Source organism: Variovorax sp. GW821-FHT10B04 (assembly GCF_059415645.1).
On record NZ_JBWKNQ010000012.1, the window covers coordinates 113,473 to 169,201 of the forward strand.

Sequence of the window (55,729 nt, forward strand, 5' to 3'; positions counted from 1 at the left end):
CGCCAGGGTCGCACCGTGCGCGCCTTCAAGTGCGGGCCCGACTTTCTCGATCCGCACTGGCTGGCGCTGGCCACCGGCGCGCCGGTGCATTCGCTCGACCTCTGGATGACCGGCGAGGCCGACTGCCGTGCGCGCCTGCAGGCCGCGGCGGCCTCGGCCGATCTGCTGATCGTCGAAGGCGTGATGGGCCTGTTCGACGGAACGCCCAGCGCCGCCGACCTGGCCGAGCGCTTCGGGCTGCCGGTGATCGCCGTGATCGACGCGCAGGCCATGGCCGGCACCTTCGGCGCGCTGGCGTTCGGCCTGCAGCACTTCCGCCCCTGCCTGCCCTGGGCCGGCGTGCTGGCCAACCGCGTGGCCGGCGAGCGCCATGCCGGCATGCTGCAGGCCGCATTGCGCGAGCCTGCGCAGTGGCTCGGCGGCCTGCCGCGCAGTGCGGACTTCGCGCTGCCCGAACGTCACCTGGGCCTGGTCGGCGCAGGCGAGATCGATGACCCGATGGCGCGGCTCGATGCCGCCGCAGATGCGCTGGCCGCGACGCCGCTGGGCCAATTGCCGCTCGACCGGCTGCCGCGATGGTCGCCGCCGGTCGCGGTGTCGACCGAAGCAGCGCTCGATGCCATGGCCGATGCACGGCCGCCCGCGCCGCTGCTGGCCGGCCGCACGATCGCCATTGCGCGCGACGCCGCGTTCTCCTTCATCTACCCCGCCAACCTCGACCTGCTGACCGCCATGGGCGCGTCGATGGTCTTCTTCTCGCCGATGGCGGGCGACACCTTGCCCGCGTGCGACGCGGTCTGGTTGCCCGGCGGCTATCCGGAACTGCACGCCGATGCGCTCTCGGTGCAGTCCGCGTTGCGCGATGCGCTGGTGGCGCATGCCGCGGCCGGCAAGCCGGTCTGGGCCGAATGCGGCGGCATGATGTCGCTCTTCGACACCCTGGTGACGGCCGATGGCGTCGCGCATCCGATGTGGGGCCTGCTGCCGGGCCGCGTGACGATGCAGAAGCGCCTTTCCGGCCTCGGGCCGCAACAACTGCAACTCAACGGGCACGCCTTGCGCGGACACACCTTTCACTACTCGTCGTGCGAGACGCCCATGCCACCGGCCGCGCGCACGGCCCGGCCCGGCGTTGCGCAACCCGTCGGCGCGGGCGAGGCCGTCTACGTTCGCGGCAGCGTGCGCGCGAGCTACTTCCATGCCTGGCTGCCGTCCAGCGCCGAAGCCGCGGCGGCGCTGTTCCAGCCCGCGCCCCTGGTGTTCGCCGATGCCTGAGCGCGAACTGATCCTCGGCGGCCAGAAGAGCGGCAAGTCGCGCCGCGCCGAGCTGTGCGCCGCCGCCTGGCTGGCCGCGTCGGCGTCGCATCGCGCGGTGCTGGTCGCGACCGCCGAAGCGCACGACGACGAGATGCGCGCGCGCATTGCACGCCATCAGGCCGATCGCAGCGAACGCGTGCCCGGCCTCGCCACCATCGAGGAGCCGCGCGCGCTGGCCGGGACGCTGGCCGCGCTGAGCGCGCCCGACACGCTGGTCGTGGTCGACTGCCTCACGCTGTGGCTCACCAATCTGCTGATGCCGATGGCCGGTGCGCCGATCGACCCGCGCGACGCCACCGACGGGCTGCTGCAGTCGCTGCGCCATGCGCGCGGCCCGCTGGTCCTGGTGGGCAACGAGATCGGGCTCGGCGTGATCCCGATGGGCCGCGAGGTCCGTGCCTTCGTCGACGCGCTCGGCCGGCTCAACCAGGACGTGGCCGCCGAATGCGACCGCGTCACGCTGATGGCGGCGGGACTGCCGCTGACGCTGAAGGAACCCGCATGAATCACACGAACCACATGAGCGCCCGCCGGCCCCGGCGCGCACGGATGGGCACCGCGCTGGCGACGTGCCTCGCCGCGGTCGCGCTGTGGGCCGCCGGCACCACGGCGGCGCAAGCGGTCGACGTCACCGACGAACGCGGTGTGACGGTGCATCTGGCGCAGCCGCCGCAGCGCATCGTCACGCTGCTGCCGTCGCTGACCGAATCGGTCTGCGCGCTCGACGCGTGTGCGCGGCTGGTCGGTGTCGACCGCTACTCCAACTGGCCCGCGTCGGTGCGCGCGCTGCCGCAGGTCGGCGGCGGGATAGACCCGAACGTGGAAGCCATCGTCGCGCTCAAGCCCGACGTGGTGCTGCTGGCCAAGTCCTCGCGCGTCACGCAGCGGCTGGAAGCGCTCGGCATGAAGGTGCTGACGCTCGAGCCGAAGAACCATGTCGACATGAAGCGCGTGCTCGACAAGCTCGGCCAGGTGCTTGGCACCGACGACGCGCAGCGCGTCTGGCGCGCGATCGATGCCAGCGTGTCGGCCGCGGCCCAGTCGCTGCCGCCGGGGCTGCGCAACACGCGCGTGTACTTCGAGGTCAACAACGGCCCCTATGCCGCGGGCGAAAGCTCCTTCATGGGCGAGACGCTGACGCGGCTCGGCGTGAAGAACATCGTGCCGGCGGCGCTCGGGCCTTTTCCCAAGCTCAACCCGGAGTACGTGGTGCGCGCCAATCCCGACCTGATCATGGTCGGCGAGCGCAGCGCCACCGGCCTGGAAGAGCGTCCGGGCTGGGCCGGCATCCGCGCGGTGCGCGAGCACCGCATCTGCCGCTTCAACGCGGCCGATGCCGACGTGCTGGTGCGGCCCGGCCCGCGCATGGGCGAGGCGGCGCGGCTGATGGCGCAGTGCCTGGCCGACAAGGCGCCGCGATGACATCGCCGGCGACTTCATGAGCACGCAGAAGATCCGCGCCAACTGGCTCGCCCTGGCCCTGCTGGTGCTGAGCGCACTGGTGCTGCTGCTGGGCATCGGCGTCGGCAGCACCGGCTTCGAGAGCGTGCTCGCGGCGCGGCACGACCCGATCGCGCTGCAGATCGTCTGGGACATCCGGCTGCCGCGCACGCTCGGTGCCTGGCTGGCGGGCGCGCTGCTGGGCCTGGCGGGCGCGGTGGCGCAGGGGCTGTTCCGCAATCCGCTGGCCGACCCGTACCTGCTGGGCAGTGCGTCCGGCGCGGCGCTGGGCGTGGCCGTGGCGCTGCTCATGTTCGGCGCGTCGCCGGCCAGCACGCAGTGGGTCGTGCGGCTCGGGCTCACCGGCGCGGCCTTCGTCGGCGCGGTGCTCGCGGTGCTGCTCACGCTGATGCTGGCGCGAGGCGTCCAGCAGACGCTGCGGCTGCTGCTCGCAGGCGTGATCGTCGGCGTGGTGCTGGGTGCGCTGAAGGACCTGATCACCATCGGCTCGGCCGACATCCTGGTGGCGCTGACCGGCTTCATGCTCGGCAGCACCGGCCTGGTCGGCTGGAGCGCCTGCGCGCTGATGGCCGCTTTCGGTGCCGGCTGCCTGCTGCTGGCCTGGGCGCTGGCGCCGGTGCTCGACGGCCTGGCGCTCGGCGAGGCGACCGCCGCGAGCCTGGGCCTGCCGCTGGGCGCGATGCGTGCCGCGCTGGTCGCGGTGCTCGCGATGGCGACCGGCGCCGCCGTGGCGCAGACCGGCCTGATCGCCTTCGTCGGCCTGGCTGCGCCGCACCTGGTGCGCTCGGCCGTCAAGACCACGCATGCGCGCCTGATCCTGCTGTCGGCCGTGATGGGCGGCCTGCTGCTGATGACCGCCGACCTGCTCGCGCGCTGGCTGATCGCGCCGCAGGAGCTGCCGGTCGGCGTGCTCACGGCGGTGCTCGGCGGCAGCTACCTGCTGTGGCTGATGCACCGGAGAGGCCGATGAGTGCGACGACTGTGATGGGTGCGATGGGCGCTGCGAATGCGCGAGACGTGCCGGCTCCCGCTGCGCTCGAGGCGCGCGGCGTCGGCGCGCGCCTCGGCCAGAGCGACGTGCTGCACGGCATCGACCTGGCGATCGCGGCCGGCCGCTGGACCAGCATCGTCGGGCCGAACGGCGCGGGCAAGTCGACATTGCTGCGCGTGCTGGCCGGCCTGCTGGCGCACAGCGGCGAGGTGCTGCTGGCCGGTGCGCCGCTGCGCGACCTGCCGGGCCGCCAGCGGGCCCGCCGGCTGTCTTGGCTGGGGCAGGGCGGTGCCGGCGAGCCGAGTGCCGACGACCTCATGGTCTACGACGTCGCGATGCTCGGCCGACTGCCGCACCAGCGCTGGCTGGCCGCGCCGGGCGACGCCGACCGCGCCGCGGTCGAACGCGCGCTGCGCCGCACGCAGGCCTGGGACTGGCGCGACCGGCCGCTGGGGCAGCTTTCGGGCGGCGAGCGCCAGCGCGTGCTGCTGGCCCGCGCGCTCGCGGTCGAGGCCGACGTGCTGCTGATGGACGAGCCGCTCGCCAACCTCGACCCGCCGCACCAGTCCGACTGGATGCTCACCGCCCGCGCGCTGGTCGATGCCGGCCACACGGTCGTCAGCGTGCTGCACGAACTGTCGATGGCGCTGTGCGCCGACGAACTCGTCGTGATGGCGGCCGGCCGCATCGCACACCACGGCGCCTGCAGCGACACGGCCACGCACCGTGCGCTGGAGCGTGTGTTCGACGAGCGCGTGGCCGTGCACCCGATCGCGGGGCAATGGATCGCCCTGCCGAAGTGACCCCCATGCGCCAGGTGATCGAACTGATCGAAGTGAATGACTTGATGGACATCCCATGCAGATAGAAACGCCTCCCGCCGCCAAGCCCTACGAGAAGCCCGAGGGCGAGCGCCGCGGCATCGTGATCGTCAACACCGGCGACGGCAAGGGCAAGAGCACCGCGGCCTTCGGCCTCGCGCTGCGTGCCCATGGCCGCGGCAAGCCCGTGAAGATCTACCAGTTCATGAAGGTGCCGAGCGCGCGCTTCGGCGAGCACCGCATGTTCGAGCAGATCGGTATCCCGATCGAGGGGCTCGGTGACGGCTTCAGCTGGAAGAGCCAGGACCTCGAACGCTCGGGTCAGCTGGCGCGCGACGGCTGGGAGAAGGCGAAGGCGGCGATCCTGTCCGGCGACTTCTTCCTGGTGGTGCTCGACGAGATCACCTACCCGCTGATCTACGGCTGGCTGCCGCTCGAAGGCGTGCTCGAGACGCTGCGTGCGCGGCCGAAGCACGTGCACGTCGCGCTCACCGGCCGCCGCTGCCCGCCCGAACTGATCGAGCTGGCCGACACGGTGACCGAGATGACGCTGGTCAAGCATGCGTTCAAGGCCGGCATTCCCGCGCAGCGCGGCATCGAGGACTGACGGTGCTCGCGCTCGACGCCGTCCTGTTCGAACTCGCGCGGCTGTTTCTCTGGCCCGTCACGCTGGGCGTGCTGCTGTGCTTCGTCTACGCGGTCTGGAGTCTGGGCGCGTTCGGGGTCGAGGCGCTGCAGCGCCGTGGCGACGCAGCTCGCGTGCTGGTGCTGCACCCGCTGGCCGCGGCCGGCGCGAGCCAGGAACAGATGGAGCTGGCCGTGCTCAAGCAGCTCGAAGGCGTGCGCCTGTGCAGCCGCGTCGCGCCGATGCTCGGCCTGATCGCGACCATGATCCCGATGGGCCCGGCGCTGGTCGCGGTCGCCTCCGGTGAATCGCAGGGCGTGGCGCAGAGCCTGGCGCCGGCCTTCGCCAGCGTGATCGTCGCGCTGGCCTCGGCGTCGATCACCTTCGTGGTCCACACGGTGCGGCGCCGCTGGCTGATGCGCGAGCTGGTCGCCGTGCTCGACATGCGCGAGGCGGCATGACGCGGCGGCGCTTCAACATCCTCGACGGCCTGGACGGGGAGGACGACGACCCGGTGCTGTCCGCCATCAATCTGGTCGACGTGTTCCTGGTGGTGATCGGCATGCTGATGATCGCGGTCATCCAGAACCCGGTGAACCCGTTCGCGCACGACACGCTGACCATCATCCGCAACGCGGGCCGGCCCGACATGGAGATCCTGCAGAAGGACGGGCAGACGGTCACGCGCTTCCGCTCCAGCGGCGCCTCGGGTGCGGGCGATGGCGAGAAGGCCGGCACGGCCTATCGGCTGAAGGACGGGACGATGGTCTACGTGCCGGCCGGCGCGGAGCCGGTGCGGCCGTGAGTCGCGCGCGGGCTGGCGCCTGGCGCGGGCTGGCCTCGCGCGCGGCGTGGTGGGTCGGGCTGATGTGGCTCCTGGTGTTGGGCGGGGCGAGCCTTGCTGCTGCGCCTGCTGCGCCTGCTGCGCCTGCTGCGCGTGACGCCGCGACGAATGTGGCGAATGCGACGGCCGATGCGTCAAGCCATGCAGCCGAAGCAGTCGCCGATGCCGTGCCGCCGATCGTCCTGCTCAGCACGCCGCTCGTGCCGCCCGCCCGTCTCGCCGGCCTGCAGGCTGCCGCGCGCAAGGCCGGCGTGCCCCTGCGCACGGTGCGGGCCGCGCAGGACGATGCCGAGGCCTTGGCGCATGCGCTCGACGGCGCCGCGCTGCTGCTCATCGATGCGCCGCATGCCAGCGTGGCGCAGGCCGCCGCCGCCCGCTTCGGCGATCGCATCGCGCAGAGCCGCATGCCGTACGTGCTGATCGGCGAGACGGCATCGGTCGCCAAGGGCCCGCCGTTCGCGGTGCCGCCGCTGGCCGCCGAGCGCGGTGTCGATGCGGCCTGGGCGCAGCGGCTGCGCGCCTACTGGCGCTTCGGCGGCGCAGCCAACACGGCCGCCGCGATGGCCGCGCTGCGGCAGGTCGGCGATGCGTCGGGGTTGCCCGAGCCGGTCGAGTTGCCGCCGGCGGGCTTCTACCACCCGGCTTGGCCGCGCATCGAGCGCGACGTCGCCGCACTCGCGAACCTGCCGCCGCCGCCGGTGGCGCTGTCGGGCGTCTCCGCCGGTGCGCCGGGCGTGGCCGCGCCGACCGTCGCCATCGCGGTCAACAGCGCCACCTTCACGAGCGACGACACCGGCTGGCTCGACACGCTGATCGACGCGCTCGCGCAGCGTGGCCTGCGGGCCTATGCGTTCTACGGGCCGCGCCAGCAGCCCGACCTGTTCTATCGGATGACGCATGCGGATGCGGCTGCTGCAGTCGGCACGTCCGGCCCACCAGACACCGGCCGCGTGGCGGATCTGCTGATCAACGCCGCGCTGGTCTTCAACCCGAACGAGCGCAAGGCCGAGCTCGAACGCATCGGCGTGCCGGTGCTGCAGACGCTGCCCGCGCTTGCGATGGATGCGGCGCAATGGGCGCAGAGTAAGGACGGCCTGGCGTCGTCCGACGTCGCCTTCTACTACGCGCCGAGCGAGCTCGCGGGCATGGTCGACCCGATGCTGATCACCGCGCGCGACGCGGCGACCGGCGTGCAGCAGCCGCTGCCGCTGCAGATCGCTTCGGTCGCCGACAAGGCCGCCGCGGTGCTGCGCCTGCAGCGCACGCCCGCGTCCGCGCGCCGCATTGCGGTGCTGGTCTACAACTACCCGCCGGGCGAAGCGAACTTCGGCGCGTCCTTCCTGAACGTGCCGCGCAGCGTCGACCGGATGCTCGGCGCGATGTCCGCCGCGGGCTACCGCACCGACGCGCCGGGCGCCGACGCGCTGATCGCGCAGGTGCAGGCGACGCTGTCCGCGTCCTACGACACCGGGCAGTTCCAGCCGCTGCTCGACCGTGACCTGGCCGACACGCTGCCGCTGGCGCGCTACCTGGCGTGGTTCCGTGCGCTGCCCGCCGAGACGCAGCAGCACATCGAGGCCTACTGGGGGCCGCCCGAGCGCTCGACGATGCTGCTCACGGTGGCGGGCGCGCCGGCCTTCGTGATCCCGCGCGTGCGCTTCGGCAACGTGGTCGTGATGCGCCAGCCGGCACGCCTCGAACCGGGCGCCGACACGGCGCGCAGGTCGGCGCAGCTCTACCACCGCGAGGCGATTCCGCTGAGCCACAGCTACCTCGCGACCTACCTCTGGATGCGCACGCAGTTCGGCGCCAACGCGGTCGTGCATGTCGGCACGCACGGCACGGTCGAGTGGTCGCCAGGCAAGCAGCGCGGCCTGTCGGCGCAGGACGATCCGCTGCTCGCGCTGGGCGACCTGCCCAATGTGTACCCGTACATCATGGACAACCTCGGCGAAGCCACCACGGCCAAGCGGCGCGGCCGCGCGACGATGGTCAGCCACTCGACGCCGATGTTCTCGCCCGCCGGTTTCCGCCCCGAAGCGGCGGCGCTGCACGAGCGCATGCACGACTGGGAAACGCTGTCGCCCGGTGCGGTCAAGTCGGCGCTCGAGGCGCGGCTCACCGCCGACTTCGTCGCGCAGCACTACGACCGCGACCTGCACTGGACGCCGCAACGCATCCGCGCCGACTTCGAAGGTTTCATGGCGGTGCTGCATCCGTACCTGGACGAGCTGGCGCAGACCGCGCAGCCGCTCGGCCTCGCGACCTTCGGCGAGACACCTTCGGCCGAGCGGCGGCGTTCGACGCTGCTGCAGATCCTGCGCAAGCCGCTGGCGGAGGCGCTCGGCGAAGACCCGGACGAAGCGCTGCTGGTCGATGCCAGCCGGCTGGCGGGCACGCGGATGGCGCGCTGGATCGGTCTGGCGCTGACCGATGCGGATGCAGCGAGCAAGGAGGGCAGGGACCCATCGGCGCTGCAGGCGCTGGCGCAACGCGCACGGCAACTCGACGCGGTGCTCGCGCACAACGAGGAACTCGATGGCTTTCTGGCCGCGCTCGACAGCCGCTACCTGGCATCGCGCTACGGCGGCGACCCCGTGCGCAACCCCGACAGCCTGCCGACCGGCCGCAACCTCTATGGCTTCGATCCGAGTCGCGTGCCGACGCGTGCCGCCTGGGACATCGGCGTGCAGGCCATGGACGCCTGGGTCGCCCAGCATGCGTTGGCCAACGGCGGCCGTGCGCCCGAGAAGATCGCCTTCACGCTGTGGGCCGGCGAGACGCTGCGCCACCAGGGCGTGATGGAGGCGCAGGCGCTGCATGCGATGGGCGTGCGCCCGCGCTGGGACGACGGCGGGCGCGTGGTCGGCATCGAGGTGGTGCCGGCGGCCGAGCTGCGCCGGCCGCGGATCGACGTGCTGGTGAGCGTCACCGGCTCGTACCGCGACCAGTTCCCGAACGTGCTGCGCTGGCTCGACGAGGCCGCGCGCCAGGTGGCCGCGCTGCCGGACGCCGACAACGCCGTGGCGCGCCACAGCCAGGCGATGGCGCGCCGCCTCCAGGCCGATGGCGCATCGCCCGCGGAGGCGCAGCGCTGGTCGACGGCGCGCGTGTTCTCCAACGCGCAGGGCAGCTACGGCGCCGGGCTGGAGGAGACCGCGCTGGCCACCGATCTCTGGCAAGGCCAGCGCCGGGCCGGCGGCGATGCGCAGATGGCGCAGCTCTTCATCGACCGCATGGGGCATGCGTACGGCGACGGGCTTGACGGCGCCGCGCGGCAGGGCGCGTTCGCGGCCAACCTGTCGCAGGTCGATGCGGCCCTGCTGTCGCGCACCTCGAACACCTACGGCATGCTGACAAGCGACGATCCGTTCCAGTACCTTGGCGGGCTGTCGCAGGCGGTGCGTCACCTGACCGGCCGCGACCCGGCGTTGTACGTGCAGAACCTGCGCGGCGGCGCTGGCGAGGTGCGCACCGACACGGCCGACGGTGCGCTCGCCCGCGAGATGCAGACGCGCTACCTGCACCCGCAATGGATCGCCGCCCAGCGCGCGGAGGGCTACAGCGGCACGCTGCAGGTGCTGAAGACCGCGCAGTTTCTCTGGGGCTGGCAGGTGACGGCGCCGCAGGTGGTGCGGCCCGACCAGTGGCAGTCGCTGCACGACGTGTACGTGCGCGACCGCTACCGGCTCGGCACGCGCGCATGGCTCGAGGGCAGCAACCGCGCGGCCTTCGCGCAGACGCTCGAACGCATGCTCGATGCGGTGCGGCTCGGCTACTGGCAGCCGGACGCGGCGACACGGCGCGAGCTGGTGCAGGCCTATGACGCCGCTGCACGCGCCAGCGGACTGAAGGAGCGCAATGCCGAGGTGACGCGCTTCGCGGCAGCGGATCTGTCGGCGCGCAGCGTGGCGCCGTTGCATGCGCCGCTGCCGGTCGAGGCATCCGCGGCGGGCGCAGCGGCACCAGCGCCCGCTGAAAGCACCAAGGACGCAGAGGCCGCGCGCCCCGCAACGCAGCAGCCCGTCCAGGGACTGAAGCTGGAGCGCGTGGCGGACGCGGTCGCGCCTGCGATGGACGGCGTCGTCACGCGTCTCTGGATGGCGTTCGGTGCGGCGTTGCTGATGGCGCTGGGAGGTCTGGTGCAGTGGCGGCGTGGCCGTCCCGCATCGTCGGTCGTCGCGGAGCCTGGGGCATGATCGGCTGGCCATTCGTCTGGCCGGCGATGTCCTGGCCCGCCGCATGCGCCACCGTGGCGGCGTTGGTGCTGGCCTTGCTGGTCGACCACCTGTTCGGCGAGCCGCCCGCGCGCTGGCATCCGGTGGTGTGGATCGGCAACTACCTGGGCTGGGCCGGTCGCCGGATCGCGCCCGTCGCCGGTGCGCGCACGTCGCGCCGTGCGGACATCGCCGTGTTCGCCGCGGGCGCGCTGGCATGGTGCCTGGGCGCAGTGCTCGTCGCGGGCGCCGGGGTGCTGCTGCAGGCCGTGCTGTGGCGGCTTCCGTTCTGGGCGACGGTGCCGCTCACCGGGCTGCTGCTGAAGCCGCTGCTTGCCTGGCGGATGCTGCGCAGCGAGGTGCTGGCGGTCGAGGCCGCGCTGGCCGTGTCGCTGGACGCCGGCCGTGCACAGCTCGCGCGGCTGGTGAGCCGCGACGTGAGCGCGCTCGGCGCGGCCGAGGTGCGCGAGAGCGCGATCGAGTCGCTCGCGGAGAACTTCAACGACTCGGTGGTGGCGCCGCTGTTCTGGTTCGTGCTGCTGGGCCTGCCCGGCGCGGCGCTGTACCGCTTCGCCAACACGGCCGACGCCATGTGGGGCTACCGCGGTCCGCGCGGCGGGCGCGAGTGGGAATGGGCGGGCAAGTGGGCGGCGCGCGCCGACGACCTGCTGTCGTGGGTGCCGGCGCGGCTCAGCGCGGGGCTTCTGTGTGCGGGCGGCGCGTGGCCTCGGCCGGCGCTCGGCGCACCCGAGCCGACGCGTCGCGCGGTGCTCCGCCGCGAGGCGCGGCGCACGCCGTCGCCCAACAGCGGCTGGCCGATGGCGGCCATGGCGTTGCTGCTGGGCGTGCGGCTCGGCAAGCCCGGTGTCTACACGCTGAACGAGGCGGGACGTTCGCCCGCCGCGCCCGACACGGTGCGGGCCGCTCGCCTTTGCTGGCGTGCGCTGCTCGGCCTGGTGGTGTGCGCATGCGCCGCCGCTGCGGCCATGGCATGGCTGTCGACGACACTGCCGCGATGACATTCCTGCACGGCACACAGCACGGCGGCCCCGACGCCCGAGGCGCGGCGCCGCACGACTTCTCGACCAACGGCAATGCCTGCGGACCCTGCCCCGACGCGTTGCGTGCGCTGCAGCGGGCCGACGCCGAGCACTATCCCGATCCGGCCTACACCGCGCTGCGTGCACGGCTGGCCGCCTTCCATGGGGTGGATGCGGCGCGCATCGTGATCGCCGCGAGTGCGAGCGAGTTCATCTTCCGCGTCACGGCGGCCGTCGCCAGCCGCGGCGGACCTTCTGCGCGCGTGGTGCTGCCGGCGCTGTCCTATGGCGACTACGCACGCGCGGCGCAGGCCTGGCGGCTGCCGATACGGCGCATGGATTCGGTCATCGAGGCCGCCGCGACGGCTTCTTCCGAGGGGGCCACGACCCTGGTCTGGCACTGCGAGCCTTCGAGCCCGCTCGGGCAGTCGGATGCGAGCCTGGGCGACGGCCTTGGTGCGTTGCCTGACACCGCGGTCTGCGTGGTCGACATGGCGTATGCACCGCTTCGGCTGGCGCACGGACCGTCGCTGGCCGTCGCCGACGGCGCCCTCGACCGCGCCTGGCAGCTCTGGACCCCGAACAAGGCGCTGGGGCTGACCGGTATCCGCGCCGCCTATGCGATCGCGCCGGTGCGCAGCGACGACTGGCGTGAAGCCGTCGCCGCCCTTTCGCCCTCGTGGCCGGTCGGTGCGCATGGCGTCGCGCTGCTCGACGCGTGGACGCGCCAGCCGGTCCGCGCATGGCTGGCCGACAGCCTGCACACGCTGCGTGGCTGGAAGGCGCGGCAGGTCGAACTCTGCGAGTCGATGGGCTGGCGCTGCCTGCCGGGCGAGGGCAACTTCTTCTGTGCGGCACCCCCGGTCGACGATGTGGCGGCGCTGTGCGCGCGCCTGCGCGAGCAGGGCGTCAAGTTGCGCGACACCGCGTCCTTCGGGTTGCCGGGCCACGTGCGCGTCGCGGTGCTGGGGCCGGCGTCGCAGGCTGCGCTGCAGGCGGCGTGGCTTGCCGTCGCGGCGGCTGCCGACCGACACTGACCGGGTATGGCTCAAGCGCCCTTGTCGGGTGCCTTTTCGGGTGTCTTGTGCTCGCGCTCGCCAGGCTCCTGCAGCTTCTTGTTGCGCACGTCCTTCATCATGGCTTCGCCTTCGGTGTCGCGGCCATCGCTGGGCACCGACTCCTCGCGGGTGATCTCGGGCTCCGGATCCGCGGCGGAGGGTCGGGTCGACGGCTGTGTGTTCATGCGAAGGCTCCTGTGTGCTTGGAGCGTCCACTGTCGTGCGTTCGATGCGACGGTCGCTTCGGGCATCGGCGCCAACCGCCGTCGGTGCACACCGACAGCAGGATCGCCCACGGCCGCGGCGGGCCGTTCAGGAACCGACGTGCAGCGCCGCCAGCGCTTTCAGGTCGGCGCCCAGCAGTCGAAGCGGTCCGGCGAGCAACCGGGCCGCATCCTGCGTGTCCGGCCGTTCGGCACCCATCCGGCGCAGCAGGCCGCCGAGTTCGTGCAACGCGTCCGATGTCGAGGCGTCGGCGGTGCTGGTGGCGCGCAGCAGGGCGGTCTGTACGCCCTGCGAAACGCTGGCCCACAGCGGTTCGTCACGCAGCGCCGGCAGCGTGTCGCGCAGGCGGCCGAACAGCGCGGCGTCTTGCGCCAGGCGGCTCAGCACACGGACGATGCGCTGATGCCGGTCGGCCGGCGAGCGTTTCGATTCGAGGGCGGTGGCACCCGGACGAAGGCGCTTCCAGTGGTGCTCGCGGTCGGCGCTCATGGCCAGCATCGTCAGACGGGTCAGCCGTGCGCGGAGCTGGGCGGCCGCCAGGAGCCGGGCCTTGTCCGTGCGCGCATCGGCGCCGAGCGACAGCCGCGTCTGTGCCGCGATCTCGCGCAGCAGCGCATCGACGCCGTGCCGCAGCCGGACCGCGCTGTGCACCCGCGTGACCAGCAGCGACACGCCAAGCCCGACCAGCACGCCGACACCGATCTCGGCGGCGCGCAGCACGGCGACCTGGACCGGCGAATGCCCGGCCACGTTGCCGGCGGACAGGATGATCAGCGCCGAGATCGGCGAAGCGCGCAGCGCAGGCATGCCGGCGGTCACGAAGGCCAGTGACGCCACCACGCCCAGCGTGGCCACCATCGCGGGCAGTCCGGCGTGCTGGAGCGCGATGCCGAAAAGCCCGGCCGCGATGCCCGCGGCCGTGCCGCGCAAGCGGTCCCAGCCCGCGTCGAGCGTTGCACCGGCCTGCGGGCGCATCACGATCAAGGTGCTCATCACGGCCCACAGTCCCTCGGGCAGGCCGAGGGCCAGCGAGGCGCCATCCGCCAGCATCACCGCCAGCGCGAGCTGGACGCCATAGCGGGCGGCTTCCGGCGTCGGCAGCATGGCCCGCAGCCGGGAGGAGGGGGAGGTGTGCGGCGCCTCGGTCATGCCAGGCTTCGGGCGTCGGCCACGTGCGGCATCGCGTCGGCAAGACGGTCGATCAGAGCGCAGGCGTCGCGCAACAGCGCCTGTTCGGATGCTGAAAGTTCCGCGTCGATGGTGGCGGCCAGCGCGGCCTCGCGTCGCCGCACTTCGCGGCCCAGCAGTGCGCTGCCGCTGCGCGTGAGGCTCAGCAAGGCCTGACGCCCATCGACCGGATGCGGCGTGCGCGCCAGCCAGCCTTCGGCCTCGAGTTCGGCCAGCAGGCGGGTCAATGTCTGCGGCTTCACGCCCTCGCGGCGCGCGAGCTCGGCGGCGGGCAAGGCGCCCGAGCGATGCAGTTGCCCCAGTGCACTGAGCTTGGCGATGCTGACGCCGCCCTCCCGTGCCGGCGCACGCAGGCGACGCTGCAGGTTGGAGATGGCCGAGCGCAGGTGCACGGCGCTGGCGACGGAAGTGGCACGCGGCGACGCGGCTGCAGCGACGCTGCCGGAGGGTGGATTCGACATGGAAATATCATAAGACAAGTCTTATGAGTTGCCATGCGGCCATGGGCATCGCGTGCGTTCGACAGGCTCGATTTCGGGGCGATTCCCGAGCGTCGCCGCAGGGGCATGCTTGGGTGTCGGCCGCCGTCTGACTACACTCCCTGGTTTGCCTTCAAATTCCTCCCGCCCGAAGTAATGGATTTTCTAATTCTGGCGATCCTGCTCGCCATCGGCGTCTGGGTCCTCAAGTCCAGGGAACAGCGCCGCCGCATCGTGTTGCTGGGCAGCTCCCTTGGCAGCTATCGCATCGAAAAACTGATGGAAGACCTCACACAGGGTTACCTGCGCTGCCTGGGCGAAGACGACCCGGAGCGCCGTGAACAGATCTGGAGTCTGTTGCACGGCACCGAAGAAGCGCTGTCGAACCAGTTCAACCGTTTCGCCGCCGAGTTCGCGCGCATCGACGCCGCCGAGACCCGCGTCAGCACGCTGCCGCTGGCCATCCCCTTCGCGCACAAGCTTTTTCCGCGCGCCACTTTCGACCTGCGAAAGGCTTTTGCCATCCACGCACGCGGCATTGCCGATGCGGCCAGCAATCGCCAGCAGCAGACACCCAAGAGCAAGGCCTTCACCATGTCGGCCGAGCTCTTCCTGATGCAGCACAGCTGCCATTGGTTCTGCAGGTCGAAGGCGGTCGCGTCGGCACGCATGCTGACGCGCCATCAGACCCGGTACGAGCAACTGGTCGCCTCCGTGGCGCCCGACACCCGCCGGGCCTATAGCGCGCTCATTGCCGGTTGACGCCGGCCGGTGCCGGCCAGGCCCTTCCGATCCGATGCGATCGTGAGCGCCAACCGGTGCCTTCGCGGGCTTCAGGCAGTTCCGCCGGAAAGCCCCTGCTTACACACCAGGGCGCCAGCTCGACTAGAGTTGCCGCCCCACAACGATGACAACCCATGGATATCAGCGAGATCACCCTGTCCCTGCGCACGATGCGTGCCAATATCGTCCAGTCGATCCGCGCGTTGCGCGTTGACGAACTGCAAGGCGCAGCGCAGGAGGAGGACCAGCTTTTTCTTCGTGCCGCACTCGGCGAGTCGCAGTCCAAGCAGGACGTGCTCGACCGCATTGCACAGCAGTTCGACCTGCCCGCGGACTCCGCCAAGAACCTGCCGGCGCTGCTGGCCGGCATCACGACCGTCTTCTACAAGGCCGGCAAGCGCAAGGGCTTCGTGATCGTGCTCGAACAGGTTCCCGCCAACCAGAAGTTCGACAAGGAAGACCGCGAGCAACTGCTCGACATCTTCCGTGACGCGTCCGACTACTGGGCCGAGCGCAAGGTGCCTTTCCGCTGCTTCTACTCGTTCAGCTGAGGCTGAAACGGCAACGGGGACCGGCGCGCTGGCGCAGGTCCCCGTTGGCTTGTCCGACTTGGCACGCAGGGCGCGCCGGTCAACGCAGATCAGGCAGATCAGGCAGATCAGTCGATCAGGTTGTTCTTCAGGCCGTAGTAGGTGAGGTCGCTGTTGGAGGAGAGGTTCATCTTCTCCATCAAACGCGTGCGGTAGGTGCTCACGGTCTTGACCGACAACGACAGGTTCTCGGCGATCGCACCGGCGGTCTCGCCCTTGGCCAGCTTCAGGAACACCTGGAATTCACGCTCCGACAGCAATTCGTGCGGCGGTGCGTTGTCCTTCCGATCGAGCTGGTTCGCCAGCAATTCGGCGACGGCCGGCGTGATGTAGCGCCGGCCGAGCGACAGCGTGCGCACGGCATTGACGATTTCGTTGGGGTCGCAGTCCTTGTTGAGGTAGCCGCTCGCGCCCTGGCGAATCAGGTTCATCGCGTAGTGCTCCTCGGGGTAGCCGCTGAGGATCAGGATGCCAACGTCGGGTGCCTTGGCGCGGATCATCGCCAGTGCGTCGATGCCGCTCTGGCCGGGCATCGACAGGTCCATCACGAGCACGTCGAGTTCGGTCGTGCGAACCAGTTCGATCGCTTCGCGGCCGTTGGATGCTTCGCCGACGACACGCAGGTCGACGTGTTGCTGGAAGAATTGGCGCAGTCCGTTGCGCACGATGGCGTGGTCGTCCACGAGTCCGATCTTGATCATTTGATTTGTGTTTCCTGGTTCGGGGTGGATGCGGGGCCGGCTGCACGCAGGCGTGTGCTGCCGCAACGGGAGACAGCTTAGATGCTCGATGTGGGCAGGCTTGTAGGATGCAGCGCCCAGCCGGGCTCAGTGCACGCCGCAGCCTTCCGGCGTGTACCTGTGCAGGCATGCAGCAGGCAGCTCTTTTCGGGAACGCAGCCGACCTGCCCGGCGCTGCGCAGTGCGCTGCCTACGCGACGCGGCACAGCGTGGAGATCAGGTCGGACTGGGTGATGACACCCACCAGGCGGCGGTCCGCATCGATCACCGGAATGTGATGGTGGCCTGCCTCCGAAAACAGCGGGATGAGTTCGCTGGCGCGTCGGTCTACGCTCGTCACCCGGACTTCGCGCGTCATGATCTGGCCGACCACTTCCGGCTTCTCCGAGTGCACGGTCCCGGTCGGCTGCATGAATCCACGCAGCCGCCCACCGATTCCTTCATGGCGGTCCAGTCCGGCATGGCGCATGAAGTCGGCGACAGTGACGATCCCCACGATGTGCCGGCCGCGATCGGTGACCGGCAGCGCCTTCACGCGCCGCTGGCGCATCAGTTGCCACGCTTCTTCGAGTCCGGTGCCGAACAGCACGGACACCGGTTCGGTCGACATGACATCGCCACAGCGCAGGTCGCCGAAACGGCGTTGGTAGGCGGCCGACTCGGCATGGTGCAGCAGCTCCTGCAGGTCACCGCGATCGATGTCCAGTACCTGGTTGTAGTGGGCCAGGGCCGCGTCGAGGTCTGCAGCGCTGAAGCGCGAACCTGCCGCGGACGCGGGCCGGTCGGGTGCCTGCAGGTGCGGATAGCGACGGCCGGTCAGGCTGTTGTAGGCCATGCCCGCCATCACCAGCAACACGCAGTTGGTCAACACCGGGAACAGCACGAAGTGCAGGTCGACGCCACCCAGCGCCGACATGAGTGCGGCGGCGCCGCCGGGCGGGTGCAGGCAGCGCAGCCAGAACATGAGTCCGACGGCCGATGCAACCGCCACCGCACCGGCCAGCGCGGGATCGGGTATCCACATGGCGCACGACGCCCCGATGAGCGCCGACAGCGTGTTGCCGCCGATGACGGACCACGGCTGGGCCAACGGACTGGCCGGCACGGCGAACACCAGGACCGCACTGGCGCCGATGGGCGCCACCAGCCAGGGATGATGGGCGAGGTCGGGCCCGGCCCAGCCTCGGCACAGCAAGGCGGTGAACAGCACGCCCAGGCCCGCGCCCAGGAGGGCGCGCCAGCGCTCGCCGGCATCGACCTGAAGGCGTGCCGGCCAGAGGCTCTTCAGCCAGGCGGCCGATGTGCCGATCGGGGGCGCGCCTTTCATGTTCGATGGGCGCGCCACGGCAGGCTGCGCAGACGTTGCCGGTGCTCCTCGTCGTGGAAGTGGACGATGGCGGGCTTGACCAGGTCGCTGCGTGCAACGATGCCGATGAGCTGCAGCGACTGCGCATCGGCGACCACCGGCAGGCGCTCGAGTCCACTGCGGGCCAGCCGGGTTGCGATGGCGCGGCAGCTTTCCCCGGGTATCGCGATGGGGGCCGGGCGCCCGTCCAGCAGTTCGCCCAGCGTCGTCTCCGGTGCCGTCGCGGCCCGGGTCATCAGCATGTCGCGGTCGACCATCCCGATCAGCCGGCCGGCACGCACCGCCGGATAGGCGCGGTGCCTCTGGCCCGGTCCGAAGTGTGCGGCGAGCGCGTCTGCCACGGTTCGGTCCGCGTCGATGCACAGCGGATCGCGGGTCATCACGTCCTCGACGAACTCGCGCTCCAGAGGATCGACCCCGTACTCGCGATAGATGTGGCGTCCTCGTCGCGCGATCTTTTCGGTCATGATGGAACGCCGCATGACGAGCACCGTGAAGCCATAGGCCACAGCCGAGGTCGCGAGCAAGGGCAGCAACGCATTCACGTCGCCCGTCAGGCCAACGGCGAAGACGACTGCCGTCAGTGGCGCCTGCAGGGTTGCGCCCAGTGTGGCCGCCATGCAAACCAGTGGCCAGAGGGCTGCGTTGTCGGCGGGCAGCACATGGCCCAACGCCACACCCACGCCGGCACCCATCATCAGCAATGGCGCCAGCACGCCGCCGGAGGTGCCGGAGCCCAGCGCGATCAACCACATCACCGCTTTCACCGCCAGCAGTGCGAGGACGGCGCCGAGTGCCAGACGGTTGTGGAGCAGGTCGCCGATGACGTCGTATCCCACACCGAACGCGCGCGGCTGCAGCCAGCCGCCGATGCCGACGGCGAGGCCGCCAAGGGCTGGCCACCACATCCAATGCAGCGGCAGCTTGCCGAACAGGTCTTCCACTTTGTAGAGCCCTGCAGACAAGGTGGCAGACAGCGCTCCGCAGAGCACACCTGCCAATGCGCACCACAGCATGCTCATGGGGCCGACCGCGGCGGTCTGAAGGGGGAACAGGGGCGCGGGCTCCATCAGCAGCGGACGGAGGAACCCGGCCACGGCACACGCCACGGCGACCGGCAGCAGGCTGCGGGGACGGAGTTCGAACAGCAGAAGCTCGACGGCGAGCAGCACGGCCGCCACCGGCGTGCCGAAGATGGCGGTCATGCCGGCCGTCGCGCCTGCAACCAGCAGCGCCTTGCGCTCGGCCGCACTCAGGTGGAAATGCTGGGCGAGCAAAGATCCGATGGCGCCGCCCGTCATGATGATCGGGCCTTCTGCGCCGAAGGGCCCGCCGCTGCCGATCACGATGCCCGAGGACAGCGGCTTCAGCACGGCCACCTTGGGCGACATGCTGCTTCTGCCGAACAGGATGGCTTCGATGGCTTCCGGTATGCCGTGTCCACGGATCTTGTCGGAGCCGAAGCGCGCCATCAGGCCGACGAGGAGCCCGCCAGCGACGGGCAGGCAGATGACCCATGCGCCCAGCGTGTGTCCGGCAGGCGAGCGGTCTGCGATCGACAGGGTCTGGAAGAAAAAGAGGTTCGTGAAGAAGCGGATCAGATCGACCAGCACGAGTGCGGCGCCGGTGCTGACCGCACCGATAAAGCAGCTCAGCGCGACGAGGCGCGGCAGACGGGCATTCGGGGCGAAGTCGCCGCGCGACGGTCGACGCAGGGCGCCAGGCGTATGGGTGTTCATGAAGCAGGCGTTGGTGTGGGTGGCAGGTCGATCTGCGGCACCTGAAAGACGCCTTGCAGGGACTTGAGCTCGGCCCGGTGCAGCGCGGCGAGTCGATGCAGCACCGATTCGCCTTTGTCCAGCAGATGGACCTGGACCTGTCTGCGGTCAGTGTCGTGCGTCCGGCGTTCCACCAGCCCAAGCGCTTCGCAGCGGCTGACGAGCGTCACCGCGGCATGGGGAAGGACTTGAAGTCGGTTGGCCAGTTCGCCGACCGATGCCCAGGCACGGCCGGGCGTTCCCTTGATCTGCAGCATCACCAGGTACTGCTGTGGCGTGATGCCTTCCCCTTGCGCCGCGAGTTCGGAAAAGCGCTCGAAGCGGCGCATCTGATAGCGGAATTCGGCCAGCGTCTCGAAATCGGTCTTGGTGAGGGCGGCCATGGGCAATGCATCGCAAAACGCGATTTATATCACGACGCGATATGTTTGGGTTGCCGGCGCAGATTCGTCAAATCCGACGATGGGGATGCGTGCCTCGAATTCCTAGCATCTCCCCGCGGCCATCGCGCCGTGCATAACAAGGAGACATCCCATGAACATCCCGACCCAATCGGTCAGGAGCGCCGTGCTGCGCCCCGCATTTCCCGCGTTGCTCGCGTTGCTCGCGGCTTCGCTGCTGATGGCGATCGCCGGCTGCGGCGGCAGCGGTGGCAGCAGCAACGGCACCACCAGCGGCAGCAACACCGACAGCGGCTCGACCACCTCCGGCGGCACCACGACGACGGGTGGCACGACAACCTCCGGCGGCACCACCGACACGGGCGGCGCCACGACGACCCCGCCCGCAGCCACCACCATCCAGGCCGTCGATGCGGCCAACGCCTGTGCTGCGATCGCCGGCACCACCATCGCCGCGAGCGCGATAGGCCTGTCGACGCAGGGCGCGACCATCACCTCTGCCGCGCTGCAGGCCGCTTCGGGCAGCACGCCGGAATACTGCAAGGTGCTCGGCTCGATCCTCGCTGCCAACGCGGCCGACCCGTCGATCAAGTTCGAGGTGAACCTGCCGACGAGCTGGAACATCAAGGCGCTGCAGTTCGGCGGCGGCGGCTTCAACGGCACCGTGGTCACCGGCCTGGGCAACGTCACCTCGGCGCTGTCGGGTTCGCAGACGCCGCTGGCGCAGGGCTACATGACTTTCGGCGGCGACTCGGGCCACCAGGGCAGCAACGGCACCTTCGGCACGAACGCGCAGGCCCTGGCCAACTACGGCGGGGAGAGCGTCAAGCGCACGCACGACGTGGCCGTCTACCTGGCCACGGCCTACTACAAGACCGCACCGCGGCGCATGTACTACCACGGCGGCTCCAAGGGAGGGCACGAAGGCCTGGTCGCCGCGCAGCGCTACGGCTCGGACTACGACGGCGTCGTGGCCTTCTATCCGGCCAACCAGAACCAGGCCATGGTGCTGTCGTGGTACCGGCAGTGGTCGGCCGCCTACGAGACCACCGGCGGCGCACTCAATTCCGCCAAGCAGGCGCTGCTGAAGACCAAGGTGCTCGAGGCTTGCGATGCGCTCGACGGCGTCACCGACGGTCTGGTGTCGGACACCAATGCCTGCCGCAGCACCTTCGCGGTCAACAGCCTGCGTTGCCCCGGTGGCGCCGACACCGGCGACACCTGCCTGTCCGACGTGCAGACCAGCACGCTGCTGACGAGCGCGACGGACATGGTCTTCGCCTTCCCGCTCGCGAACGGCGTCACCAGCATCGGCCCCTATCCCGTGTTCGAGGCCGGTGACATCGGCACGCTGTTCGACGCCACCGGCGCGAACGGCACGGCCACGGGCTACTACGGCTTCAACGACCCGGTCATCCGCTACTTCATCCAGCAGGATGCGTCGAGCTCGAGCCTGAAGTTCGACTACCGCGCATGGCAGCCACGCGTGCAGCAGATCTCCGCGCTGTACGACGCGACCGACCCGAACCTGGATGCGTTCAAAGGCAAGGGCTCGAAGCTGCTGCTGGTGCAGGGAACGACCGACATGCTGGTCACGCACTACACGACCAGCGCGTATTACGACAACGTCGCCAAGCGCTACGGCGGCGACGCCACCAAGGCCTTCCTGCGCTACTACGTGATCCCCGGCTTCGGCCACGGCAGCGGCACCTTCGGCATGACCTGGGATTCGCTGAGCGCGCTGGACGCGTGGGTCGAGTCCGGCACGGCGCCCGCGAACCCGGTGACGGTGGACTCCACCACGGCCACGAAGGGCCGCACCCGGCCGATGTGCGAATACCCGCTCTATCCGAAATACAAGGGGTCGGGCGACATCAACAGCGCGGACAACTTCAGCTGCGCGGCAAGCTAGCGGACCACCAGCCCGGCGAGCTTCGGATCGGCCGCCGGCGCCAGCTTCATCGACTCGAGCGTGCGCACCAGCAGCTGCGCGATCATGAGGTTGCGGTTGATCTTGCTGTCGGCCGGCACGATGGTCCAGGGCGCCTCGCGCGTCGAGGTTTCGGCCAGTGCCTTCTGGTAGGCGCGCTGGTAGTCGTCCCACTTGTCGCGCACGGTGAGGTCGCCCATGCTGAACTTCCACTGCTTGTCGGGCGTGTCGATGCGGGCCTGCAGCCGCTTGCGCTGCTCCTCCTTGCCGATGTGCAGCATGCACTTGACGATCACCGTGCCGGTCTCGGTCAGCAGGCGTTCGAAGTCGTTGATCTGCGCATAGCGGCGGCGCGTTTCCGCCTTGTCGATCCAGCCCTCGACCACCGGCACCAGCACGTCTTCGTAGTGGCTGCGGTTCCAGACGGCGAGCTCGCCCGTGCGCGGCACCACCGCGTGGCAGCGCCAGAGGAAATCGTGCGCACGTTCTTCCTCGCTCGGCGCCTTGAAGGCCGCCACGCGAACGCCCAGCGGGGACGTGCGCGAGAAGACCCAGCGCACGGTGCCGTCCTTGCCGCTGGTGTCCATGCCCTGGAGCACCAGCAGCACCTTGCGGCGGCCTTCGGCGTGCAGCAGGTTCTGCAGTGTGTCCAGCTTCAGCGCGAGCGTGTCGAGCTCCTCGCGCTGCGAGGCCTCGGAGCCGATGGCGAACGTCGTGTCGCCGGTATCGAGTTTCGACAGCTTGAACTTGGCGCCGACCTGGTAGTTCTTGAAGCGGGACATGGAAACCTTTTCAGATGATGGACAGGGAGAGACACGGGCCGGCGCAGGCAGTTGCCGGCGCTGCGTTCGTTCGATGTTTCCGTTCAATCGTCGTCGGCTTCGATCGACGCGCTCCAGCGGTTGTCCCAGCCGGTGTCGCGTCGCGCCTCGTCGAGTTCGCGGCGGTTGCGCTTGGTCGGGCGGCCGTCTTCCAGGCTCAGCGCGGGTTCGCTGCCCATGCGCCGTTGTTCTCGCATCGCGGCCTGGGCCGCCAGGCTCTCGGCGGTCTCTTCATAGAGCTGCTGCGCGACGGGTGCCGGCCCGCGTTGGCCGCTGATGCCACGCACCAGCACGGTACGCACCGCACCGCCGTGCCGCATGGCGACGGTGTCGCCGGGCTTGACTTCGCGCGAGGCCTTGGCGACGTCGCCGTTGACCTCCACCCGGTTCTTGCCGATTTCCTCGGCCGCCAGGGAGCGTGTCTTGAAAAAGCGTGCAGCCCAGAGCCACTTGTCGATCCGCAGTCGATCCATCGTCATCCTTGTTCGAGTGGCAGCCGCACGGTGGCGTCCAGCCCCGTGACGCGGCCTGCCGATATGCGATTGTCCAGGGCGATCTCTCCGCCGAGTGCGCGCACGATCTCCCGAGAGATCGTCAGACCAAGTCCCGAGCCCTTCGCCACGTCGCCGGCGGCGAAGGGGGCGAACAGCCGTTGCCTGAGTTCCGGCGAAATGCCCGGCCCGTCGTCGGCGATGCGCAGCAAGGCCGTACCGGCTTCCGGGCCCGGTTCAGCGCGCACTTCCACCAGCAGCGTGCCGCCGTGCGGACTGTGCTTGATGGCGTTGTGCAGCAGGTTGCGGGCGAGCTCCTGCAGCATCCATCGGTGCGCATGCACCGGTGCCGCGGAAGCCGCCAGCTCGAAATCGAGCGCCTTGTCCGCGATCAGCGGCGACAGGTCGAGCGCCACTTCACGCACCATCTCGCCGAAGTCCAGCACGGCGGACTCCGGCTGCTGGCGCAATTGCTCGACCTTGGCCAGCGAGAGCATCTGGTTGGCGAGCTGGGTCGCGCGCTTCACGGTGGCGTCGATCTCGCGCAGCGCCTGGTCGGCGGGCACGTCGCCGCGCTGCGCCGACTGCACCTGCGCAGTGAGTACGGCGAGCGGCGTGCGAAGCTGGTGGGCGCTGTCGCGCACGAAGCGCTTCTGGTGGTCGAGCAGGCCCTGCAGGCGCTGCATGACGCGCGTGGTCGCTTCGATCATCGGTCGAAGCTCGCGCGGTGCGCCGGGCGCGTCGATCGGCGAGAAGTCGTCGGGCGCGCGCGTTTCGATCGCTTCGCCCAGGTCGCGCACGGGCCGCGTCGCACGCTGCACCACCAGCACGGTGACGGCCGCGATGACGCCCATCAGCACCAGCTGGCGCCACAGCATGTCGACCAGCAGCTTGCGCGCCAGCGTCTCGCGCAAGGCCAGCGTCTCGGCCACCTGCACCACGGCCATGCCGAGTCCGCGCGAGCTGGCGACCGGCTGGAGCAGCACGGCGACGCGCACCGGCTGGTCGCGGAAGGTGTCGTCGTAGAAATCCACCAGCGCGGCATAGGGCGGCCTGTCGGGCAGCTTGCCGTGCCAGAACGGCAGTTCGTCGAAGCCGGAGATCATGTCGCCGCCGAGTGTCGACACGCGGTAGTACATCCGGCTCTGGCTGTCGGCCTCGAAGGCTTCGAGCGCGGAGTAGGGCACGATGGCGCGCAGTTGCGCAGCCGCTTCGTAGCCCTCGACGTCGAGCTGTTCGCCGATGGTCTTGGCCGATGCGAGCAGCGTGCGATCGTAGGCGGTGGTCGCGGCCGCCAGGCTCTGCCGGTAGATGCTCACGCTGTTGACGACGATGAAGAGCGTGACCGGCAGCAGGATGCCGAGCAGGAGCCGGGAGCGCAGCGACAACCTCGCGGCGAGGTGGGCCACCAGCTTCATGCGCGGCGCATGGCGGGTCTCATGCCTTTTCCTCTCGCAGGAGGTAGCCGAGTCCGCGCAGCGTCATCAGTGCCGCGCCGGTGCCGGCGAGCTTCTTGCGCAGGCGGTAGACCACGACCTCGACGGCTTCGTACTGCACGTCGTCCTCGCCGGGGAACACCAGCTCGAACAGCCTTTCCTTGCTGACGGCATGGCCCGGATTCATCATCAGCGCCTTCAGCAACGCCAGCTCGCGCGGCGTCAATTCCATCACCTCGGTCCGAAGGTAGATGGCGCCGCTCTCCTGGGCGAAGCGCAGGCCGCCGACGGGTTGCGGGCCTGGCGCCGGGTCGGTGTCGGACTGCTGGTTTCGCCGGTGCAGCGCGCGGATCCGGGCCTCGAGTTCGTCCAGGTCGAAGGGCTTGGGCAGATAGTCGTCCGCCCCGGCGTTGAGTCCCATGATGCGGTCGCCGACGGTGCCGCGGGCGGTCAGCAGCAGCACCGGCGTGCGCAGCCCCGAGGCACGCGCCTGCGCCAGCACCTGGAGGCCGTCGAGGTTCGGAAGGCTCAGGTCGAGCGCGACGACGTCGGGCTCCAGATGGCGCCATTGCGCGAGTGCCAGCGCGCCGTCGCCGCACACGCGCACATCGATGCGGCGCCGCCCGAGCGTGCGCTGGAGCGTGGTTTGCATCGTGGGGTCGTCTTCGACCAGCAGCAGCTTCATGCGGCAGGATTTTCGGTGTTTACCCCAGGGCGCTGGACAGCCAACTGACAGGAGGGCGGCGCATCATAGCGGCCGATTGCTTCCATTCAGCTTTCATCGACCATCCCATTCAAGGAGACACCATGCGTCGCGACACCTTCCTGAAGTCCCTGGCCGCACTCACGGCCGTCGGCGCGCTGCCGATGCTGGCGCATGCTGCCGCCAATGTGAAGATGATGATTCCGGCCAACCCCGGCGGCGGCTGGGACACCACCGGCCGTGCGCTGGGCAAGGCCCTGACCGACGCCAAGGTGGCCGACACCGTCACCTACGACAACAAGGGCGGCGCCGCCGGCGCGCTGGGCCTGGCGCAGTTCGTCAATGGTTCCAAGGGCGACCCGAACGCGCTCATGGTGATGGGCTCGGTGATGCTCGGCGGCATCATCACCGGCAAGCCGCCGGTCAAGCTCGAGGCGGCCACGCCGCTGGCGCGCCTGACCACCGAATACAACGTGTTCGTGCTGCCCGCCAACTCGCCGCTGAAGTCCATGAAGGACGTGGTCGATCAGCTCAAGAAGGACCCGGGCAGCGTGAAGTGGGGCGGCGGATCGCGCGGCTCCACCGAGCACATCGCCGCGGCCATGATCGCCCAGAAGGTCGGTGCCGACCCGTCGAAGATCAACTACGTGGCCTTCCGCGGAGGCGGCGAGGCCACCGCGGCCATCCTGGGCGGCAACGTGACGGTCGGTGGCAGCGGTTACAGCGAATTCGCCGAGTACATCGCGGCCGGCAAGATGAAGGCCATCGCCGTCACGTCGCCACGGCGTCTGCCGGGTGTCGACGTGCCCACGCTGAAGGAGCAGGGCATCGATGTGGAGATCGGCAACTGGCGCGGCGTGTATGGCGCGCCCGGCATCTCGGCCGAGCAGCGCAAGGCCCTGACCGACATGGTGCTGGCCGCGCTGAAGAGCCCGGCCTGGGCCGAATCCCTCAAGAAGAACGACTGGACGCCGGCCGTGATCTCGGGTGATGCCTTTGCCAAGTTCGTGGACGACGACTTCGCGAGCCTGCGCGCCATCATGGCCAAGTCCGGGATGGTCTGAACCCGGCTCTCCCCCGGGCTTCGCGCACTTCGTGTCGCTCTCGCCAACCCCCTTCCGGGGTCAGCACCGACGGCCCGGCAAAGCCGGTTCCGCGGTGTTTCTGGAAGGGGGATCGTGCTTTTTGGAACCAGACCTATGACAACAAGTTCTTCACCCCTGGATGAATCGCGTGCCGTGGCGGCGCGTGGCGTGTCCTGGCCGCAGACGGCGGTCGGGGTCGGCGTATTGCTGACCGGGATCGCGCTGGGCGGCGGGGCGATCGGGATTTCATCCGACGCCGGATACGGCGGCGTGGGCCCCAACTTCCTGCCGTGGCTGGTGTCGATCGTGCTGACGATCTGCGGCGTGTTCATCCTGTGGGAGGCGCGCAGCGGCGGGTTTCGCGATCTCGATGCGCCGAGTGGTGCCGAGCACGCGTATTGGCCTGGCTTCGTCTGGGTGACTGCCGGTCTCCTGCTGAATGCAGCGCTGATCACGACGCTCGGGTTCATCCTGAGCTGCACGCTTTGCTATGTGCTGGCGGTTCAGGGGCTGCGCCGCGCAACCGGCCAGCCATCGGGTGCGCCACGCACCTGGGCCATCGACATCGTGACCGGTGCGCTCATTGCGGCCCCGGTGTTCTGGACGTTCACGCAATTCCTGGCGATCAACCTGCCTGGCCTCACTTCGAGCGGATGGCTCTGATCGTATGAGCGCCTACGTTCCTCACTTCGTGTATTCACTGCCGTCAAAGGGGGCGCAAGCCTCCCTGGGCGCGGCCCGTCGGGAGTCTTGAATGGACATCTTCAACGCCCTCATGGCCGGCTTTGCCGCCGCCATCACGCCCGTCAACCTGCTCTGGTGTCTGGTCGGCTGTGCACTCGGCACCGCTGTCGGCGTGCTGCCCGGCATCGGCCCGGCCGTGGCCGTTGCCATGCTGCTGCCGATCACCGCCAAGGTGGACGTCACGGCCTCGATGATCTTCTTCTCGGGCATCTATTACGGCGCGATGTATGGCGGCTCGACCACGTCGATCCTGCTGAACACGCCCGGCGAGACCGCCAGCATGGTGACAGCCATGGAAGGCAACAAGATGGCCAAGAGCGGGCGCGCGGGTGCTGCGCTCGCGACCGCGGCCATCGGCTCGTTCGTGGCCGGCACCATCGCCACGGTGATCGTCACGCTGTTCGCGCCCTACGTTGCCGAGTTCGCCGTCAAGCTCGGCCCGCCCGAGTACTTCCTGCTGATGCTGCTGGCCTTCACCACGGTGAGTGCGGTCCTCGGCAAGAGCACGCTGCGCGGCATGACCGCGCTGTTCATCGGCCTGGCGGCCGGCTGTGTCGGCCTCGACCAGATCTCGGGCCAGGGGCGCTACACCGGTGGCATTCCCGAGATGCTCGACGGCATCGAGATCGTGCTGGTGGCCGTCGGCCTGTTCGCCGTGGCCGAGGTGCTCTACGCCGTGCTGTATGAAGGCAAGGTCGTCGAGGGCCAGAACAAGCTGAGCCGCGTGCACATGAGCAAGCGCGACTGGAAGCGTTCGATTCCCGCCTGGCTGCGCGGCACCGCCATCGGCACGCCCTTCGGTTGCATCCCGGCCGGTGGAACCGAGATCCCGACCTTTTTGAGCTACGCGACGGAAAAGAAGCTGGCCAAGGACAAGGACGCCAAGGCCGAATTCGGCACCACGGGCGCGATCGAGGGTGTGGCCGGACCCGAAGCTGCGAACAACGCGACGGTGACGGCTGCGCTGATTCCGCTGCTCACGCTGGGCATCCCGACCTCCAACACCACGGCGATCCTGCTGGGCGCGTTTCAGAACTACGGCATCCAGCCCGGTCCGCAGCTGTTCACCACCTCGGCTGCGCTGGTCTGGGCGTTGATCGCCTCGCTCTACATCGGCAACGTGATGCTGCTCGTGCTGAACCTGCCGATGGTCGGCCTCTGGGTCAAGCTGCTCAAGATCCCCAAGCCGCAGCTCTATGCGGGCATCCTGATCTTCGCGACGGTCGGCGCCTACGGCATGCGCCAGAGCGCCTTCGACCTGTTCCTGCTGTATGCGATCGGCGTGCTGGGCGTGGTCATGCGGCGCTTCGATTTCCCGACCGCACCCGTGGTCGTCGGCATGATCCTCGGCCCGCTCGCCGAAGCGCAGTTGCGCAATGCCATGTCGATCGGCGAGGGTAGCGCGACGGTGTTCGTGCAGCGCCCCATGTCGATCGTGCTGATCGTCATCGTGCTGGCCGTGCTGCTGCTGCCGCGCATCGCCAAGCGCATGAGCGACCGCAAGCGTCTGCGGCTCGCACAGCTCGACGCCTGATTTGCGTGCCCCCGCAAGGCCGGCCTCGTCATGGGGCCGGCCTTTTTTTGCGCCGTGCCGTCGTCTGAATACAAAAAGCCCCCTGACCGCATGGCGGACAGGGGGCTTTTGAATGTACCGCCAGCGCAGCGGCTGGCGAGTGGCTGGGGAGGACTGACGCTCAGCTCGCCACGGGCGCGGTGTCCTCGGCCGCCGCAAGCGCCGGCTTGTTCTTGTTCTTGCGAGCAGCCCGGAAGAACGAGACGGTCTGCCAGATGATCACGATCGAGATCACGCTGAGCAGCGTGGCGCTGATCGGACGCGTGACGAAGCCGCTGAAGTCGCCACGGCTCAACAGCATCGCGCGGCGGAAGTTCTCCTCGAGCATCGGCCCGAGGATGAAGCCCAGCATCAGGGGTGCCGGCTCCATGTCCAGTCGCATGAACAGGTAGCCGACCAGGCCGAACACGGCGGTCGTGTAGATGTCGTCCAGGCTGTTGTTGATACTGAAGGTACCGACGCAGCAGAAGAACATGATCGCCGGGAACAGCACGGTGTAAGGGATCTTGAACACCGACAGCCAGTAGCGCACCAGCGGCACGTTGAGCACCACCAGGAACACGTTGCCGACCCACATGCTGGCCACCAGACCCCAGAACAGGTCGGGGTGGCTGGCGATCATGTCGGGGCCGGGCTGGATGCCCTTGACGATGAAGGCGGCCATCATCAGCGCCATCACCGGGTTTTCGGGAATGCCGATGGCCATCAGCGGAATGAAGCTGGTGCGTGCAGCGGCTTCGTCGGCTGCGGCCTGGCCGGCCACGCCTTCGATGCAGCCGGTGCCGATCTCGTCCTTGTACTTGCTGAATCGCTTGTCGGCCGCGTAGGCGGCGAACTGGGCGATGGTCGGGCCGCCGCCGGGCAGGATGCCCAGCACCGAGCCGATCACGCTTCCGCGCAGCGCGCTGGGCAGGATCCGCTTGAATTCGGGCCAGGTCGGCATGAGTTTGATCTTGCCGTTGAAGGGCGTGAGCACGTTCTTCTTGTCGAGGTTCTTCACCACCTCGGCAATGCCGAAGCAGCCCAGCGCGATGCTGATCAGGCCGATGCCGTCCATCAGGAAGGGCAGGCCCATCGTGTAGCGCGCCACGCCGCTGTTCACGTCGGTGCCGACCATGCCGAGCAGCACGCCGACCATGGCCATCGCCAGGCCGTTGAGCAGGCTGCCGCTGCTGACGAAGCTCACGCAGAAGAAGCCCAGCAGCATCAGCGCGCAGTAGTCGGCCGGGCCGAACAGGAAGCCCACTTCACCGAGCGCCGGTGCCATCGTCGACAGGACGACGATGGCGATCGTGCCGCCGATGAAGCTCGATATGCCGGCAGTGAACAGCGCGAGGCCGGTCTTGCCCTTGAGCGTCATCTGGTAGCCATCGATACAGGCCACGATGCTGCTCGCATGCGGGATCTTCATCGTGATGGCACTGACGCTGTCGCCGTACTGGGCGCCGTAGTAGATGCCGGCCAGCATGATGAGCGCACCGCCGGTGGGGATCGAATAGGTCAGCGGCAGCAGCAGGCTGATGGTCGACAGCGGGCCGAGGCCGGGCAGCAGGCCCACGAGCGTGCCGACGGTGCAGCCGAGCGCGCAGTAAAGAAGGTTCTGGATCGTCAGCGCATGGCTGAATCCGAACGCGAGGTTGTGCAGGACGTCCATCAGTAGAGCGGCAGCTGGAGGCCGAGAAAGTTCTTGAACGCGAAGGCCACGGCGATCAGGCCGATGGAGATCTTGATGTTGCGTGACACCGAGTAAGAGGTGCCCGCGAAGGTCGACACGAACACCAGGAACACGATGCCGAGGATCATGTTGATGTGCTCGGAGATCACCGCGAAGCCGACCAGGCTCAGCAGGATCAGCGTGATGTTCTTGATGTTGTAGTCGAGCGCGACGGGCGGCACGAAGAACGAACGCACCGTCGTGAGCAGGCCGATCAGGAACAGGAAGCCGCTGATCATCACCGGGAACAGGCCGGGGCCGCTGCGGGCGAGTTCACCCACCTTGTAGCCGAGTGCGACGGTGCCGAAACCCAGCGCGATGAGCATGAGGAACACGCCCTTGACGAAGTTGCGGTTCTTCAACATGACGTATGCCTTTCAACAGGCCGGACGAGGGAAGGGGGGGGAAGCATGCTCGAGGGTCTCCTTTGGATTCATGCCGGGCCTCGTTGCGCCGGCGTGGGCGCAGGATTTCGGAGGTCCGGTTGGCGGCGAATCGTAGGGAGCGACGCTTCCAATCTGCTTTCATTTGGAAGGTGCTAACTCAAAATACGTGTTATCACTAACAGTAGTCACCATGAGTGAAAGCACCTCGTGCCGAGGCGGGATGTGCCGAAAAAACGAAGCTGGTGCGGCGCCCGGCGCCCTCGTTCCGTGGCGCGCTCAGCCTTGGTGCATGTCGGCCAGCGGCAGCTGGAGGACCGCGCGCAGGCCGGTGCCGGGCGCACCGGCGTCGTCGTCTGCATCGGCCAGCACGATGTCGCCGCCGTTGCGTTGCGCATAGGCGCGTGCGATGGCCAGTCCGAGTCCCGCCCCGCGCGATGTCCTGCCGGTGCGGCCATCGGCCTGGCTGAAGCGTTCGAACACCTCGGCGCGCCGGGCGCCCGCGATGCCCGGGCCGTCGTCACGCACTTCCGCGAGTGCCAGCCCATTGACGATGCGGGCCGCCACCGTGATGTTCCCGCCGACGGGCGTGTAGACGATGGCGTTGTGCACGAGATTGGACAGTGCCTCGTGCAACTCCGGTGCATTCGCGCGAACCGGGACGGCCATGCCGTCGCTGCCCCCGCTGCCGCCGCCCGTGCGCGCGTCGACCCAACCCAGGTCCTGGTCCTTCTCGTGCGCCAGCGTCAGGTATTGCAGGACCACGTCCTTGGCGATCGCGTTGAGATCGGCGTACGCCGATGCGCTGTCGGGCGACGCCGAGCTGTCGCTCGCGTGCGCGAGCGACAGCAACTGCTCGCAGAGCCGCCTGCTGCGCGCGATCTGCGAGACCATGGCGCGCAACGTGTCGTGCCACTGCCGGGGATCCTTCTCGCGCAGTGCAACGCCGGCCTGGGTCGACATGATGGCGAGCGGCGTGCGCAACTGGTGCGATGCGTCGGCAAGAAACTGCGATTGCTGGTCGAGCAGCTTCCGGTAGCTGGCCACGTGCTGGTTGACCGCGTCCACCAGCGGCGCGACCTCGTAGGGCACGCCGCTGCCGTCGAGCAATTCCGGCACCTGGCCCTTTCGCCGCATCACGGAGCGGCGCAGCCGTTCGAGCGGGCGCAGCGACCAGGTCACGCCGAGCCAGACCAGCGCCACCACGACCAGCACCATCCGCGCATCGCGGAACAGTTGCTGGCGGCGCGACACCGCTTCGGCCAGGTCGCGCGGCGCGGTGCTTTCGGCTGCCTGCACCAGCAGGTCGAAAGGCCGCCCCGCGCCGTCCACCAGGCGGCTGCGCAGCGCGACGACGCGGACCGCCTCGCCGTGGTAGTCGCCGTCGTACCAGACCGTCGAGGCATCGCCGGCGGCATGGGCGGAATGGGCGGCGTTCGGCAGCGAAGACCGATCGGGCGGCGCGGGCAGCCCGGCGTCGCCCAGCAGGACGCGCTCCGCCGGGGAGCCGGCCGCGTCGACCGGCTTCAGGCCGACGTACAGGTGCTTGCCCTGCGGGCTCGACGCGTCGAACATGCGCTGCACCAGCGACGCCGTCGCGTCGAGCTGCAGCGTTTTGTCGGCGGCGACCGTGACGCTGCTGCGCAGCGCCTGGACCGACTCGAGCATCACGCGGTCATAGGAGTCCTGCACCAGCCTCTGCAAGGCCCGGTAGTCGTCCCAGCTGTCGAGGGCCAGCAGGCCGAGGATGCAGGGCAGCAGCAGCGTCAGCAGCCGCGCCCGGATACCGAAGCGCCGGGCTTCCGGTCGTGCCTCAGTCCTCGGGCTGCTCATGCCCCACGCTTTCCAGCATGTAGCCGAGGCCGCGCACGGTGACGATGCGCACGTCGCCACCGGCCAGCTTGCGGCGCAGCCGGTGCAGCACCAGCTCGATGGCGTCGGGGCCGGCGTTGCTGTCGGCGGGGAAGACCTTGCTGGAGAGCTGCGACTTCTCCACCGGCGAACCGCTGCGTGCCAGCAGCACCGACAGCGCCGCACTCTCGCGCGGCGTGAGCTGCAGCAGCACGCCGTCCAGTGTGAAGGCGCGGCTGCCGTGCGCGCGCGACAGCGTGCCGCATTGCAGCGCCGCATGCGCGCTGCCGCGCGCGCGGCGCACCAGCGCGTCGAGGCGTGCCTCGAGTTCTTCGATCGCGAAGGGTTTGGTCAGGAAGTCGTCGGCACCCACGTTCAGGCCCTTGACGCGGTCCTGCAGCGAACCCTGCGCAGTCAATACCAGCACGGGCGTGCGGTTGCCGCCTTCGCGCAGGTCGGCCAGCAGGGCCAGGCCATGCCGGTCGGGCAGGCGCAGGTCGAGCACCATCGCGTCGTAGTCGCCGGCGGCCAGCAGCGACTCGGCCGTTGCGGCATCCGGCGCGTGGTCGGGCACGAAGCCACTTTGCTTGAAGGCCCGCATGAGCCAGGACGCCATTTCGGCTTCATCTTCGACGAGGAGCAAACGCATGGTCGCGGATTCTCGCCTTATATGACGTACCTGACGTGCATCACGTACGTGTTCTCGCGGCGCTCACGGCGCGGGCTGTTTCAGGTCGTCGTCGACATGCGGGTCGGCCGGCTTCCCGCGCAGCCGGCGCACCGTCCGCTTGAGCCAGTGCTCGACGTCGTCGATATAGGTGAAGACGGCCGGCACGACCAGCAGGCTGAGCACCGTGGACGTGATCAGTCCGCCGATCACCGCGACCGCCATCGGCGAGCGGAAGCTCGAATCCGCGGCGCCGAAGCCGACCGCGATCGGCAGCATGCCGGCGCCCATGGCGATGGTCGTCATGATGATGGGCCGCGCCCGCTTGTGGCAGGCATCGCGCAGCGCGTCCCAGCGGCTCATGCCGTGCTCGCGGCGCGCGACGATCGCGTACTCGACCAGCAGGATCGAGTTCTTCGTGGCCACGCCCATCAGCATGATCAGCCCGATCAGCGACGGCATCGACAGCGCCTTCTGGCCGATCAGCAAGCCGACGAAGGCGCCGCCCAGCGCCAGCGGCAGCGCGCACAGGATGGTCACCGGATGCAGGAAGTCCTTGAACAGCAGCACCAGCACGATGTAGATGCACAGCACGCCGGTGAGCATTGCCAGGCCGAAGCTGTTGAACAGCTCGGTCATCACCTCGGCGTCGCCCACTTCGGCCACGCGCACGCCGGGCGGCAGGTTGCGGATCGACGGCAGCGCCATCGCGGCGGTCTTGGCATCGCCCAGGCCGACGCCCGACAGCTCGATCTCGAAGTTCACGTTGCGCGAGCGGTCGTAGCGGTCGATCACGGCCGGGCCGCCTTCCACCGTGAGCGTGGCGACCTGGCCGAGCATCACCGCGCCGCGCGCGCCGGGCACCGACAGGCGTTCGAGCAGCGCCAGGTCCTGCCGTGCCGAGTCTTCCAGCTTGACCACGATCGGCACCTGGCGTTGCGCCAGGTTGAGCTTGGGCAGCGACTGGTCGTAGTCGCCCAGGGTGGCGACGCGCAGCGTCTCGGCGATGGCCGAGCTCGTCACGCCCAGGTCGGCGGCGCGTGCGAAGTCCGGGCGCACCGCGATCTCGGGCCGGATCAGGCTGGCGGTCGACGTGATGTTGCCCAGCCCGGGAATGGTCCGCAGGTCGCGTTCGACCGCGCGGGCGGCCGTGCTCAGCGCGGCCGGGTCTTCGCCGCTCAGCGCCAGGATGTACTTCTCGCCGGAACCGCCGAGGCCGACCGTGCTGCGCACGCCGGGCAGCGATTCGAGCGCGGCGCGGATCTGGTTCTCGATGACCTGCTTGCGCGGCCGGTCGCCGCGCGGATCGAGCTTGATCGTCAGCGTCGCCTTGCGCGTCTCGGGCGTGCCGAAGCTCGCGAACGGGTCGCCGCCCGCGCTGCCGCCGGCGACCGTGGTGTAGACGCTGCGCACGTGGTCGATCTTCATGAGCCGCCTGCGCGTCTCTTCCGCGGTGGCCGTGGTCTGGGCCAGCGTCGCTCCCGGCGCGAGCGACAGGTAGACCTGCGTCTGCGAGTTGTCGTCCGGCGGGATGAAGCCGGTCTTGAGCAGCGGGATCATCGCGAGCGAGCCGATGAAGAACACCGTGGCCAGCGCCATCGTCGCGAGCCGGTTGCGCATGCACCACTCGACGCAGCGCATGTAGATGCGCAGCCAGCCGGCTTCCTTCTCGGCGTCGACGATCGGCTTCAGGATGTAGGCCGCCATCATCGGCGTGAGCATCCGCGCGACCACCAACGACGCGAACACCGCGAGCGAAGCGGTCCAGCCGAACTGCTTGAAGAACTTGCCGGCCACGCCGCTCATGAAGGCGGTCGGCAGGAACACGGCGATCAGCGTGAAGGTGGTCGCGATCACGGCCAGCCCGATCTCGTCGGCGGCTTCCATGGCGGCGTCGAACGGCGACTTGCCCATGCGCAGGTGCCGCACGATGTTCTCGACCTCCACGATCGCGTCGTCCACCAGGATGCCGACCACCAGCGACAGCGCGAGCAGCGAGATCACGTTGATCGAAAAGCCCAGCAGGTGCATGCCGATGAAGGCCGGAATCACCGACATCGGCAGCGCCACGGCCGACACGAAGGTCGCGCGCCAGTCCCGCAGGAACAGCCACACCACGATCACCGCGAGGATCGCGCCTTCGTACAACAGGTGCAGCGACCCGTCGTATTCCTCCTGCACAGGCTGCACGAAATTGAAGGCCTCGTTCAATTCGATGTCGGGATGCTGCGCGCGCAGGTCGACCAGAGCCTTCTGGATCGCCGCGCCGACCGCGACTTCGCTCTCGCCGCGGCTGCGCGCCACCTCGAAGCCAACCACCGGCTTGCCGTCGAGCAGCGCCGCGGCACGCGGCTCGGCGATGGTGTCGCTGATGCGCGCGACCTGGTCGAGGCGGATGCGCCGGCCGTCGGACAGCGGGATCTGCATGTCGCGCAGTTCGTCGGCCGATTGCACGGTGGCGAGCGTGCGCACGGGCTGCTCGCTGCCGCCCAGGTCGGTGCGGCCGCCGGCGCTTTCGGTCTGCACCTGGCGCAACTGGCGCGAGATGTCGGACGCCGTCGCGCCCAGCGCCTGCAACTTGGCCGGGTCGAGATCGACGTGCACCTGCCGCGTGACACCGCCCACGCGGTTGACCGCGCCGACGCCGGGCAGCGCGAGCAGCTTCTTGGTCACGTCGTTGTCGACGAACCACGAGAGCGCCTCGGGGTCGAGCTTGCTCGACGCGATGGTGAAGGCCAGCACTGGCTGCGCCGCGAAGTCGAGCTTGGTGACGATCGGGTCGCGCACGTCGGCCGGCAGGTCGGCGCGCACGCGCTGCACCGCGGAGCGCACGTCGTCGACCGCTTCCTGTACCGGCTTCTCGAGCCGGAATTCGACGATCAGCGTGGCCGCGCCGTCCTGCACCTTGGTCGTGATGTGCTTCAGGCCCTGGATGGTGGCGATCGAGTTCTCGAGCTTGCGCGCCACGTCGGTCTCGAGCTGCGACGGCGCTGCGCCGGGCAGCGATGCCGACACCGTGACCGTGGGCAGATCGATGTCGGGAAAGTTCTGCACCTTCATCGCGTTGAAGGACAGCAGCCCGCCGAAGGTGAGCAGCACGAACAGCATCACCGCCGGAATCGGGTTCCGGATGGACCAGGCGGAGACGTTCATGGCTTGCCTTCGCCGGGGCTCACCCGCACCAGGTCGCCGTCGTTCAGGAAGCCCGCCCCCTGCACCACGACCTTGGCGTCGGCCGGCAGCTTCGTGAGCACCTCGACGCGATCGGCGACGCGGCGGCCGGTCTCGATCTTGAGCTGGCTCACGCGGTTGTCGGGCTGCAGCAGCAACAGGTAGTTGAAGCCGTCGCGCGGCACGACCGAGGCCTGCGACACCGTCGGCGCGTTGGACCGGCCCAACTGGAAGTCCCCGCGCGCGAACATGCCGGCCTTGATGGCACCGTTCTGCTGCACGTTGGGAATGTCGACATACACCAGCGCCGCCCGCGTCTGCGGATCGACCGTGGGCGCAACGCTGCGGACCTTGCCCTGCACCTGCGCGCCGCTGGCACCCACCACCACGACCGGCGTGCCGACCGCAATGCGGCCCAGCTCGGACGAGGTGACCTCCGCACGCCATTCGAGCCGGCCCTGGCGGATCAGCCTGAACAGCTCCGTGCCGGATGCCACCACGCTGCCGACCGTGGCGGTGCGCGCGGAGATCACGCCATCGTCGGGTGCCAGCACCTGCGTGTTGCGTCCGCGCACCTGCTGCGCGGCGAGGGCGGCTTCGGCCGCTTCGACCTTGGCCTTGGCGGTCTGTTCGGTGGTCTGGTACTGGTTGATCTGCTGCTGGCTCAGCGCGCCGGTCTGCTCCAGGGTGCGCGCACGCGCCGCATTGCCGGCGGCGTCCGCGGCGTTGGCCTTGGCCTCGGCCAGCGACGCGCGTGCCTGCGCCACGTCGGCATTGACGGTTTCCGGCGAGAAGGTCGCGAGCACCTGGCCCTTGCGGACCTGGTCGCCGACGTTCACGCGCACCTCGGCGAGCCGCAGTCCGGCTGACTCGGAGCCGACGCTGGCCTCCTGCCAGGCGGCGATGTTGCCGTTGGCGGCGAGCGTCAGGTTGAGTTCGGTGGACTCGGGCGGCGCGACCGTGACGGTCAGCGAAGGGCGCGCTGCCGCCGCGGCGGCGCCGGCGGGCTTGCCGGCATCGCCATCGGCGGACCTGCCGCGCACCAGCCAGACGGCGACACCGGCCACGACCAGCGCGGCGACGAGCGTGAGGACGAGGGTGGAACGTTTCATGGATTTCATGGTTTCGCGGAAGTGGTCTGTGCCGTCGTGGCTGCGGTGACTGACGCGGATGTCGCATCGGAGGTAGCGCCCGGCGCGGGGCGTGTCCATCCACCGCCGGTCGAGCGGTAGAGCGAAACCCACGCGTCGGCGCGTTCGCGCTGCAGCGCGACGCTCGAGGTCTGCGCCGCGAACAACGTGCGGCGCGCGTCTTCCAGTTCGAACAGGCTCGCGAGCCCGCTCTGGTAGCGCGCCTGCGTGGCGTCGAACGATGCCTGGTAGTTCTTCACGGCCGTGTCGGCGTCGCCCGTGCGCGCGTCGGTGGCCTGCAGGTTGACCAGCGCCTGTTCGACCTCGCTCACGGCCTGGCGCACGTCGTTGCGGTACAGCGCGACCGCTTCGGCGTAGCGTGCCTTGGCGGCATCGGTGTTGGCCGCACGTGCGCCGCCGTCGAGCAGCGGCACCGTCAGCGTCAGCGGGCCGACCGACCAGCTGTCCATGGTCTGCTGGAAGCCCGAGGTGCGGTACTGCAACCGGCCGATCGAGCCCGAGAGCGTCAGCCGTGGATAGCGCTCGGCCTCGGCCGAGCCAACGTCGGCGCTGGCCGCGGCCACCGCGAGTTCGCTGGCATACACGTCTGGGCGCTGCATCAGCAAGGCGGCCGGCACGCTCGCGACGGCATGCATCGCCGGCAGCGCGCGCTGGCCCGGCGCCGCCGCGAGCTTCTGCGCCAGTTCGCGCTCGTCCATGCCGGTCAGCGCGACCAGCGTCTTGCGCTGCACGTCGCACTGGGCGCGTTGCTGCGTGAGCTTGCCCGACGAATCGGCCGCACCGGCACGCGCCAGCGCCGCGTCGGCCGGTGCGGTGAAGCCGGCTCGGGCGGACAGGTCGGTCAGCCGTGCGGTTTCGCCGCGCGATCGCGCATCCGATTCCGCGACGGCGAGCTGCTGGGCGCAGGCGCGTTCGGCGAAATAGGCGTTGGCCGTTTCGGCGGCGACGGAGACGCGTGCGTCGTGCCATTTCGCGTCGGCGTTCGCCAGCCGGGTCTCGGCCGCATCGCGGTCGGCGCCGAGTCGGCCGAACAGGTCGGCTTCCCACTTCGACTGCACGTTGGCTTGCAGCGTGGTGATCGGCACGGTGGAAAGACCGCCGGTGCTGCCGACGCTCGAGCCCGAATTGCTGCGGGTTCCGGACAGCGAACCGTCCAGGCTGGGCAGCAGCGCGGCGCCGGCGGCAACGCGCGTGGCACGTGCCTCGGCGATGCGGGCTGCCGCGCTGGCCAGCGTAGGGCTGACGTCCTGCGCCGCACCGATCAGCTCGACCAGCAGCGGGTCGTCTAGCTGGCGCCACCAGTCGGTCAGCGTGGGCAGGTTGCCGACGCCCGCCGGGCCGACCCAGCCGGCCGGCAGCGGCGTGTTCCATTGCGCGGGCGCCAGGGTGCTCACCTGCGCGGGAGGGCGTGCCAGGCTGCAGGCGCTCAATACCAGGGCGGCGGCGAGGCTGGCCACCGACAACATCGGCGCGCGTGGCAGGAAGCGGGGACGGTATCGCGAAGGTCTCATGGGCCTTGTCTCTTGCTGCGGCGGGTTGGCGCCCGCTGGGTGGTGGAGATGGAAAGGGGCGGCGACGAGGGTGGCGCTTCGCTTCGCCGATCGACCTCGGCGGCAACCATCGCCAGAGCGTACCGGACCATCCGGTCCGCCCATGTGTCGATGGGTGTGGGCGCGCCGAGCAGGGCAGGATTCAACATGTCGATCACGTCCTGCATGACGAAGAGTTGCAGGGTCAACCCGGTCACCGAGATGGCGAGTCGATGAATGTCGTCATCGGGCCGTTCCAGTCCGATGTGGCGACACAGCACGCGCATCAGCGCCTCGTGCGGGCCTTTGATGTCGCGGTCTATCTCGATGAGGAACTGGCTCGTCGGCTCGACCAGTTCGCGCATGTGCAGCCGCATGCACTGTCGCACCGTTTCGCCGTGCTTGAGTGGTTCCAGGTACCCCGCCATGAAGATGCGAAGCGCGGCGTCGAGCGGCAAACCCTCGACGTCGAACTGTGCGATCAGGTCCCCGGCATTGCCGCCCATCGGCTCGGTGAAGCATGCGGTGTAGAGACCCGCCTTGTCGCCGAAGTAGTAGCTGATGGCAGCGATGTTGGCGCCTGCAGCCTGTGCGATCTCGCGGGTCGATGTCTTGGCGAATCCTCGGTCGGCAAAAAGCCCGAGCGCCGCGCGGAGGAGTCGACTGCGCGCCTCGACGCCGTCGCTGCGCGGGGTGCGGGCGGGCGGCGCGGTGGAAGGCGGGGAGGCTGGCATAGCGGAAATTAAAGCATGAAGATCAATCGTTTGATTGATTTAACCCTTCTGAGCTGTTGCCATGGCGACCAAGCGTTTTTCGCACCCCGATTGGTGCTTCGCCGGGATGTGCGGGTCTTCGGGCGGGCTCGGCTTCGTCGGGGCCGGGACGTTCAAGCTGTGTTCTTTGATGAGCGGGGCTCCATGTTGAAGACTGAACGCACGGCCGGGTTTCTGTTGACTTGTCTGCTGGTCCTCGCAACGGGCTTGACCGCGTTTTCCTGCCAGGCGGAGAACTATCCGGACATCCTGCAGCTCATGGACTCCAGGCAGTATGGCGTCGCATTGAGAAAGATCGATGAGTACCTGCTTGCTCGTGCGAACGACTCGGATCTTCTTTTCTACAAGGGGGTCGTCGAGAGCGATCTGGGAAAGTCTGACGAGGCCATTGCGACATTTTCGAAATTGACACGGGATTTCCCATCCCTGTCGCAGCCGTTCAGCAATCTCGCCGTTCTGCTCATGAAGCAGAAGCAATACGGCAAGGCCAGGGAAGCATTGGAGTCTGCGCTTCAACTGGACGAGAACGACGCCGTCGTACTTCAGAGTCTGGGCGATGTGCATGCGCGCCTTGCCAATTCCTTCTATGAGAAATCAATGGCCAAGGGGGGCGCGGACATCGCACCTCTGATCATGGCAAAAAAGAAAATACTCAAGGAAGTGTTTGCTGTGAACGACATCGTGCCGACCGGTGGAGCGACTGCGCGCACGATGACGGCCAAAAGGCCCACGGAATTGGCATCCGTAGCGTCTGCCGAGGCGAGCGCTTCCCCGAGGCAGAAAACGCAAGAGGCGGGTGCGCAGTCTTCTTTCAACCCGTCGGCAAGTCTTCAGGGAACGGATCCGATACAGGAAGAGATCAGGAAATCGGTCCAGGACTGGGCACGTGACTGGGCACGTCTCGATGTCGAAAAATACCTGTCGCACTATGGTGATGACTTCTTGCCATCCGGCAATCAGTCCCGTAGGGCGTGGGCGGAAGCGCGTCGCGCCCGCATCGCCGGGCAGTCGGCAATCGACGTGCAGCTGAAAGACATGCGTATCGCGACGGCAGGTGACGAGGCCATTGTCGATTTCTTGCAGCAGTATCAGGCTGGAAAAACAAAAATGGACAGCCGGAAGCAACTGCGCATGAAGAAGCAAAACGCGCGATGGATGATCGTCAAGGAGATCTCCAGCAATTAATACAACACAGAAGTGTTGCTCAAGTTTTTACCGTTCGATTTGCATGTGCGGACCTGATTCGCAGGGAGAAATTATGACCATGGTCAATGGCTTAGAGAAAAAATTGCCGGCCGGCTCTGTCCAGAATGAAAGTGGATTTGCGCAAGCGGAACACTGTGCCTACCATTTCGCGAGGAGCCTTGGAGGTGCGGCCCTGGAAGGTCTGTCGGGATTGCCTCGCGTCGTCGCAGGCAACCTGTTTTCTGCCGCGGCGGATGGTGTGAACAAGCTCGCAGTTGCAGCCGTCCAGCCTCAGAACGAACGAAAGCTTAAAAAAGTAGTGGCTGCCGTAGCGACGATTCTGGAATCGACGGCGGTGGGCTATGTCTTGGGGCAGCTTTGTGTCAATTCCCTCAGCAGCGCCTTCGATTTCTTGTTGAACCTGCCCCCTCAGCCAGCTGATCCGCGAGGGGACAACATACTCGCATTGGTCGGTGCTGCCGGTTTTGCCGCGATCGGTGCTTTTCTCGTCTCCGAAGGCTTGACCTTCGATGAAGTCCTGTGGTGGCTTTTGGACAATCGCGGTAATTGGAACTTGAATCGAACCCAACAGCGAATGCTTGAAGCGGTGCTTGCCACCTCTGGTCAAGACTGATCGACTCGGTTTTCCCATGGCCGGACGATTGCGCTGCCGGCCATCCTGCAATGCGCAGCGCGGAGGTCGACGCTACTGAAATTCACGGTTCGGCCTGCACGCTACGATCCGGCCCATGTCCGCCGCTCCCGTTGTGCCGTCTTCGGCCCCCGTCAAACCTGCAGCTCCCGGGCTGCCGCTCGATGCCGAGGGCATCCTCGCGCTCGCCGCGCGCTCGATGTTCCATTTGTTCTCCAGCATCAGCCAGGGCATGTTCCTGGTCGACCGCAGCGGGCGCATCGTCTGGGTCAACGAAGGCTATAAACGCTTCCTGCCAGCACTGGGTTTCTCGTCCATCGATCAGTTCCTCGGCAGGCCGGTCGAGGAGGTGATCCACAACACGCAGATGCGGCAGGTCCTCGACACCGGCAAGCCGATCCTGATCGACCTGCTGACCAACAAGGCCGGTACCTTCGTCGTGAGTCGCATACCGCTTCACGAGGAGCGCGAAGGCGATGCGGGCAGCGTGCCCGGCGAGGTGATCGGCGCGATCGGCATCGTGTTGTTCGATCACCCCGAAACCACGCTGCAGCCATTGATCAGCAAGTTCGCGATGCTGCAACGTGACCTGGACGATGCGCGGCGTGAGCTTGCGACACAACGTGCCAATCCGCTGCTGCGGCAAACGCCGGACGGCCAGCGCCGCGCCAAATACACCTTTGCCAGCTTCATCGGCAGCAGTCCGGCTGCGGTCGACGTCAAGCGCCACGCGCGTCGAGCCGCGCAGTCGTCGAGCCCCGTGCTGCTGCTCGGCGAGACCGGCACCGGCAAGGAGTTGCTGGCGCACGCGATTCATACGGCGTCCGCGCGTGCGCAGGGCCCATTCGTCAGCCTCAACATCGCGGCCGTGCCCGACACATTGCTGGAGGCCGAATTCTTCGGCTTCGCGCCTGGTGCCTTCACCGGCGCCGACCGTAAGGGGCGCGATGGCAAGTTCAAGCTGGCCGACGGCGGCACGCTGTTTCTCGACGAGATCGGCGACATGCCGATGGGCCTACAGGCGAAACTGCTTCGCGCGCTGCAGGAAGGTGAGATCGAACCGTTGGGCTCCAACAAGCTGGTGCCCTTCGATGCCCGTGTGATCGCGGCGACTTCGCGCGATCTTCCGGCACTCGTGCGCGACGGGCGCTTCCGCGAAGACCTTTACTACCGGTTGAATGTGCTGCCGTTGCGCGTGCCGCCGCTGCGCGAAAGGCGCAGCGACATTCCCGCGTTGGTCGAGGCCCTGGGCGAAGACATGGCGCAACGCAGCGGCGAGGCGCCGCCCGAACTCATGCCCGACGCGCTCGCGTTGCTGGCGGCGCAGCATTGGCGCGGCAACACGCGCGAGTTGCGCAACGTGCTGGAGCAGGTCGCGATGCGCAGCGACGCCACGCGCATCGATGCCGAGGAAATCAAGCGCGTGCTCGCCGAAACCGGACTGGAACAGATTGCCGCGCCGGAGCCGGAACTCTTCTCCGACATGTCCAATGAAGCTGCGGGCCTGTTGCGTCCGCTGTCGGAGCAGATCGCCGAGCTGGAGCGTCGTGCCATTGCTGCCGCGATGGCCTCGACCGGCGGCAACAAGCTGGCGACGTCCCGTCTGCTGGGCATTTCGCGCGCGACGCTGTACGACCGGATGCAGGCACCGCCCACAGCGGGCTTCGGGTAGGCCCACGCTGTTTCGTCTGTTGCGCCTGCGGGTGAGGGCGGCTGTCCCACGATGGCAAGACTGTCCTTTTGGCCTTTCCGGCCAGACCTCTGCAAGTTGCGATGCCCGACGATCAGATCAAAACGATCTCCACCCGCCCCAGGCCACTGGCCGACGTGGGCCTGGGCGCGAACCTGCCGGTTCTTCCCCCGGGGCAGATCGGCACGACCACTGCATTGCCGGTGTCGAGGGTGGCCGCGACGACCTGGCAAGGGTTCGTGCCCGGCGAGCCGCACGGGTCGTACTCGCACGACATCTTCAGCGCCGAACCAGGTGGCGCATATCCAAGCGAACCCACGACCACGGATGCGGCTGGCAGCTCCGCGATCGCTCATGCGCGCGGCAAGCAAGGCGTGGATACCGATGCGCTGCATTTTCAGTTGGCGATCTACCAGAGTGTTGCATCCCACCCGCAGTGCGCCGTGCTGGCCGATCTCTTCGAAGAAGCCGGCAACAGCGGAACGCTCGATCTCAATGGCATCAGCCCGACCGCAGTCGACCAGATGCCTGAAGAAGTCTGGAAGCTGCTTCGCGGCGTTGTGGGCGAGCTGCTCGTGCCGCCAGATACATCTCACGAGACCGAGCAGCGCTGGAAGACCGCCTTGGCGCTGCAGAGGCCGGCCATCGAAAGCGCACGTGCGCAGAAGCGCGCCCTTGGCGAAGAGGTGGAGTCCCTGACGGACGTTCCACGGAGCCGCAAGCGAAGAGCTGTTGGCAGCCTGGGATCGAGCGGTGAGCGGCACGCCGAGCGGATCGAGGCGTCGGTGGGGTCGAGCTCTGCACAGCCATCGGCGGCGTCGCTTCAGCAACCTGTGACGCCCGCTGCCTACGCAGCGCGCAGTCTCAAGGTGCTCGAATTGCTATCCGCCAATCCCAAGATGTCGACACAAGACTTGGTGGCTGCGCTGAATACCAGCGCCGGCGCCTGGTCAACCGTGAATGCGCAGGCGATAGACCCGATACGGCGTTACTTCATGGCGATGAAAGACGTTTCGCAAGGTACGACGCCGCATAACGTGGCGTCGCATGTCTATGCGGTGGCCAAGGACAACCCCGAGCTGACGACCGATGAGGTTCGTCAACGGATCGCCCTTCGCATCGCGCCCGAACAAATCAGCAGGCGGAGTGTTGCTGATGTGTTGCCGTTGATGTGGATCGCAATCAACAACGGTCATCTGCCTGGGACGCGTGTCAGGCCGAGTACCGTTGCTGCAGCGAAGGAGAGCGCGGAGCGTGACCTCAAGATCCTGCGGATATGTGCGAAGTCGCCTTCGATATCGGCGTCAGACGCCGCGATCAGACTCAAGGAGAGCACGCCGAAACAATGGAACTCGCTCAAGACCATCCTGATGTTCGTGCGCATCATCGAGGCGGCACATCGGCAAGCGCCCGATCAGTCGCTTGCTCCTCTGGAACGCATCTACGTGCGTCTGCGCGACGACGAAAGGTGGCGCGCCGACGATCCCGCCAGCGTCCAGGCGCTCGAAGGCATCTGGAGGTAGAGCGGCAGGGCATTGAGCGATTTCAGGCGCTTCCGATCTCTTTGTCTGCTCGCGATCGAGAACGAGGTCTTCGAAGGCGCAGATGGTCGCCTGCATGAATAGGCGGGCCAGACGGCCTGAGCATCGCGCGGCTTTTTTTGAACGGGACGCCCGCCGTGTGCCAAACGAAACGGCCTCGCAAAGCGAGGCCGAATGCGCAGGCATCACGAAACCAGCCTTGCTGGTCCCGGATGCTTTTCTTCAGGCGCTAGCTCAGAGCGAGATCTCGGAAATCTTCGCGCCTTGCACCGACACGCCGGCTTCCAGGCCGACATTGGTCAGCACGAAGCCGACCACCGGTTGGCGGATGGTGTTGGTGTCGACATTGCCGTTGGCACCGATGTTGGCGACGGCCACGGTGGCGTCGGCACCCGCGGTCCAGCCCTTGCTGTTGCGGAACTTGGCCAGTGCGTCCTGGGTGTTGAACAGATAGATGACGGCCTTGGATTGCGCGCCGGCCTGGAAGCCGATCGAGCCAGCGGTCGTGCTGTAGTAAGCCTGGGTACGGCCACCGGTGCGCAGCGAGCCGCGACCGTATTCCGCGCCGACACCGAAGCTGGCGCCGACCACCGCCGGGAACACGAGAACGCCGGCCGACTTGGCGACCATTTCGCGCGAGCCAGGCACCGTGTCGTACAGCTTCGACAGCGACGCATCGACTTGCGCATCAATGGATGAACGCGAGGAGGTGCTGCTGCCCGTATCGCCAGGACGGGTGGTGGTGCAGCCCACGAATGCGGCACTGCAGACCGCAACGGCGGCGATGGTGGTAAGGGTGCGCAGATTCTTGATGTACATGACAGTTCCTTTGAAATGGATCAGGCCGGGAGGCCGAGGCCTGTCTTTGGCGACAGGTCTGAGCGCAATGCTAAGGCGCACGAAACCCCGTTTTCTGCATAGCAGAACGCCGCCTACGTGAAGTCGGGCATCGTGGCGACGGATCATTTCCGACTTGCCGACAGCTGTGGAAAACCCTGAGAAAAAAACGGACAGGTGTCCAGATTTCAGTCACGATGACTGTCTGAAGAATGGTCTCCATCGCCAAGGCCACAAGGGAAATCCCTTTGAAATCAAGGCTTCGCTGCCTGGCATGAACTGTGCAATATTCAGTCATTCACTCAGGAGACAAAAGCATGATTCGTCGCCATCTCTTTGCGGTCGCTGCACTTTGCGGCGTCGGCGTTCTCGCGCACGGCGCGGCCCAGGCGCAGTCGGACGAGATCCGCATTGCGCACATCTACAGCAAGACCGGCGCGCTCGAAGCCTACGGCAAGCAGACGCAGACCGGCTTGATGATGGGCCTGGACTACGCCACCGGCGGCACCATGACGGTCAACGGCAAGAAGCTGGTCGTGATCGAGAAGGACGACCAAGGCAAGCCCGACCTCGGCAAGTCGCTGCTGGCCGCTGCTTATTCCGACGACAAGGCCGCGTTGGCCGTCGGCCCGACGGCTTCGGGCGTGGCGCTGGCCATGCTGCCGGTTGCCGAGGAATACAAGAAGGTGCTGATCGTCGAGCCGGCCGTGGCCGACTCGATCACCGGCGACAAGTGGAACAAGTACATCTTCCGCACCGGCCGCAACTCGTCGCAGGACGCGATCTCGAACGCCGTGGCGGTCGACAAGCCCGGCGTCACGATCGCGACGCTGGCGCAGGACAACGCCTTCGGCCGCGACGGCGTGAAGGCCTTTGCCGGCGCCATCAAGAAGGCGAAGCTGGTGCACGAGGAATACCTGCCGCCCGCCACGACCGACTTCACCGCCGGTGCGCAGCGCCTGATCGACAAGCTCAAGGACATCCCGGGCCGCAAGATCATCTGGATCGTCTGGGCCGGTGCGGGCAACCCGTTCAAGATCGTCGACCTCGACCTGAAGCGCTACGGCATCGAGATCGCCACCGGCGGCAACATCCTGCCGGCGATGGTGGCCTACAAGAGCCTGCCGGGCATGGAAGGCGCGGCCTACTACTACTTCGGCCTGCCGAAGAATCCGGTCAACGACGCGATGGTGTCGGCGCACTACAAGCAGTTCAAGTCGCCGCCGGACTTCTTCACGGCGGGTGGTTTCTCGGCCGCGATGGCCGTCGTCACCGCACTCAAGAAGACCAACGGCGACACCAACACGAACAAGCTCATCACGGCCATGGAAGGCATGAGCTTCGACACGCCGAAGGGCAAGATGACCTTCCGCAAGGAAGACCACCAGGCGATGCAGTCGATGTACCACTTCAAGATCAAGGTCGACCCGGCGTTTGCCTGGGGCGTGCCGGAGCTGGTGCATGAGATCAAGCCGGAAGAGATGGACATCCCCATCAAAAACAAACGCTGACCCCCAGGCTGCGCCGGCACTGCGTGCCGCCTCCGCCAACCCCCTTTCAGGGGGCAACACCAGCGGCCCGGCAAAGCCGGTTCCGCGGTGTTTCACCAACGGGCCTGGCTTCGCCGGCCGGCTTCAACTTCCTTCCATGCTTGAAACCAAAGATCTGACCATCCGCTTCGGCGGGCACGTGGCGGTGAATGCGGTGTCGTGCGCGTTCGCCCCTGGCACGCTCACCGCGATCGTCGGTCCCAACGGGGCCGGCAAGACCACGTACTTCAACCTGATCTCGGGGCAACTGCGCGCGAGTGCGGGCACGGTGTCGCTCGACGGGCAGGACCTGTCGGGCCTGCCGGCGTCGGCGCGCACGCGGGCCGGGCTGGGGCGTGCGTTCCAGCTGACGAACCTGTTCCCGAACCTGTCGGTGCTGGAGAACGTACGGCTCGCGGTTCAGGCGACGCGTGAGGGCGCGCATCGGCGTGGCCTGAATCTCTGGAGCATCTGGAGCGACCACGCAGCGCTGACTGAACGCGCCGACCAGATCCTCGTCGATGTCGCGCTCAAGAGCCGCGAACACGACACGGTCGCGAGCCTGCCGCACGGTGACCAGCGCAAGCTCGAGGTCGCGCTGCTGATGGCGCTGGAACCCAAGGTCTTCATGTTCGATGAGCCGACCGCGGGCATGAATTCGGCCGAAGCGCCCGTGATCCTCGACCTGATCCGCAAGCTCAAGCAGGATCGGACCAAGACCATCCTGCTGGTCGAACACAAGATGGACGTGGTGCGCGAACTGGCGGACCGGATCATCGTGCTGCACAACGGAACCCTGGTGGCCGACGGCGAGCCGGCCGAGGTGATCGCCTCGCCGATCGTGCAGGAAGCCTACCTGGGCGTCGCGAAGGAGGCCGCATGACCTTGCACGCGCCGCTGGCCCCCATCCCGACCTTCCTCCGGCACGGGAAGGAGCAAGACCGATGACGAACCCGAATCTGCTGACGCTCCAGGGTGTGCACACGCACATCGGCGCGTACCACATCCTGCACGGCGTCGACCTCGTCGTGCCGCGCGCGCAGCTCACCATGCTGCTCGGCCGCAATGGCGCCGGCAAGACGACCACGCTGCGGACCATCATGGGCCTGTGGCATGCGTCGCAGGGCGGCGTGCGCTTCGGCGAGCGCGACATCACCGCGCTGCAGACGCCGCAGATCGCCGGCCTCGGCATCGCCTACGTGCCGGAGAACATGGGCATCTTCGCGGACCTCACGGTCAAGGAGAACATGCTGCTCGCGGCCCGCGGCGCCAAGAACGTCGACCAGCTCGACGACGCGCGCCTGAAGTGGATCTTCAAGCTCTTTCCCGCGGTCGAGAAGTTCTGGAACCACCCGGCCGGCAAGCTGTCGGGCGGCCAGAAGCAGATGCTGGCGGTGTCGCGCGCCATCGTCGAGCCGCGCGAACTGCTGATCGTGGACGAACCCAGCAAGGGCCTTGCGCCCGCCATCATCAACAACATGATCGACGCCTTCGCCGAGCTCAAGTCGCAGGGTGTCACGATCCTGCTGGTCGAGCAGAACATCAACTTCGCCCAGCGGCTGGGCGACTCGGTCGCCGTCATGGACAACGGCCGCGTGGTGCACAGCGGACGCATGGACGCGTTCTCTGCGGACGAGGCGCTGCAGCAATCCCTCCTGGGTCTCGCGCTATGAAGACGTTCGACCTGGACTGGAAGCCGCTCGCGCTGGTGCCGGTGCTCGCGCTGATCGCGCTGCCGCTCACCGGCTCGCTGTCGACCTGGCTCACGCTCACCGTGGCGGGGCTGGCGATGGGGATGATCATCTTCATCATCGCCTCCGGCCTCACGCTGATCTTCGGCCTGATGGACGTGCTCAACTTCGGCCATGGCGTGTTCATCGCGCTCGGCGCCTTCGTCGCGAGCACCGTGCTCGGCCTGATGGGCGACTGGACCGGTTCCGGCGAGCTCTGGCGCAACCTCGTCGCGGTGTTCCCCGCGATGCTGGCGGCGATGGCGGTGGCCGGGGCCATCGGGCTGGCCTTCGAGCGCTTCATCGTGCGCCCGGTGTACGGCCAGCATCTGAAGCAGATCCTGATCACCATGGGCGGGATGATCATCGGCGAGGAGCTGATCAAGGTCATCTGGGGCCCGGCGCAGATCCCGCTGCCGCTGCCCGAAGCGCTGCGTGGTTCGGTCTTCGTGGCCGAGGCGGCGATCAGCAAATACCGCCTGCTGGCCGTCGGTGTCGGCGTGCTGGTGTTCGGCCTGCTGGCCTGGACGCTGGGGCGCACCAAGATCGGCCTGCTGATCCGCGCGGGCGTGCAGGACCGCGAGATGGTCGAGTCGCTCGGCTACCGCATCGGCCGGCTGTTCGTCGGCGTGTTCGTGGTGGGCAGCGCGCTGGCCGGCCTGGGCGGCGTGATGTGGGGGCTGTTCCAGCAGAACCTGATTCCGCAGATGGGCGCGCAGGTCAATGTGCTGATCTTCATCGTGATCATCATCGGCGGCCTCGGCTCGACGGGTGGGGCGCTCATCGGCGCCTTGCTGGTCGGCCTGATGACCAACTACATCGGCTTCCTGGTGCCGACCCTCACGCAGTTCGCGAGCATCTTCCTGATGGTTGCCGTCCTTCTCTGGCGCCCGCAAGGCGTGTATCCGGTAGCGAGCAGCCGGTAATGCCCACCCCCGTTCCTTGCTCACTTCGTGTAGCTCGATTCCCCCCTCCAGGGGGCAACACCGACGGCCCGGCGAAGCCGGTTCCGTGATGTTCCCCGAACAACACCGGACTCCCATGCTAAGAAGGCTTCTCTCCAACGACACGCCGCGCAGCCGCCTGCTGGCATTGCTGCTCGCCGTGGTCGTCATCGGCCTGGCCTTTGCGCCGTTCATCTTCCCGGGCGTCAAGGCGCTCAGCGTGGCTGCCAAGATCCTGGTGTTCATCGTGCTGGTGGCCAGCTTCGATCTGCTGCTGGGCTACACCGGCATCGTGAGCTTCGCGCAGACGATGTTCTTCGGCATCGGCGCCTATGGCGTCGCGATCTCGGCGACGCGGCTCGGTTCGGGCTGGGGCGCGCTGCTGATCGGCCTGGGCGCATCGCTGCTGGTGTCGCTGGTGCTGTCCTTCGCGATCGGCCTGTTCTCGCTGCGGGTGCGGGCGATCTTCTTCGCGATGATCACGCTGGCGGTGGCTTCGGCCTTCCAGACGCTGGCGTCGCAGCTGTCGGAGTTCACCGGCGGTGAAGACGGCCTGACCTTCAAGCTGCCCGAGCTGATCTCGCCGAGCTTCGAGTTCTCGGAAGACCCGTTCCTCGGCGTGTCGCTCGACGGCCGGCTGCTCTGCTACTACCTGCTGTTCGTGGCGGCGGTGCTCCTGGTGCTGGCGCTGCTGCGCATCGTCAACTCGCCCTTCGGCCGCGTGCTGCAGGCGATCCGCGAGAACGAGTTCCGCGCCGAGGCGATCGGCTACCGCGTCGTGGTCTACCGCACGACGGCGGCCGTGCTGTCGGCGCTGTTCGCCACGCTGGCCGGCGCCATGCTGGCGATCTGGCTGCGCTACAACGGGCCGGACACCTCGCTGAGCTTCGAGATCATGATCGACGTGCTGCTCATCGTCGTCATCGGCGGCATGGGCACGATCTACGGCGCGGTCATCGGCGCGACGCTGTTCGTGATCGCGCAGAGCTACCTGCAGGACCTGCTGCGCCTGGGCAGCGAGGCCGCCAGCGGCCTGCCGTGGCTGGCGGCGCTGCTGTCGCCCGACCGCTGGCTGCTGTGGCTCGGCGTGCTGTTCGTGCTGTCCGTCTATTACTTCCCGACCGGCGTGGTCGGCCGTTTGCGCGCGAGGGCTGCACGATGAGCACACCGACTTCCAACTACGCCCGGTTGCTGGGCCGCGAGATCCACTGGATGGACTGGGGCCCGGCCGATGGCCCCGCGGTGATCGCCTGGCACGGCCTGGCGCGCACGGGCCGCGACATGGACGAGCTGGCCGACCACCTGTCCGGCCATGGCTTTCGCGTGATCTGCCCCGACACCATCGGCCGCGGGCTGAGCCAGTGGAGCGCCGCGCCGGACGACGACTACCAGCTGTCGTTCTACGCCCGGCTGGCCGATGCGCTGTGCGACACGCTGCAGCTGCAGCGCGTGCACTGGGTCGGCACGTCGATGGGCGGCGCGATCGGCACGGTCTGCGCGTCGGGGCTGGTCGCGCCGGCGATGAAGGCACGCATCGCGAGCCTGGTGCTCAACGACAACGCGCCGGAACTGGCGGCCGACGCGATCGCGCGCATCAAGGCCTATGCCGGCAGTCCGCCAGCCTTCGACACGGTGGCCGAGCTGGAAGCCTTCTTCCGCACGGTCTACAAGCCCTACGGCTGGCTCAGCGATGCGCAATGGCGACGGCTGACCGAGACGTCGACGCGCCGGCTCCCCGATGGCCGCGTGACGCCGCACTACGACCCGGCGATGGTGCGGCAGTTCACCGTGCACGACGACGACTACCTGATCTGGCCGCACTACGACGCGATCGAGGCGCCGGTGCTGATCCTGCGCGGCGAGGACTCCGATCTGGTGCTGCCCGCCACGGTCGCGCAGATGCGCAGCCGCGGCCCTGGCGCACTGGGCCGGCTGCAGGTGATCGAGGTGCCGGATTGCGGCCATGCGCCGGCGCTCAACGTGCCGTCGCACCTGGACCCGATCGAGGCCTTCATCCGCGCGGCCGGCATCTAGGGTCCGCTAGCGCCGCAGCGCGTCCTGCGCGCATTCGGCGGCTGCGCGCGGGCCCGCCTCGTCGATCAGGTTGTGGTACTCGGGCGGGGCGGCCGGTGCGGCCTTCAGCGTGGCGTCGTGCCCCGCCGCACGCAGTGCATCGACGAACTTCTGCTGCAGAGCGAACGGCGTGTTGCGGTCGTCCGGGCTGCCGATCAGCAGGATGCGGCGGCGCGCATCGGGCACCACGCCCGCGACGTGTTCGAGCGGGTCGTAGATGTTGCGGCTGCCCGTAGTGTCGGTCATGCCGCCGTTCGAATGGCCCAGCAGGCGCGCGCGTTCCAGCAGCGAGAAAGCGCCCGAGGTCAGCACCGCGCAGGCGACGTCGGTGCGCCCCAGGGTCAGCAGCGCGGCACCGGCCGTGGCGCCGCCGCTGTGGCCGACCAGCACGATGCGGCCGATGTGCTGCGTGCGCACCAGCGCGTCGACGGCGGCATCGAGCGTCTGGAACTCCAGCGGTTGCCGGCGCGCGCGGTGGTCGCCCGACGACCCATAGGTGCCGGGGCGGGCCACGAACACCCAGGGCACGCCCGCTCGCCGTGCCAGCCGTTCGGCGTCGCGCGTGCGGTCCGCGACCGTGTTGTTCGGGATGCGCTCGGGCGGCAGCCGCATCACGTCGTCGCGGTCGCCCGAGAACTGGATGATCGCCAGCGGTGCGCCGTACAGCGTGCCGCCGCTGAAGTAGCGGATACAGGCCGGTTTCTGCAGTCGATCGAGCCAGAGATAGCCCGGCTGGTCGGGGCACGCCGCGCGATCGGCCGGCTGGTTCCAGAGCAGCGGTGCATCGGGCGGCGCGGCCTGTGCGAAGAGGGCGGCCGGCCCGGCCAGAAGCAGCGCAAGCGCCGCGCGAAGGAGGATGTTGCGCATGCCGCCGATTCTCATCGCGTTCCCGGCGCGGGGTCAGAGTGCGCGCAGCCGCCGCCCGATGTCGCCGAAATCGGACTGCACGCGGTCGCCCTTGACCAGCACCAGGTCGCCGTCGCGCAACGCATCGGCAAGGTAGCGCACCAGCGCTTCGGCGGTGTCGAAGTGCGGTCCCAATCGGTCGGGCGGCAGCGCTTCGCGCAGCCAGCGCATCTCGTCGCCATGGGTCAGCACCCAGGCGATGCGTGACGCCAGCAGCGGCTCCGCCAGGCTGCGGTGCATCGCTTCGGCGTGCTCGCCGAGATTCACGATGCGGCCGAGCACGGCGATACGCCGCTGCACCGTGGTGGCGGGAGCCTCGTAGCGGCTCGCATAGTCGAAGGCGTTGATCATCGACAGCACCTCGGCGTTCCAGCTGTCGTCGATGAGCGTCACCGCGATGCCGTTGCGGGTGTGGAGGTGGGACAGTTCCAGCACCCCGTGCGGCAACCTGATCGTCGCCATGCGTTCGGCCGCATCCCGCACGTCGAAACCCATGGCGTGGACGGCGGCCAGCGCCATCGCGGCATTGCGCACCAGCCCCTCGCTCGCCACCGGAAACACGCCGTCGACCACCGTGCCGCAGACCGACAGCCGCACCCGGCAGCCGGTCGCCGCAGGTTGCATGTCGAGGATGCGCACGTCCGCCTTCGCCGACGTTCCGACGATCAGGCGGTCGGTGGCCCAGCGTGCCGCAGCGTCGCGCACCCGTTCGAAGCCCGGGATGTGCTCGCCGAAGACCGCGACGCCGCCCGGTACGAGCCCCTGGAAGATGCGCGACTTGATGTCGGCGGTGCCTTCCAGCGTGCGGACCGTGCCCGTCTGCGACAGCGCGATCTCGGTCACGATGCTCACATGGGGCCGCGCCATCAGAGAGATCGGCCCTTTCGACATCCACAGCCCGCTCTGCGCCATCTCCAGCACGCAGACGTCGTCGTCCTCGGCCAAGCTGGCGAGCATGGCTGGCACGCCGACGCGCGAGTTGTAGTTGTCGATGGTGGTGAGCACGCGCGAGGAGGGCGGCAGCAGATGGGCCACGGTGGCGACGGTCGAGGACTTGCCCGCCGTGCCGGTCACGGCCACGACCTTGCCGCGGAAGCGATCGCGGGCCGCATGACCCAGCGCGATGAGCGCCGCGATCGGGTCGTCGACCTGCAGCAGCGGAAATTCGGCGGACAGGCCGTCCGGCACGTGTTGCACGATGGCGCCCGCCAGACAGGGCTGCAGGCCGGCCAGCAGGTCGTGATGGTCCCAGGCGTGATTGCGCGGCTTGCTGTAGTTCTCGTGCGCTTCCACGTTGCGCGCCGTGGCCGCGACGAATAGCGTCGGGCCGGTGCGCAAGGCGACGTGGGAAGGGCCGCGCACGACCGAGCGCACGAACCAGTCCGGCCCGGGCCGGACCCGCCAGCGTCCGCCCGTGACCTGCGCCAGCTGGTCGGCGTTCCATGTGCGGACCGGTTCGCCCTCCCGCGAGAGCAGCGGCAGATCGATCTGCCCGCCGCGGGGCCCGGCCGACAACTGCAGCCGTTGCCAGACGGGCAGCATGACCGGCCCGGACGCGAAGCCGTCGCCGACCACCTGCACCTCGATGCGCAGCACGTCGCTGACGAGGGCCGTGGATGGCGGGCGCACGCCGCAGAGGTCGCGGTAAATGACGCCGGGTTGCCATCGGCGGGTGGGCCACATCCAGTCGCACGGGTCGTGGTCGCTCGCCTCGCCCCACGGCGGCATGCGCTCGCCGAGTGTGGGGATCGCGCGGACCTGCAGGCGCAGGTCGTGGTCGACGGGCGCATCGGCGCGCCAGTAGGCATCGACCCAGAGCGTTTGCCGGCGGTCGAGTGCGGCAGGCCGGCAGCGCAGGCCGAGCAGCTGGAGCGGGCCGATCCGGATCGGGGCGATGCGTGCGTCCGCCGGAACGTGGTCCACCGACCATTCGGCGCGGGCCTCGGCAAGGGCGGGCAGATGGCGCGCCGGACCGCGTTCCGCCAGCGGGAGCACGCGCGCCGCCGTCGACCCGATGGTCGGCGGCAGTGGCCGCGTGGGTGGGGCCAGCCTGATCACGCAGGCGCCGCCGGGTTCGACGCTCGCCGGCGTGCCGAGCGCTTCGCACTGCGCCATCAGACGCTGCGAAACGGCCGCTGCCTGGGCGGGCGCGAGCTGCACGCTGCGGCCGGCTTCGATGCGGATCGGATGGAACATCACCCGTTCGACGCCGTAAGGCGTGACGTCGAGCGTGAACAAGCCGTGGTCGCCGGAGCCGCCATCTGCCGGTTCGCAGCGCAGGGCACCCGCGTCGAACAGGATCGGCCGGCCGCGATGGCGCGCGACGCCGCGCACGGCATGGGCCGAAGCACCCAGCACCGCGTCTGCGCCGGCATCGATCAAGGCCTCGGCAAGCGCGACCGTCTGCGCTTCGGGTGCCGACGCCGGGCGCCGAGCCCAGTGCGCCGCCACCAGCACGACGTGGGCGCGGCGGCGCGCGGCTTCGATCAGCGGGGTCATGATCTCGCGCCAGATCTCGGGCGCGTTCGGCGGCAGCCAGGCGTGGCCGGGCCGGTCGGGCATGGCCGCGAAGCGCGGCTGCGTGGCGTCGACCGAGAACAGCGCGATGCGCACGCCGTTGACCGTGCGCACGACCGGTGCAAAGGCTGCCTCGGGTGTGGCGCCGCTGCCGGCCGCGCCGATGCCGCTTTGCTGCA

Annotated in this window: 49 protein-coding genes (2 of these 49 running past the window's edge); 27 read left to right on the forward strand and 22 right to left on the reverse strand. The window is 68.5% G+C overall.

The window, feature by feature from the left end:
* The 11 genes in view from AC07PZ_RS25195 to AC07PZ_RS25245 are tightly spaced (at most 55 nt apart) and all read left to right on the forward strand, a layout consistent with a single transcriptional unit that may run on beyond the window.
* Nucleotides 1-1,275, forward strand: partial view of a cobyrinic acid a,c-diamide synthase CobB gene (locus AC07PZ_RS25195; protein ID WP_495297893.1) — the 3' portion only. 129 nt of this gene lie to the left of the window's left edge; 1,275 of the gene's 1,404 nt are visible here — the last part of the coding sequence; its start codon lies beyond the left edge, outside the window; it ends in the stop codon at nucleotides 1,273-1,275.
* Nucleotides 1,268-1,822 carry a bifunctional adenosylcobinamide kinase/adenosylcobinamide-phosphate guanylyltransferase gene (locus AC07PZ_RS25200; RefSeq protein WP_495297894.1) on the forward strand — a complete coding sequence of 185 codons (555 nt, stop codon included), beginning with the start codon at nucleotides 1,268-1,270 and terminating at the stop codon, nucleotides 1,820-1,822. Before AC07PZ_RS25195 ends, AC07PZ_RS25200 begins: the two co-directional genes overlap by 8 nt.
* A gap of 44 nt (nucleotides 1,823-1,866) precedes the next feature.
* On the forward strand, nucleotides 1,867-2,739 hold the full coding sequence (locus tag AC07PZ_RS25205) for an ABC transporter substrate-binding protein (protein ID WP_495297990.1): 873 nt from the start codon (nucleotides 1,867-1,869) through the stop codon (nucleotides 2,737-2,739).
* 16 nt (nucleotides 2,740-2,755) lie between these two features.
* Entirely contained in the window at nucleotides 2,756-3,748 is a 993-nt protein-coding gene (locus AC07PZ_RS25210; protein WP_495297895.1) for a FecCD family ABC transporter permease, read from the forward strand.
* Nucleotides 3,749-3,771: 23 nt separating this feature from the next.
* A complete protein-coding gene (locus AC07PZ_RS25215; protein ID WP_495297991.1) occupies nucleotides 3,772-4,572 on the forward strand; it encodes an ABC transporter ATP-binding protein in 801 nt (266 codons plus the stop codon).
* 55 nt (nucleotides 4,573-4,627) lie between these two features.
* On the forward strand, nucleotides 4,628-5,197 hold the full coding sequence (gene cobO / locus AC07PZ_RS25220) for a cob(I)yrinic acid a,c-diamide adenosyltransferase (protein ID WP_495297896.1): 570 nt from the start codon (nucleotides 4,628-4,630) through the stop codon (nucleotides 5,195-5,197).
* Nucleotides 5,198-5,199: 2 nt separating this feature from the next.
* Nucleotides 5,200-5,676 (forward strand): MotA/TolQ/ExbB proton channel family protein, encoded by a 477-nt coding sequence (locus AC07PZ_RS25225; protein ID WP_495297897.1) that lies wholly within the window; start codon nucleotides 5,200-5,202, stop codon nucleotides 5,674-5,676.
* Entirely contained in the window at nucleotides 5,673-6,020 is a 348-nt protein-coding gene (locus AC07PZ_RS25230; RefSeq protein ID WP_495297898.1) for a DUF2149 domain-containing protein, read from the forward strand. The genes AC07PZ_RS25225 and AC07PZ_RS25230 overlap by 4 nt, the downstream gene beginning before the upstream one ends.
* The gene (gene cobN / locus AC07PZ_RS25235; RefSeq protein ID WP_495297899.1) at nucleotides 6,017-10,258 is read left to right on the forward strand and encodes a cobaltochelatase subunit CobN; all 4,242 of its coding nucleotides are present in this window, start codon (nucleotides 6,017-6,019) and stop codon (nucleotides 10,256-10,258) included. Before AC07PZ_RS25230 ends, cobN begins: the two co-directional genes overlap by 4 nt.
* Nucleotides 10,255-11,295 (forward strand): adenosylcobinamide-phosphate synthase CbiB, encoded by a 1,041-nt coding sequence (gene cbiB / locus AC07PZ_RS25240; RefSeq protein ID WP_495297900.1) that lies wholly within the window; start codon nucleotides 10,255-10,257, stop codon nucleotides 11,293-11,295. The genes cobN and cbiB overlap by 4 nt, the downstream gene beginning before the upstream one ends.
* Complete coding sequence (locus AC07PZ_RS25245) at nucleotides 11,292-12,353, forward strand: aminotransferase class I/II-fold pyridoxal phosphate-dependent enzyme (RefSeq protein WP_495297901.1); 1,062 nt, start codon at nucleotides 11,292-11,294, stop codon at nucleotides 12,351-12,353. Before cbiB ends, AC07PZ_RS25245 begins: the two co-directional genes overlap by 4 nt.
* Nucleotides 12,354-12,364: 11 nt before the next feature.
* On the opposite strand, the gene AC07PZ_RS25250 is transcribed toward AC07PZ_RS25245, so the two are convergent.
* From AC07PZ_RS25250 to AC07PZ_RS25260, 3 genes are all read right to left on the reverse strand, one after another.
* On the reverse strand, nucleotides 12,365-12,559 hold the full coding sequence (locus tag AC07PZ_RS25250) for a hypothetical protein (RefSeq protein ID WP_495297902.1): 195 nt from the start codon (nucleotides 12,557-12,559) through the stop codon (nucleotides 12,365-12,367).
* Nucleotides 12,560-12,686: 127 nt separating this feature from the next.
* Entirely contained in the window at nucleotides 12,687-13,748 is a 1,062-nt protein-coding gene (locus AC07PZ_RS25255; RefSeq protein ID WP_495297903.1) for an FUSC family protein, read from the reverse strand.
* Nucleotides 13,745-14,248 (reverse strand): MarR family winged helix-turn-helix transcriptional regulator, encoded by a 504-nt coding sequence (locus AC07PZ_RS25260; RefSeq protein WP_495297904.1) that lies wholly within the window; start codon nucleotides 14,246-14,248, stop codon nucleotides 13,745-13,747. Before AC07PZ_RS25260 ends, AC07PZ_RS25255 begins: the two co-directional genes overlap by 4 nt.
* A 174-nt stretch (nucleotides 14,249-14,422) precedes the next feature.
* Here AC07PZ_RS25260 and AC07PZ_RS25265 point away from each other — a divergent pair, with 174 nt between their 5' ends.
* Nucleotides 14,423-15,028 (forward strand): hypothetical protein, encoded by a 606-nt coding sequence (locus AC07PZ_RS25265; RefSeq protein ID WP_495297992.1) that lies wholly within the window; start codon nucleotides 14,423-14,425, stop codon nucleotides 15,026-15,028.
* Between the two features lie 155 nt (nucleotides 15,029-15,183).
* The gene (locus tag AC07PZ_RS25270; protein ID WP_495297905.1) at nucleotides 15,184-15,600 is read left to right on the forward strand and encodes a barstar family protein; all 417 of its coding nucleotides are present in this window, start codon (nucleotides 15,184-15,186) and stop codon (nucleotides 15,598-15,600) included.
* Nucleotides 15,601-15,707: 107 nt separating this feature from the next.
* On the opposite strand, the gene AC07PZ_RS25275 is transcribed toward AC07PZ_RS25270, so the two are convergent.
* From AC07PZ_RS25275 to AC07PZ_RS25290, 4 genes are all read right to left on the reverse strand, one after another.
* The gene (locus tag AC07PZ_RS25275) at nucleotides 15,708-16,340 is read right to left on the reverse strand and encodes a response regulator (RefSeq protein ID WP_495297906.1); all 633 of its coding nucleotides are present in this window, start codon (nucleotides 16,338-16,340) and stop codon (nucleotides 15,708-15,710) included.
* Nucleotides 16,341-16,569: 229 nt separating this feature from the next.
* Nucleotides 16,570-17,706 (reverse strand): HPP family protein, encoded by a 1,137-nt coding sequence (locus AC07PZ_RS25280; RefSeq protein ID WP_495297907.1) that lies wholly within the window; start codon nucleotides 17,704-17,706, stop codon nucleotides 16,570-16,572.
* Nucleotides 17,703-19,484, reverse strand: coding sequence for a chloride channel protein (locus AC07PZ_RS25285; RefSeq protein ID WP_495297908.1), 1,782 nt, complete (start codon nucleotides 19,482-19,484; stop codon nucleotides 17,703-17,705). Before AC07PZ_RS25285 ends, AC07PZ_RS25280 begins: the two co-directional genes overlap by 4 nt.
* Nucleotides 19,481-19,906, reverse strand: a complete 426-nt coding sequence (locus AC07PZ_RS25290) for a MarR family winged helix-turn-helix transcriptional regulator (protein WP_495297909.1) — start codon at nucleotides 19,904-19,906, stop codon at nucleotides 19,481-19,483. Before AC07PZ_RS25290 ends, AC07PZ_RS25285 begins: the two co-directional genes overlap by 4 nt.
* 151 nt (nucleotides 19,907-20,057) lie before the next feature.
* On the opposite strand from AC07PZ_RS25290, the gene AC07PZ_RS25295 reads away from it, so the two are divergent.
* The gene (locus tag AC07PZ_RS25295; RefSeq protein ID WP_495297910.1) at nucleotides 20,058-21,836 is read left to right on the forward strand and encodes a tannase/feruloyl esterase family alpha/beta hydrolase; all 1,779 of its coding nucleotides are present in this window, start codon (nucleotides 20,058-20,060) and stop codon (nucleotides 21,834-21,836) included.
* Here AC07PZ_RS25295 and AC07PZ_RS25300 read toward each other — a convergent pair.
* The 4 genes from AC07PZ_RS25300 to AC07PZ_RS25315 form a co-directional block, all read right to left on the reverse strand.
* Nucleotides 21,833-22,636: a PPK2 family polyphosphate kinase gene (locus AC07PZ_RS25300; RefSeq protein WP_495297911.1), complete on the reverse strand. Its 804-nt coding sequence runs from the start codon at nucleotides 22,634-22,636 to the stop codon at nucleotides 21,833-21,835. The two genes, AC07PZ_RS25295 and AC07PZ_RS25300, sit on opposite strands and share 4 nt — an antisense overlap.
* Before the next feature lie 83 nt (nucleotides 22,637-22,719).
* Complete coding sequence (locus tag AC07PZ_RS25305; protein ID WP_495297912.1) at nucleotides 22,720-23,148, reverse strand: RNA-binding S4 domain-containing protein; 429 nt, start codon at nucleotides 23,146-23,148, stop codon at nucleotides 22,720-22,722.
* Nucleotides 23,149-23,150: 2 nt separating this feature from the next.
* Complete coding sequence (locus AC07PZ_RS25310) at nucleotides 23,151-24,584, reverse strand: sensor histidine kinase (RefSeq protein ID WP_495297913.1); 1,434 nt, start codon at nucleotides 24,582-24,584, stop codon at nucleotides 23,151-23,153.
* Nucleotides 24,585-24,603: 19 nt separating this feature from the next.
* Nucleotides 24,604-25,287 (reverse strand): response regulator, encoded by a 684-nt coding sequence (locus tag AC07PZ_RS25315; protein WP_495297914.1) that lies wholly within the window; start codon nucleotides 25,285-25,287, stop codon nucleotides 24,604-24,606.
* Between the two features lie 122 nt (nucleotides 25,288-25,409).
* Between AC07PZ_RS25315 and AC07PZ_RS25320 the strand changes: the two genes are divergently transcribed.
* The 3 genes from AC07PZ_RS25320 (at nucleotide 25,410) to AC07PZ_RS25330 (ending at nucleotide 28,668) form a co-directional block, all read left to right on the forward strand.
* Nucleotides 25,410-26,369: a Bug family tripartite tricarboxylate transporter substrate binding protein gene (locus tag AC07PZ_RS25320; protein WP_495297915.1), complete on the forward strand. Its 960-nt coding sequence runs from the start codon at nucleotides 25,410-25,412 to the stop codon at nucleotides 26,367-26,369.
* A 135-nt stretch (nucleotides 26,370-26,504) separates the two neighbouring features.
* Nucleotides 26,505-27,053 carry a tripartite tricarboxylate transporter TctB family protein gene (locus AC07PZ_RS25325; RefSeq protein ID WP_495297916.1) on the forward strand — a complete coding sequence of 183 codons (549 nt, stop codon included), beginning with the start codon at nucleotides 26,505-26,507 and terminating at the stop codon, nucleotides 27,051-27,053.
* 91 nt (nucleotides 27,054-27,144) lie between these two features.
* A complete protein-coding gene (locus AC07PZ_RS25330) occupies nucleotides 27,145-28,668 on the forward strand; it encodes a tripartite tricarboxylate transporter permease (RefSeq protein WP_495297917.1) in 1,524 nt (507 codons plus the stop codon).
* Nucleotides 28,669-28,828: 160 nt separating this feature from the next.
* Here the strand turns inward: AC07PZ_RS25330 and AC07PZ_RS25335 are convergent, their stop codons facing one another.
* From AC07PZ_RS25335 to AC07PZ_RS25370, 8 genes are all read right to left on the reverse strand, one after another.
* Entirely contained in the window at nucleotides 28,829-30,361 is a 1,533-nt protein-coding gene (locus AC07PZ_RS25335) for a tripartite tricarboxylate transporter permease (protein ID WP_495297918.1), read from the reverse strand.
* Nucleotides 30,361-30,786, reverse strand: coding sequence for a tripartite tricarboxylate transporter TctB family protein (locus AC07PZ_RS25340; RefSeq protein WP_495297919.1), 426 nt, complete (start codon nucleotides 30,784-30,786; stop codon nucleotides 30,361-30,363). The genes AC07PZ_RS25335 and AC07PZ_RS25340 overlap by 1 nt, the downstream gene beginning before the upstream one ends.
* A gap of 297 nt (nucleotides 30,787-31,083) precedes the next feature.
* Entirely contained in the window at nucleotides 31,084-32,637 is a 1,554-nt protein-coding gene (locus AC07PZ_RS25345) for a sensor histidine kinase (protein ID WP_495297920.1), read from the reverse strand.
* Nucleotides 32,618-33,304, reverse strand: a complete 687-nt coding sequence (locus AC07PZ_RS25350) for a response regulator (RefSeq protein WP_495297921.1) — start codon at nucleotides 33,302-33,304, stop codon at nucleotides 32,618-32,620. The genes AC07PZ_RS25345 and AC07PZ_RS25350 overlap by 20 nt, the downstream gene beginning before the upstream one ends.
* A gap of 63 nt (nucleotides 33,305-33,367) precedes the next feature.
* Nucleotides 33,368-36,475, reverse strand: a complete 3,108-nt coding sequence (locus AC07PZ_RS25355; protein ID WP_495297922.1) for an efflux RND transporter permease subunit — start codon at nucleotides 36,473-36,475, stop codon at nucleotides 33,368-33,370.
* Nucleotides 36,472-37,614 carry an efflux RND transporter periplasmic adaptor subunit gene (locus AC07PZ_RS25360; RefSeq protein WP_495297923.1) on the reverse strand — a complete coding sequence of 381 codons (1,143 nt, stop codon included), beginning with the start codon at nucleotides 37,612-37,614 and terminating at the stop codon, nucleotides 36,472-36,474. Before AC07PZ_RS25360 ends, AC07PZ_RS25355 begins: the two co-directional genes overlap by 4 nt.
* Nucleotides 37,611-39,110, reverse strand: a complete 1,500-nt coding sequence (locus AC07PZ_RS25365; RefSeq protein ID WP_495297993.1) for an efflux transporter outer membrane subunit — start codon at nucleotides 39,108-39,110, stop codon at nucleotides 37,611-37,613. The genes AC07PZ_RS25360 and AC07PZ_RS25365 overlap by 4 nt, the downstream gene beginning before the upstream one ends.
* Before the next feature lie 41 nt (nucleotides 39,111-39,151).
* Nucleotides 39,152-39,907 (reverse strand): CerR family C-terminal domain-containing protein, encoded by a 756-nt coding sequence (locus AC07PZ_RS25370; protein ID WP_495297924.1) that lies wholly within the window; start codon nucleotides 39,905-39,907, stop codon nucleotides 39,152-39,154.
* Nucleotides 39,908-39,922: 15 nt separating this feature from the next.
* Here AC07PZ_RS25370 and AC07PZ_RS25375 point away from each other — a divergent pair, with 15 nt between their 5' ends.
* From AC07PZ_RS25375 to AC07PZ_RS25390, 4 genes are all read left to right on the forward strand, one after another.
* Nucleotides 39,923-41,131: a L,D-transpeptidase Cds6 family protein gene (locus AC07PZ_RS25375; RefSeq protein ID WP_495297925.1), complete on the forward strand. Its 1,209-nt coding sequence runs from the start codon at nucleotides 39,923-39,925 to the stop codon at nucleotides 41,129-41,131.
* A gap of 73 nt (nucleotides 41,132-41,204) precedes the next feature.
* Nucleotides 41,205-41,765 carry a hypothetical protein gene (locus AC07PZ_RS25380; RefSeq protein ID WP_495297926.1) on the forward strand — a complete coding sequence of 187 codons (561 nt, stop codon included), beginning with the start codon at nucleotides 41,205-41,207 and terminating at the stop codon, nucleotides 41,763-41,765.
* Nucleotides 41,766-41,880: 115 nt separating this feature from the next.
* Nucleotides 41,881-43,455, forward strand: coding sequence for a sigma-54 interaction domain-containing protein (locus AC07PZ_RS25385; protein ID WP_495297927.1), 1,575 nt, complete (start codon nucleotides 41,881-41,883; stop codon nucleotides 43,453-43,455).
* Nucleotides 43,456-43,556: 101 nt separating this feature from the next.
* Entirely contained in the window at nucleotides 43,557-44,996 is a 1,440-nt protein-coding gene (locus tag AC07PZ_RS25390; protein ID WP_495297928.1) for a hypothetical protein, read from the forward strand.
* A 252-nt stretch (nucleotides 44,997-45,248) separates the two neighbouring features.
* Here the strand turns inward: AC07PZ_RS25390 and AC07PZ_RS25395 are convergent, their stop codons facing one another.
* Complete coding sequence (locus AC07PZ_RS25395) at nucleotides 45,249-45,833, reverse strand: BPSL1445 family SYLF domain-containing lipoprotein (protein WP_495297929.1); 585 nt, start codon at nucleotides 45,831-45,833, stop codon at nucleotides 45,249-45,251.
* A 335-nt stretch (nucleotides 45,834-46,168) separates the two neighbouring features.
* Here AC07PZ_RS25395 and AC07PZ_RS25400 point away from each other — a divergent pair, with 335 nt between their 5' ends.
* The 6 genes from AC07PZ_RS25400 to AC07PZ_RS25425 all read left to right on the forward strand — a co-directional run bounded on the left by AC07PZ_RS25400 (nucleotide 46,169) and on the right by AC07PZ_RS25425 (nucleotide 52,088).
* Complete coding sequence (locus AC07PZ_RS25400) at nucleotides 46,169-47,362, forward strand: substrate-binding domain-containing protein (protein WP_495297930.1); 1,194 nt, start codon at nucleotides 46,169-46,171, stop codon at nucleotides 47,360-47,362.
* 136 nt (nucleotides 47,363-47,498) lie between these two features.
* On the forward strand, nucleotides 47,499-48,263 hold the full coding sequence (locus AC07PZ_RS25405; RefSeq protein WP_495297931.1) for an ABC transporter ATP-binding protein: 765 nt from the start codon (nucleotides 47,499-47,501) through the stop codon (nucleotides 48,261-48,263).
* 61 nt (nucleotides 48,264-48,324) lie between these two features.
* Nucleotides 48,325-49,053, forward strand: a complete 729-nt coding sequence (locus AC07PZ_RS25410; protein WP_495297932.1) for an ABC transporter ATP-binding protein — start codon at nucleotides 48,325-48,327, stop codon at nucleotides 49,051-49,053.
* Nucleotides 49,050-50,036, forward strand: a complete 987-nt coding sequence (locus AC07PZ_RS25415) for a branched-chain amino acid ABC transporter permease (RefSeq protein ID WP_495297933.1) — start codon at nucleotides 49,050-49,052, stop codon at nucleotides 50,034-50,036. Before AC07PZ_RS25410 ends, AC07PZ_RS25415 begins: the two co-directional genes overlap by 4 nt.
* Nucleotides 50,037-50,151: 115 nt before the next feature.
* On the forward strand, nucleotides 50,152-51,216 hold the full coding sequence (locus tag AC07PZ_RS25420) for a branched-chain amino acid ABC transporter permease (protein WP_495297934.1): 1,065 nt from the start codon (nucleotides 50,152-50,154) through the stop codon (nucleotides 51,214-51,216).
* Nucleotides 51,213-52,088 (forward strand): alpha/beta fold hydrolase, encoded by an 876-nt coding sequence (locus tag AC07PZ_RS25425; RefSeq protein WP_495297935.1) that lies wholly within the window; start codon nucleotides 51,213-51,215, stop codon nucleotides 52,086-52,088. Before AC07PZ_RS25420 ends, AC07PZ_RS25425 begins: the two co-directional genes overlap by 4 nt.
* A gap of 6 nt (nucleotides 52,089-52,094) precedes the next feature.
* Here the strand turns inward: AC07PZ_RS25425 and AC07PZ_RS25430 are convergent, their stop codons facing one another.
* Nucleotides 52,095-52,994, reverse strand: a complete 900-nt coding sequence (locus tag AC07PZ_RS25430) for an alpha/beta hydrolase family protein (protein ID WP_495297936.1) — start codon at nucleotides 52,992-52,994, stop codon at nucleotides 52,095-52,097.
* A gap of 33 nt (nucleotides 52,995-53,027) precedes the next feature.
* A protein-coding gene (locus AC07PZ_RS25435) for a CapA family protein (protein ID WP_495297937.1) crosses the window boundary here: on the reverse strand, nucleotides 53,028-55,729 show its 3' portion. Its footprint extends 388 nt past the window's final position; only the last 2,702 of its 3,090 coding nucleotides appear in the window; the start codon falls outside the window, past its right edge; its stop codon occupies nucleotides 53,028-53,030.

Excerpts from the sequence above, each read along its gene's own strand:
- AC07PZ_RS25200 (WP_495297894.1), top strand. The coding sequence starts at position 1,268 with ATGCCTGAGCGCGAACTGATCCTCGGCGGCCAGAAGAGCGGCAAGTCG.
- AC07PZ_RS25205 (WP_495297990.1), top strand. The coding sequence starts at position 1,867 with ATGGGCACCGCGCTGGCGACGTGCCTCGCCGCGGTCGCGCTGTGGGCC.
- AC07PZ_RS25210 (WP_495297895.1), top strand. The coding sequence starts at position 2,756 with ATGAGCACGCAGAAGATCCGCGCCAACTGGCTCGCCCTGGCCCTGCTG.
- AC07PZ_RS25215 (WP_495297991.1), top strand. The coding sequence starts at position 3,772 with ATGGGCGCTGCGAATGCGCGAGACGTGCCGGCTCCCGCTGCGCTCGAG.
- cobO (WP_495297896.1), top strand. The coding sequence starts at position 4,628 with ATGCAGATAGAAACGCCTCCCGCCGCCAAGCCCTACGAGAAGCCCGAG.
- AC07PZ_RS25230 (WP_495297898.1), top strand. The coding sequence starts at position 5,673 with ATGACGCGGCGGCGCTTCAACATCCTCGACGGCCTGGACGGGGAGGAC.
- cbiB (WP_495297900.1), top strand. The coding sequence starts at position 10,255 with ATGATCGGCTGGCCATTCGTCTGGCCGGCGATGTCCTGGCCCGCCGCA.
- AC07PZ_RS25245 (WP_495297901.1), top strand. The coding sequence starts at position 11,292 with ATGACATTCCTGCACGGCACACAGCACGGCGGCCCCGACGCCCGAGGC.
- AC07PZ_RS25250 (WP_495297902.1), bottom strand. The coding sequence starts at position 12,559 with ATGAACACACAGCCGTCGACCCGACCCTCCGCCGCGGATCCGGAGCCC.
- AC07PZ_RS25255 (WP_495297903.1), bottom strand. The coding sequence starts at position 13,748 with ATGACCGAGGCGCCGCACACCTCCCCCTCCTCCCGGCTGCGGGCCATG.
- AC07PZ_RS25260 (WP_495297904.1), bottom strand. The coding sequence starts at position 14,248 with ATGTCGAATCCACCCTCCGGCAGCGTCGCTGCAGCCGCGTCGCCGCGT.
- AC07PZ_RS25265 (WP_495297992.1), top strand. The coding sequence starts at position 14,423 with ATGGATTTTCTAATTCTGGCGATCCTGCTCGCCATCGGCGTCTGGGTC.
- AC07PZ_RS25270 (WP_495297905.1), top strand. The coding sequence starts at position 15,184 with ATGGATATCAGCGAGATCACCCTGTCCCTGCGCACGATGCGTGCCAAT.
- AC07PZ_RS25275 (WP_495297906.1), bottom strand. The coding sequence starts at position 16,340 with ATGATCAAGATCGGACTCGTGGACGACCACGCCATCGTGCGCAACGGA.
- AC07PZ_RS25280 (WP_495297907.1), bottom strand. The coding sequence starts at position 17,706 with ATGAAAGGCGCGCCCCCGATCGGCACATCGGCCGCCTGGCTGAAGAGC.
- AC07PZ_RS25285 (WP_495297908.1), bottom strand. The coding sequence starts at position 19,484 with ATGAACACCCATACGCCTGGCGCCCTGCGTCGACCGTCGCGCGGCGAC.
- AC07PZ_RS25290 (WP_495297909.1), bottom strand. The coding sequence starts at position 19,906 with ATGGCCGCCCTCACCAAGACCGATTTCGAGACGCTGGCCGAATTCCGC.
- AC07PZ_RS25295 (WP_495297910.1), top strand. The coding sequence starts at position 20,058 with ATGAACATCCCGACCCAATCGGTCAGGAGCGCCGTGCTGCGCCCCGCA.
- AC07PZ_RS25300 (WP_495297911.1), bottom strand. The coding sequence starts at position 22,636 with ATGTCCCGCTTCAAGAACTACCAGGTCGGCGCCAAGTTCAAGCTGTCG.
- AC07PZ_RS25305 (WP_495297912.1), bottom strand. The coding sequence starts at position 23,148 with ATGGATCGACTGCGGATCGACAAGTGGCTCTGGGCTGCACGCTTTTTC.
- AC07PZ_RS25310 (WP_495297913.1), bottom strand. The coding sequence starts at position 24,584 with ATGAAGCTGGTGGCCCACCTCGCCGCGAGGTTGTCGCTGCGCTCCCGG.
- AC07PZ_RS25315 (WP_495297914.1), bottom strand. The coding sequence starts at position 25,287 with ATGAAGCTGCTGCTGGTCGAAGACGACCCCACGATGCAAACCACGCTC.
- AC07PZ_RS25320 (WP_495297915.1), top strand. The coding sequence starts at position 25,410 with ATGCGTCGCGACACCTTCCTGAAGTCCCTGGCCGCACTCACGGCCGTC.
- AC07PZ_RS25325 (WP_495297916.1), top strand. The coding sequence starts at position 26,505 with ATGACAACAAGTTCTTCACCCCTGGATGAATCGCGTGCCGTGGCGGCG.
- AC07PZ_RS25330 (WP_495297917.1), top strand. The coding sequence starts at position 27,145 with ATGGACATCTTCAACGCCCTCATGGCCGGCTTTGCCGCCGCCATCACG.
- AC07PZ_RS25335 (WP_495297918.1), bottom strand. The coding sequence starts at position 30,361 with ATGGACGTCCTGCACAACCTCGCGTTCGGATTCAGCCATGCGCTGACG.
- AC07PZ_RS25340 (WP_495297919.1), bottom strand. The coding sequence starts at position 30,786 with ATGTTGAAGAACCGCAACTTCGTCAAGGGCGTGTTCCTCATGCTCATC.
- AC07PZ_RS25345 (WP_495297920.1), bottom strand. The coding sequence starts at position 32,637 with ATGAGCAGCCCGAGGACTGAGGCACGACCGGAAGCCCGGCGCTTCGGT.
- AC07PZ_RS25350 (WP_495297921.1), bottom strand. The coding sequence starts at position 33,304 with ATGCGTTTGCTCCTCGTCGAAGATGAAGCCGAAATGGCGTCCTGGCTC.
- AC07PZ_RS25355 (WP_495297922.1), bottom strand. The coding sequence starts at position 36,475 with ATGAACGTCTCCGCCTGGTCCATCCGGAACCCGATTCCGGCGGTGATG.
- AC07PZ_RS25360 (WP_495297923.1), bottom strand. The coding sequence starts at position 37,614 with ATGAAATCCATGAAACGTTCCACCCTCGTCCTCACGCTCGTCGCCGCG.
- AC07PZ_RS25365 (WP_495297993.1), bottom strand. The coding sequence starts at position 39,110 with ATGTTGTCGGTGGCCAGCCTCGCCGCCGCCCTGGTATTGAGCGCCTGC.
- AC07PZ_RS25370 (WP_495297924.1), bottom strand. The coding sequence starts at position 39,907 with ATGCCAGCCTCCCCGCCTTCCACCGCGCCGCCCGCCCGCACCCCGCGC.
- AC07PZ_RS25375 (WP_495297925.1), top strand. The coding sequence starts at position 39,923 with ATGAAGATCAATCGTTTGATTGATTTAACCCTTCTGAGCTGTTGCCAT.
- AC07PZ_RS25380 (WP_495297926.1), top strand. The coding sequence starts at position 41,205 with ATGACCATGGTCAATGGCTTAGAGAAAAAATTGCCGGCCGGCTCTGTC.
- AC07PZ_RS25385 (WP_495297927.1), top strand. The coding sequence starts at position 41,881 with ATGTCCGCCGCTCCCGTTGTGCCGTCTTCGGCCCCCGTCAAACCTGCA.
- AC07PZ_RS25390 (WP_495297928.1), top strand. The coding sequence starts at position 43,557 with ATGCCCGACGATCAGATCAAAACGATCTCCACCCGCCCCAGGCCACTG.
- AC07PZ_RS25395 (WP_495297929.1), bottom strand. The coding sequence starts at position 45,833 with ATGTACATCAAGAATCTGCGCACCCTTACCACCATCGCCGCCGTTGCG.
- AC07PZ_RS25400 (WP_495297930.1), top strand. The coding sequence starts at position 46,169 with ATGATTCGTCGCCATCTCTTTGCGGTCGCTGCACTTTGCGGCGTCGGC.
- AC07PZ_RS25405 (WP_495297931.1), top strand. The coding sequence starts at position 47,499 with ATGCTTGAAACCAAAGATCTGACCATCCGCTTCGGCGGGCACGTGGCG.
- AC07PZ_RS25410 (WP_495297932.1), top strand. The coding sequence starts at position 48,325 with ATGACGAACCCGAATCTGCTGACGCTCCAGGGTGTGCACACGCACATC.
- AC07PZ_RS25415 (WP_495297933.1), top strand. The coding sequence starts at position 49,050 with ATGAAGACGTTCGACCTGGACTGGAAGCCGCTCGCGCTGGTGCCGGTG.
- AC07PZ_RS25420 (WP_495297934.1), top strand. The coding sequence starts at position 50,152 with ATGCTAAGAAGGCTTCTCTCCAACGACACGCCGCGCAGCCGCCTGCTG.
- AC07PZ_RS25425 (WP_495297935.1), top strand. The coding sequence starts at position 51,213 with ATGAGCACACCGACTTCCAACTACGCCCGGTTGCTGGGCCGCGAGATC.
- AC07PZ_RS25430 (WP_495297936.1), bottom strand. The coding sequence starts at position 52,994 with ATGCGCAACATCCTCCTTCGCGCGGCGCTTGCGCTGCTTCTGGCCGGG.